Origin of the sequence: Synechococcus sp. MW101C3, from assembly GCF_002252635.1 — a bacterium.
In the GTDB taxonomy this organism is placed as follows: domain Bacteria; phylum Cyanobacteriota; class Cyanobacteriia; order PCC-6307; family Cyanobiaceae; genus MW101C3.
On record NZ_NQKX01000004.1, the window covers coordinates 227504 to 283394 of the forward strand.

53 protein-coding genes and 1 riboswitch (2 of these 54 cut by a window edge) are annotated in these 55891 nt (G+C 66.0%); of the genes, 28 read left to right on the forward strand and 25 right to left on the reverse strand.

All coding sequences use genetic code 11. The features are described from left to right. The 3 genes from CJZ80_RS06570 to CJZ80_RS06580 form a co-directional block, all read right to left on the reverse strand. Positions 1 to 758, reverse strand: the 5' portion of a protein-coding gene (locus CJZ80_RS06570) for a lytic transglycosylase domain-containing protein (protein ID WP_094511314.1). 253 nt of this gene lie to the left of the window's left edge; the window shows 758 of its 1011 coding nt (coding positions 1-758); the start codon lies at positions 756 to 758; its stop codon lies beyond the left edge, outside the window. 69 nt (positions 759 to 827) lie between these two features. Next, complete coding sequence (locus CJZ80_RS06575) at positions 828 to 2039, reverse strand: MFS transporter (protein ID WP_094511316.1); 1212 nt, start codon at positions 2037 to 2039, stop codon at positions 828 to 830. Continuing rightward, positions 2036 to 2800 carry a Coq4 family protein gene (locus CJZ80_RS06580; RefSeq protein ID WP_094511318.1) on the reverse strand — a complete coding sequence of 255 codons (765 nt, stop codon included), beginning with the start codon at positions 2798 to 2800 and terminating at the stop codon, positions 2036 to 2038. The genes CJZ80_RS06575 and CJZ80_RS06580 overlap by 4 nt, the downstream gene beginning before the upstream one ends. Before the next feature lie 231 nt (positions 2801 to 3031). Between CJZ80_RS06580 and CJZ80_RS06585 the strand changes: the two genes are divergently transcribed. After that, on the forward strand, positions 3032 to 3721 hold the full coding sequence (locus CJZ80_RS06585; RefSeq protein WP_094511320.1) for a TetR/AcrR family transcriptional regulator: 690 nt from the start codon (positions 3032 to 3034) through the stop codon (positions 3719 to 3721). Here the strand turns inward: CJZ80_RS06585 and CJZ80_RS06590 are convergent. Next, the gene (locus tag CJZ80_RS06590; RefSeq protein ID WP_094511322.1) at positions 3713 to 4156 is read right to left on the reverse strand and encodes a PPC domain-containing DNA-binding protein; all 444 of its coding nucleotides are present in this window, start codon (positions 4154 to 4156) and stop codon (positions 3713 to 3715) included. The genes CJZ80_RS06585 and CJZ80_RS06590 overlap by 9 nt on opposite strands. A 24-nt stretch (positions 4157 to 4180) precedes the next feature. Further along, positions 4181 to 4930 carry a GGDEF domain-containing protein gene (locus tag CJZ80_RS06595; RefSeq protein ID WP_158217442.1) on the reverse strand — a complete coding sequence of 250 codons (750 nt, stop codon included), beginning with the start codon at positions 4928 to 4930 and terminating at the stop codon, positions 4181 to 4183. 588 nt (positions 4931 to 5518) lie between these two features. On the opposite strand from CJZ80_RS06595, the gene CJZ80_RS06600 reads away from it, so the two are divergent. The 5 genes from CJZ80_RS06600 (at position 5519) to CJZ80_RS06620 (ending at position 8652) form a co-directional block, all read left to right on the forward strand. Then, the gene (locus CJZ80_RS06600) at positions 5519 to 5947 is read left to right on the forward strand and encodes a hypothetical protein (protein WP_094511326.1); all 429 of its coding nucleotides are present in this window, start codon (positions 5519 to 5521) and stop codon (positions 5945 to 5947) included. 54 nt (positions 5948 to 6001) lie between these two features. Continuing rightward, positions 6002 to 6511 (forward strand): DUF1993 family protein, encoded by a 510-nt coding sequence (locus CJZ80_RS06605; protein WP_094511328.1) that lies wholly within the window; start codon positions 6002 to 6004, stop codon positions 6509 to 6511. 30 nt (positions 6512 to 6541) lie between these two features. After that, complete coding sequence (locus tag CJZ80_RS06610) at positions 6542 to 7411, forward strand: SWIM zinc finger family protein (protein WP_094511330.1); 870 nt, start codon at positions 6542 to 6544, stop codon at positions 7409 to 7411. Beyond that, on the forward strand, positions 7389 to 7940 hold the full coding sequence (locus CJZ80_RS06615; protein WP_094511578.1) for an MEKHLA domain-containing protein: 552 nt from the start codon (positions 7389 to 7391) through the stop codon (positions 7938 to 7940). The genes CJZ80_RS06610 and CJZ80_RS06615 overlap by 23 nt, the downstream gene beginning before the upstream one ends. A 229-nt stretch (positions 7941 to 8169) precedes the next feature. Beyond that, positions 8170 to 8652 carry an Hsp20/alpha crystallin family protein gene (locus CJZ80_RS06620; protein WP_094511332.1) on the forward strand — a complete coding sequence of 161 codons (483 nt, stop codon included), beginning with the start codon at positions 8170 to 8172 and terminating at the stop codon, positions 8650 to 8652. A 95-nt stretch (positions 8653 to 8747) separates the two neighbouring features. Here the strand turns inward: CJZ80_RS06620 and CJZ80_RS06625 are convergent, their stop codons facing one another. The 4 genes from CJZ80_RS06625 to CJZ80_RS06640 form a co-directional block, all read right to left on the reverse strand. Next, the gene (locus tag CJZ80_RS06625; protein ID WP_094511336.1) at positions 8748 to 9587 is read right to left on the reverse strand and encodes a nitrate ABC transporter ATP-binding protein; all 840 of its coding nucleotides are present in this window, start codon (positions 9585 to 9587) and stop codon (positions 8748 to 8750) included. Positions 9588 to 9747: 160 nt separating this feature from the next. Continuing rightward, on the reverse strand, positions 9748 to 11775 hold the full coding sequence (locus CJZ80_RS06630; protein WP_094511340.1) for a nitrate ABC transporter ATP-binding protein: 2028 nt from the start codon (positions 11773 to 11775) through the stop codon (positions 9748 to 9750). Positions 11776 to 11842: 67 nt separating this feature from the next. Next, positions 11843 to 12676, reverse strand: coding sequence for a nitrate ABC transporter permease (gene ntrB, locus CJZ80_RS06635; RefSeq protein ID WP_094511342.1), 834 nt, complete (start codon positions 12674 to 12676; stop codon positions 11843 to 11845). Between the two features lie 175 nt (positions 12677 to 12851). Continuing rightward, a complete protein-coding gene (locus CJZ80_RS06640; RefSeq protein ID WP_094511344.1) occupies positions 12852 to 14183 on the reverse strand; it encodes a CmpA/NrtA family ABC transporter substrate-binding protein in 1332 nt (443 codons plus the stop codon). A gap of 1271 nt (positions 14184 to 15454) precedes the next feature. On the opposite strand from CJZ80_RS06640, the gene CJZ80_RS06645 reads away from it, so the two are divergent. The 3 genes from CJZ80_RS06645 to CJZ80_RS06655 all read left to right on the forward strand — a co-directional run bounded on the left by CJZ80_RS06645 (position 15455) and on the right by CJZ80_RS06655 (position 20082). Beyond that, positions 15455 to 16342, forward strand: coding sequence for a DUF6671 family protein (locus CJZ80_RS06645; RefSeq protein ID WP_233132876.1), 888 nt, complete (start codon positions 15455 to 15457; stop codon positions 16340 to 16342). A gap of 135 nt (positions 16343 to 16477) precedes the next feature. Then, positions 16478 to 18232, forward strand: a complete 1755-nt coding sequence (locus tag CJZ80_RS06650) for a diflavin flavoprotein (RefSeq protein WP_094511346.1) — start codon at positions 16478 to 16480, stop codon at positions 18230 to 18232. Then, complete coding sequence (locus tag CJZ80_RS06655; RefSeq protein ID WP_094511348.1) at positions 18232 to 20082, forward strand: diflavin flavoprotein; 1851 nt, start codon at positions 18232 to 18234, stop codon at positions 20080 to 20082. Before CJZ80_RS06650 ends, CJZ80_RS06655 begins: the two co-directional genes overlap by 1 nt. Here the strand turns inward: CJZ80_RS06655 and CJZ80_RS06660 are convergent. Further along, complete coding sequence (locus CJZ80_RS06660) at positions 20076 to 20753, reverse strand: histidine phosphatase family protein (protein WP_094511350.1); 678 nt, start codon at positions 20751 to 20753, stop codon at positions 20076 to 20078. The two genes, CJZ80_RS06655 and CJZ80_RS06660, sit on opposite strands and share 7 nt — an antisense overlap. Positions 20754 to 20969: 216 nt before the next feature. Between CJZ80_RS06660 and CJZ80_RS06665 the strand changes: the two genes are divergently transcribed. Next, the gene (locus tag CJZ80_RS06665) at positions 20970 to 21680 is read left to right on the forward strand and encodes a rubrerythrin family protein (protein ID WP_094511352.1); all 711 of its coding nucleotides are present in this window, start codon (positions 20970 to 20972) and stop codon (positions 21678 to 21680) included. Positions 21681 to 21715: 35 nt separating this feature from the next. Here CJZ80_RS06665 and CJZ80_RS06670 read toward each other — a convergent pair whose 3' ends face one another. Beyond that, positions 21716 to 22066: a helix-turn-helix domain-containing protein gene (locus CJZ80_RS06670; RefSeq protein WP_094511354.1), complete on the reverse strand. Its 351-nt coding sequence runs from the start codon at positions 22064 to 22066 to the stop codon at positions 21716 to 21718. 242 nt (positions 22067 to 22308) lie between these two features. Between CJZ80_RS06670 and CJZ80_RS06675 the strand changes: the two genes are divergently transcribed. The 3 genes from CJZ80_RS06675 to CJZ80_RS15015 all read left to right on the forward strand — a co-directional run bounded on the left by CJZ80_RS06675 (position 22309) and on the right by CJZ80_RS15015 (position 24686). Continuing rightward, positions 22309 to 23382, forward strand: coding sequence for an alkene reductase (locus CJZ80_RS06675; protein WP_094511356.1), 1074 nt, complete (start codon positions 22309 to 22311; stop codon positions 23380 to 23382). 115 nt (positions 23383 to 23497) lie between these two features. Continuing rightward, positions 23498 to 24295 carry a pirin-like bicupin family protein gene (locus CJZ80_RS06680; protein ID WP_094511358.1) on the forward strand — a complete coding sequence of 266 codons (798 nt, stop codon included), beginning with the start codon at positions 23498 to 23500 and terminating at the stop codon, positions 24293 to 24295. 121 nt (positions 24296 to 24416) lie between these two features. Then, a complete protein-coding gene (locus tag CJZ80_RS15015; RefSeq protein WP_144036955.1) occupies positions 24417 to 24686 on the forward strand; it encodes a hypothetical protein in 270 nt (89 codons plus the stop codon). 9 nt (positions 24687 to 24695) lie between these two features. Here the strand turns inward: CJZ80_RS15015 and CJZ80_RS06690 are convergent, their stop codons facing one another. From CJZ80_RS06690 to CJZ80_RS06705, 4 genes are all read right to left on the reverse strand, one after another. Further along, the gene (locus tag CJZ80_RS06690; protein ID WP_233132877.1) at positions 24696 to 24908 is read right to left on the reverse strand and encodes a hypothetical protein; all 213 of its coding nucleotides are present in this window, start codon (positions 24906 to 24908) and stop codon (positions 24696 to 24698) included. A gap of 379 nt (positions 24909 to 25287) precedes the next feature. Beyond that, positions 25288 to 28233, reverse strand: a complete 2946-nt coding sequence (gene gcvP, locus CJZ80_RS06695; protein WP_233132886.1) for an aminomethyl-transferring glycine dehydrogenase — start codon at positions 28231 to 28233, stop codon at positions 25288 to 25290. A 198-nt stretch (positions 28234 to 28431) separates the two neighbouring features. Continuing rightward, positions 28432 to 28821: a glycine cleavage system protein GcvH gene (gene gcvH, locus CJZ80_RS06700; protein ID WP_094511364.1), complete on the reverse strand. Its 390-nt coding sequence runs from the start codon at positions 28819 to 28821 to the stop codon at positions 28432 to 28434. Between the two features lie 52 nt (positions 28822 to 28873). Then, the gene (locus CJZ80_RS06705; protein WP_094511367.1) at positions 28874 to 30145 is read right to left on the reverse strand and encodes a methionine gamma-lyase family protein; all 1272 of its coding nucleotides are present in this window, start codon (positions 30143 to 30145) and stop codon (positions 28874 to 28876) included. 313 nt (positions 30146 to 30458) lie between these two features. Between CJZ80_RS06705 and CJZ80_RS06710 the strand changes: the two genes are divergently transcribed. Then, the gene (locus CJZ80_RS06710; protein WP_233132887.1) at positions 30459 to 31346 is read left to right on the forward strand and encodes a fatty acid desaturase; all 888 of its coding nucleotides are present in this window, start codon (positions 30459 to 30461) and stop codon (positions 31344 to 31346) included. Here CJZ80_RS06710 and CJZ80_RS06715 read toward each other — a convergent pair. Continuing rightward, positions 31328 to 32098 (reverse strand): hypothetical protein, encoded by a 771-nt coding sequence (locus CJZ80_RS06715; protein WP_094511371.1) that lies wholly within the window; start codon positions 32096 to 32098, stop codon positions 31328 to 31330. The two genes, CJZ80_RS06710 and CJZ80_RS06715, sit on opposite strands and share 19 nt — an antisense overlap. A 55-nt stretch (positions 32099 to 32153) precedes the next feature. Here CJZ80_RS06715 and CJZ80_RS06720 point away from each other — a divergent pair, with 55 nt between their 5' ends. From CJZ80_RS06720 to dnaB, 3 genes are all read left to right on the forward strand, one after another. After that, on the forward strand, positions 32154 to 33146 hold the full coding sequence (locus CJZ80_RS06720) for a fatty acid desaturase (protein WP_094511375.1): 993 nt from the start codon (positions 32154 to 32156) through the stop codon (positions 33144 to 33146). Positions 33147 to 33244: 98 nt separating this feature from the next. Beyond that, on the forward strand, positions 33245 to 33703 hold the full coding sequence (gene rplI, locus CJZ80_RS06725) for a 50S ribosomal protein L9 (RefSeq protein WP_094511377.1): 459 nt from the start codon (positions 33245 to 33247) through the stop codon (positions 33701 to 33703). A gap of 169 nt (positions 33704 to 33872) precedes the next feature. Beyond that, the gene (gene dnaB, locus CJZ80_RS06730; RefSeq protein WP_094511379.1) at positions 33873 to 35333 is read left to right on the forward strand and encodes a replicative DNA helicase; all 1461 of its coding nucleotides are present in this window, start codon (positions 33873 to 33875) and stop codon (positions 35331 to 35333) included. On the opposite strand, the gene CJZ80_RS06735 is transcribed toward dnaB, so the two are convergent. Further along, positions 35293 to 36675 (reverse strand): APC family permease, encoded by a 1383-nt coding sequence (locus tag CJZ80_RS06735; protein WP_094511382.1) that lies wholly within the window; start codon positions 36673 to 36675, stop codon positions 35293 to 35295. The two genes, dnaB and CJZ80_RS06735, sit on opposite strands and share 41 nt — an antisense overlap. Before the next feature lie 141 nt (positions 36676 to 36816). Beyond that, a riboswitch (guanidine-I (ykkC/yxkD leader) is annotated at positions 36817 to 36938 on the forward strand. A 26-nt stretch (positions 36939 to 36964) separates the two neighbouring features. On the opposite strand from CJZ80_RS06735, the gene speB reads away from it, so the two are divergent. The 7 genes from speB (at position 36965) to CJZ80_RS06770 (ending at position 43357) form a co-directional block, all read left to right on the forward strand. Beyond that, on the forward strand, positions 36965 to 38170 hold the full coding sequence (gene speB, locus CJZ80_RS06740; RefSeq protein ID WP_094511384.1) for an agmatinase: 1206 nt from the start codon (positions 36965 to 36967) through the stop codon (positions 38168 to 38170). A gap of 3 nt (positions 38171 to 38173) precedes the next feature. Continuing rightward, a complete protein-coding gene (locus tag CJZ80_RS06745; protein ID WP_094511388.1) occupies positions 38174 to 38566 on the forward strand; it encodes a hydrogenase maturation nickel metallochaperone HypA in 393 nt (130 codons plus the stop codon). 5 nt (positions 38567 to 38571) lie between these two features. Further along, the gene (gene hypB, locus CJZ80_RS06750) at positions 38572 to 39279 is read left to right on the forward strand and encodes a hydrogenase nickel incorporation protein HypB (RefSeq protein WP_094511390.1); all 708 of its coding nucleotides are present in this window, start codon (positions 38572 to 38574) and stop codon (positions 39277 to 39279) included. Beyond that, positions 39279 to 40685 carry a type III glutamate--ammonia ligase gene (gene glnT / locus CJZ80_RS06755; RefSeq protein WP_094511392.1) on the forward strand — a complete coding sequence of 469 codons (1407 nt, stop codon included), beginning with the start codon at positions 39279 to 39281 and terminating at the stop codon, positions 40683 to 40685. Before hypB ends, glnT begins: the two co-directional genes overlap by 1 nt. An 83-nt stretch (positions 40686 to 40768) precedes the next feature. Further along, positions 40769 to 41797, forward strand: coding sequence for an ABC transporter substrate-binding protein (locus CJZ80_RS06760; protein ID WP_094511394.1), 1029 nt, complete (start codon positions 40769 to 40771; stop codon positions 41795 to 41797). Between the two features lie 2 nt (positions 41798 to 41799). Further along, positions 41800 to 42570 carry an ABC transporter permease gene (locus CJZ80_RS06765; RefSeq protein WP_233132878.1) on the forward strand — a complete coding sequence of 257 codons (771 nt, stop codon included), beginning with the start codon at positions 41800 to 41802 and terminating at the stop codon, positions 42568 to 42570. Position 42571: 1 nt separating this feature from the next. Beyond that, entirely contained in the window at positions 42572 to 43357 is a 786-nt protein-coding gene (locus tag CJZ80_RS06770) for an ABC transporter ATP-binding protein (RefSeq protein ID WP_094511402.1), read from the forward strand. Here CJZ80_RS06770 and CJZ80_RS06775 read toward each other — a convergent pair. Both CJZ80_RS06775 and CJZ80_RS06780 read right to left on the reverse strand, forming a co-directional pair. Further along, complete coding sequence (locus CJZ80_RS06775) at positions 43324 to 43521, reverse strand: hypothetical protein (protein ID WP_094511406.1); 198 nt, start codon at positions 43519 to 43521, stop codon at positions 43324 to 43326. The two genes, CJZ80_RS06770 and CJZ80_RS06775, sit on opposite strands and share 34 nt — an antisense overlap. 82 nt (positions 43522 to 43603) lie before the next feature. Further along, positions 43604 to 45682: a class I SAM-dependent methyltransferase gene (locus CJZ80_RS06780; protein ID WP_158217443.1), complete on the reverse strand. Its 2079-nt coding sequence runs from the start codon at positions 45680 to 45682 to the stop codon at positions 43604 to 43606. A 91-nt stretch (positions 45683 to 45773) separates the two neighbouring features. On the opposite strand from CJZ80_RS06780, the gene CJZ80_RS06785 reads away from it, so the two are divergent. From CJZ80_RS06785 to CJZ80_RS06795, 3 genes are all read left to right on the forward strand, one after another. Then, positions 45774 to 46748, forward strand: a complete 975-nt coding sequence (locus tag CJZ80_RS06785; RefSeq protein ID WP_094511412.1) for an SDR family NAD(P)-dependent oxidoreductase — start codon at positions 45774 to 45776, stop codon at positions 46746 to 46748. 403 nt (positions 46749 to 47151) lie between these two features. Continuing rightward, positions 47152 to 47757, forward strand: a complete 606-nt coding sequence (locus tag CJZ80_RS06790; protein ID WP_094511416.1) for a hypothetical protein — start codon at positions 47152 to 47154, stop codon at positions 47755 to 47757. A gap of 21 nt (positions 47758 to 47778) precedes the next feature. Next, positions 47779 to 48819 carry a hypothetical protein gene (locus CJZ80_RS06795; RefSeq protein WP_094511420.1) on the forward strand — a complete coding sequence of 347 codons (1041 nt, stop codon included), beginning with the start codon at positions 47779 to 47781 and terminating at the stop codon, positions 48817 to 48819. Positions 48820 to 49002: 183 nt separating this feature from the next. Here the strand turns inward: CJZ80_RS06795 and CJZ80_RS06800 are convergent, their stop codons facing one another. The 5 genes from CJZ80_RS06800 to CJZ80_RS06815 form a co-directional block, all read right to left on the reverse strand. Next, entirely contained in the window at positions 49003 to 49461 is a 459-nt protein-coding gene (locus tag CJZ80_RS06800) for an RES family NAD+ phosphorylase (RefSeq protein WP_094511425.1), read from the reverse strand. After that, positions 49461 to 49913, reverse strand: coding sequence for an antitoxin Xre/MbcA/ParS toxin-binding domain-containing protein (locus CJZ80_RS06805; protein WP_094511428.1), 453 nt, complete (start codon positions 49911 to 49913; stop codon positions 49461 to 49463). The genes CJZ80_RS06800 and CJZ80_RS06805 overlap by 1 nt, the downstream gene beginning before the upstream one ends. 340 nt (positions 49914 to 50253) lie before the next feature. Continuing rightward, a complete protein-coding gene (locus CJZ80_RS15020; RefSeq protein WP_144036956.1) occupies positions 50254 to 50874 on the reverse strand; it encodes a hypothetical protein in 621 nt (206 codons plus the stop codon). A 420-nt stretch (positions 50875 to 51294) separates the two neighbouring features. After that, positions 51295 to 53643, reverse strand: a complete 2349-nt coding sequence (locus tag CJZ80_RS06810) for a S8 family peptidase (RefSeq protein WP_094511430.1) — start codon at positions 53641 to 53643, stop codon at positions 51295 to 51297. A 6-nt stretch (positions 53644 to 53649) separates the two neighbouring features. Then, positions 53650 to 54645: an AAA family ATPase gene (locus CJZ80_RS06815; protein WP_094511588.1), complete on the reverse strand. Its 996-nt coding sequence runs from the start codon at positions 54643 to 54645 to the stop codon at positions 53650 to 53652. A 337-nt stretch (positions 54646 to 54982) separates the two neighbouring features. On the opposite strand from CJZ80_RS06815, the gene CJZ80_RS15025 reads away from it, so the two are divergent. Then, a complete protein-coding gene (locus CJZ80_RS15025) occupies positions 54983 to 55441 on the forward strand; it encodes a hypothetical protein (protein WP_144036957.1) in 459 nt (152 codons plus the stop codon). A 437-nt stretch (positions 55442 to 55878) separates the two neighbouring features. Here the strand turns inward: CJZ80_RS15025 and CJZ80_RS06820 are convergent, their stop codons facing one another. Beyond that, positions 55879 to 55891: the 3' portion of a gamma-glutamylcyclotransferase gene (locus CJZ80_RS06820; RefSeq protein ID WP_094511433.1), read on the reverse strand. It continues 575 nt past the right edge of the window; the window shows 13 of its 588 coding nt (coding positions 576-588); the start codon falls outside the window, past its right edge; the stop codon is at positions 55879 to 55881.

Consider the following 55891-nt stretch of genomic DNA (forward strand, 5'->3'; position numbering starts at 1 on the left):
TTGAGGCCACCGCGCCTTACCAGGTAGCGGGCGGCGGCCTGGATGGCGTCGTGGGGATCGCGGATGTTGCCCTTGCCCACACCGGGCTGGGCCCAGGTGGTGGGCAGGAACTGCATCGGCCCCTGGGCGTTCGCCACCGACACCCCATCGATGCGCCCCATGCCGCTCTCCACCAGGTTCACGGCCGCCAGCACCTCCCAGTCGATGCCGGTGGCCTGCTCGGCCTGCTTGTAGGAGCGCACCAGCTGCTCCAGCGGCGGTGGCGGCAGGATGCGCCAGCTGGGCAGGCTGGTGGGCCGCCGGTCGCTGCGGTGCATGGCCAGGAAGGAGCGCCGCGCCAGCAGGTGCCGGTCGTAGACACTGAGCCAGCGGGGCGGCAGCGAACCGCGCACCTCGGCGGCGAGCGGTTGCCGGTGCGCCAGCACCCGGTAGATCACCTGCTGCTGATGGCCGAGGGCCGGCAGCGCCTCTGCGGGGGTGGCTTCGGCGCGCAGGGCCTCCTCCACCGCCGCCAGCAGCGCGGCCAGCTGCCGCGGATCCGCCGGCACCAATGGGTAGTGGCGCCCGTCGGCGTGGGTGGGCAGGGCCGGATCGGTGGGCAGCTGCGGCAGGCGCGGCCCCACCGCCAGGCTGTCTGCCGCTGCGGGGTCCGGCGGGGTGGCTGGCGTGCTGGCCGGTTCGGTGCCGGCGGCGCGCGAGGCCTCCAGGGCAGGGCGCAGCAGCAGGCCGCCGCCCAGCAGCGCCGCCGCGACGCCCATGCCAATCAGCAGCTGAGGGGGGGAAAGCCTGGGCACGGCGGGGCAGCGGCAGGGTTTTCGGCGCCAACGCTAGGGGTGAACGCCACCGGCTCGTACGGGGCGCAGCACCAGCAGGGCGGTGAGCAGCAGGGCGCCGCCGCCCGCGAGGAACACCGCCGTGAGCGACACATCCAGCAGCAGGCCCGCCAGGGCCTGGGAAAGCGGATCGAAGGCCACCCCCGCCACCATCGCCAGCGCCATCACGCGGCCCTGCAGCGCTGCCGGTGTTTCCCGCTGCAGCCACACCGTGGCCATCACCCCCACCAGGCCCCCGCCCACCCCCATCGCCGCCAGCACGGCAGCGGCCACCCAGGCTTCGCCGGCGGCGGCCAGCCCCAGCAGGCCCAGCCCCAGGGCGGCGGAGAGCCAGCCCAGCGCCGACGAGGGCTGATCCAGCCGGAAGCGGTCGAGCCGGCCGGCCAGCGCCACGCCCACCAGGGCACCCACGCCGTAGGCGGCCTGCAGCGCGCCGAAGGTGGCGGCTCCTCCCCCGTAACGCAGGCTCACCAGCTCCACCACGCCGATCACCACCGGGCCGAGCACGGCCAGGTTGATCATCGCGATCAGCCCCAGACCGGTGCGGATCGCCCCGTGGCGCCAGGCGAACACACAGCCTTCGCGCAGTCCCCGCAGCAGCCCGCCCGCGCCGTCCCGGTGCCAGAGGGCCGGCCGGGGTCGCAGCTGGACGAAGCAGCAGGCGGCCAGCAGCAGCACGCCGGCGTCGAGGGCGAGCGCGGCCGTGGCGCCGCCGATGGCCAGCGCCACCCCCGCCAGGGCCGGACCCACCACATTGCTGATCTGCTCGCTGCCCTGCAGCCAGGCGTGCGCCCGGTTCAGCAGCCGTGGCTGCACCAGCAGGGGCAGCAGGGCCATCGCGGCGGGGTAGACGCAGGCCTCGGCGGCGCCGAACAGGGCCGCCAGCATCATCACCGGCCCCAGTGCCAGTGCCCCGTGGGCGGCCAGCAGGGTGAGCACGCCGGTGCAGAGCGCCAGCACCGCGCTGGCCCGCACCGCCAGGGCACGGGGCGGATGGTGATCGCTGAGGGCACCCCCCACCAGCATCAGCAGCCCCCGCGGCAGCGCTGCCGCCATCAGCACCAGCGCCACGGCGCTGCCCGAGCCGGTGCGCTGCAGCATCAGCCAGGTGATGGCCACGAACCAGAACTGCACGCCGCAGAACAGCACCGTCTGGCCCAGCCAGAGCCAGCGGAAACGCTGATGCCGCAGCAGGAGGGAGGTCATGGCTGCCCGGCCCACTCCTGCACGGGCGTGAGGTTCAGCTCCTGGCGCCACTGCTGCAGGGGCTTCGCCCAGCCCTCCTCCCAACGCTGGGCGAACAGGGGCCGGGCCTGCTGGCCCATCTGCAGCCCGGTGTGGATGGCCAGCACCAGTGCCGGCAGCTGTTCGGGGTCGAACAGCGTGATCGACTGCAGCGCCTGGGCCGTGAGCATGGCGCCCAGGGGATAGGGGAACTGGCCGAGGTGAAAGGCCTGCAGGCCGATCTCGCCAAGCAGCGAGGTGTCGAAGCCGGTGAGCACATGCCAGAGGTCGTGGGTCTGGCTGAGCCGCACCTCCACGTAGGTCGCCTCGCTGCCGGCCTCCATGCCGGCGTGCAGGTCGGGGTCGTAGCCGAGCCGGGTGAGGCTGGCGGCATAGGCATGGCCGAGCGAGCCCACCGGCAGGGCCGCCAGCCGATCGAGGTCATGCGGACCCGGCACCCAGCGGGCGTCGATGAGGGCGGCGCAGCCGGGATCGTGGCGCAGGTGCTGCGCCGCCAGTGCGTAGGAGGGGGTGTCGAGCAGCCCGTCGGTGAGCACGCCCACCAGCTCCAGGCTGGTGTCACCGCCGCTCATCGCGAGCATGGTGCCGAGGATGCGGAAGAGGGGGTCGGGGGCGACCGGGGCCGGGACGGCGGGGCCGTCCGCGAGTGTTGCGGCGCTGGTGGCGCCCGTGTCCGGGGCAGCAGCGGCGTGAGCGGTGGACTGCCAGAGGGTGGTGGCCATGGAAGGGCGAGCGGAGGGTCAGTGCGGGCAGTGAGCTCTGAACATGAGGAGTGCTCACATCAGTGAAAATATGAGTGTCCCTCGCCTTTGTCAAGGAGAATGCGAGGATTGCTCGTCTTGCCTGCCTGCGCCTGTGCCCCAGCTCGCGCCTCTGCCTGAGCCCTCTTCTGCATCCCTGTCTGAGTTCCCGCTCGTGCCCCTCTTTGTGCCGGCCTGCTCCTGGCTGCGGCCATGACGCAGCGCTCCACCCCCGCGCAGGTCTCCACCACCGGCCTGCGCCGCCAGCCCCGCCAGGCCCGCAGCCAGGAGCGGGTGCGGCGGATCCTGGAGGCGGCCGAGGCCTTGTTCGTGGCCGAGGGCGTGGCCAGCACCACCACCAACGCGATCGCGGCGCATGCCGGCGTGCCGATCGGCTCCCTCTATCAGTTCTTCCCCGACAAGGCGGCGATCCTGCGCAGCCTGGCCCGCGGCTACGGCGAGCAGCTGCACAGGGAGCTGGCCGCCTTTGAGGAGAGCGAAGCCTCTGCGCTGCCGCTCGACGCCTACATCGAAGCGATGGTGTCGCTCACCGATCGCTTCTTCACAAGCCACCCCGGCTATCAGGCGATCTTCAATGAGGCGCAGAGCGCCACCGCCGATCTGCTGGCGATCGAGGAGGAGGCTGATGTGCGCCTGGTGGCGGATTGGTCGGCGGCCCTGATCGCCCGCGTGGGCGCTGAAGGCTGTGTGCTCAGCGAGGACGACGCACGCACGATGGCCTACGTGCTGGTGAAGACGGTGGGCAATCTGCTTTGGCTGTCACTGGCGAAGGCGCCGCCGTTCCGCGCGCAGTTGCTGCAGGAAACGGTGCAGTTGGCGGTGGCTTACCTGCGCCGCCGCATGACCACCGGCCGCGGCCCAGGTGAGGCGGCCTCAGGCTGAACCCGCAGCGGCGGGTTGCGCGCCGGTGGGCCCCATGTCGCCCGGCAGCGCCTGCACCTGGAGTTCCAGGTAGCCGGTGGCGGCATCGTGAAGGCGGCGCAGCTGCCAGCCTTCGGGGCGGACCGTCAGGATTTCGGCTGTGGTGCGCACGCGGCTGCCGTAGCAGAGGTGGCCGCCGATCACCTGCCCCTGGCCATCGGCCACGGCGATGTGCAGATGGGCGCCTTCTGCGGTGATCGACCCTGAGAGCGACAGGATTTCGAACGCCCCTTCGAGCTGGGTTTCCGCTTCAGCGGCGGCGAAGCGGAGCCTGGGATGCCAGAGGCTGCCGATGCCGGAAACAACGAATGAACCGCTGCCTGGTGCCGTGGCTGTGGCTTCCAGGGCATGGCGAAGATCCTCACCGGGAGGCAGCCGCAGCGGCAGGTAGGACACGGTTGATTGGGGGGTGGGTTGGATTCAGCCTGGTTTTCCATCGTTGTAGGAAACGGTGCAATCTCTGCCTTGCCGTTTGGCAAGGTAAAGAAGATCATCGGCTCGCTTGAGAATCTCCTCAAGGCTGATCTCGGCAGAGGGCACCATGGAAACCAGGCCGATGCTCGCTGAATAGCGAATGGAGGATTGTTCATAGGCCACCAGAGACTCCCGGATCGCCTGATGCAGCCGCTCTGAGAGTGCGAGCGCAGCCTCCTCTGAGGTATTGGGAAGAAAGATGATGAATTCTTCGCCGCCGATGCGGCCGAGATAGTCGCTCTTGCGCAGAACCGCTTTCACCGTGATCGCAAAGCTCTTGAGCACTTCATCGCCGCCAGCATGGCCGTGGGTGTCGTTGATGTCCTTGAAACGATCGAGATCCAACGCAAGCAAGGAAACATGGCGCTGCTCGCGCTCGGCCAGGTGCATCACTTGCTGGATCTGATCAAAGATGGCCTGCCGCGTCAGCAATCCCGTCAGCTGGTCGAAGGTGGCCATCGCGCGCATTTCCTTCTCGAGGCTATCGATCTGCATCACCAGGTCCACCAGCGGCCAGGTAGCCAGCGGCGCGACCATCGCAGGAATGGCGATGGCAGTGGCAACGGCGATTCGCGGGGCCTCACATTGCTCGAAGAAGCAGAGAGTTGAGGTGAGCGCTACGGAGCAAACAACCGAAAAGGTGGTGACGATCAGCACCGTGGGAAAGGTGCCGAGGCTCTGGATCAGCTGCCTCATGGACACCTTCATGCTGCAATGCCCGTGGCATGGGGCTCGGTCTGTTGCCGTGCGGGGCCATGACATTGCGTGCCCGGGAGGCCGCTCACGCAACGTGTGACTTGGAAAGGGCCAACGACGTTGGCGTGGACAGGCCCACTTGCGGGAAAATCAACGGCACGCATGGGTCTCTCCCTTTGCATCCGTTGAAAAACGATGGGGGAAACGCAAGAGTCAGTGCGCTGCATTTTGTATTGGCTGTCACTGTTTTCGCGCTCGGAGGGCGGTGGCTCCATTCGCCACCTCCAGCTAGCTCGCCGCCATCGTAAGACTCTGCTCTCCATCATCGAGTGGATGAACCTGAGGCCACAGCCATGACAAGTCCGTATGGAAAGCAATACCTTCATTTAAGGATAGCAATTGCGGGCGTCAATCAACGGGAGCGCGTTTACATCTGTACAAGACAGCACCACTGCTGTTCCCTCTGGTGCTCGGTGGCCACCCGCAGGCGCACCGCTGCTCCCGGCCCAGGCCTCCGGCACGGGTTGACGCGTTTCTTCCCTGTGGTCATGGTGAAGGCATCGCCCCTGTTGCCATGACACTGCTGCCATGACATTGCTCTCATTCACGGCCCGCCGGGTGAAAACGGCCCTGCTGGCACCCTTGGCCGTGTCTGCCCTGATCGCCGCCAGCTCCTCCGCCTCCCTGGCCCAGTGGCGCGTGCCGATCGAGGAGGTGCGGGCCATCAACTTCGCCCGCACCTATGCGGTGGCACTCAACGGCGGCCTGCAGGCCTACCGGCCGGCGCCGTGCATGTTCGTCACCGCCTCCACCGACAACCCCTGCCTGGTGAAGCGCAGCCCCGATGGCTTTCTGTTCCGCTTCCTCGGCGGCCCCCCCGCCTGGGTGGAACGCCAGCAGCCCGCCACCCTCGAAACCGAGGTGTTGATCTCGCCGGACGGCCGCAACCTGGTGAAGCTGATGTTTAATGGCGCGCCCCGCAAACCTGCGTCACAGGCGCCTGCTCCAGCCAGCTGAGGCGGCGCCTGCAGCCCATAGCCTTGGCGGGCAGCTGAGGCTTTCGGTGCATCCATGGACCTGACCCTTCACCAGGCGTCCGTGCCGCCGCTGCGGCGCGCCCTCACCAACCTGATCCACCTGCTGGAGAAGGCCCTCGCGCATGCCCGGGTGCAGGGGTTCGACTCCGCCGTGCTGCTCACCAGCCGTCTCTACCCCGACATGTTCCCCCTGGCGCGCCAGGTGCAGATCGCCAGCGACGTGGCCCGCCGCGGCGTGGCCCGGCTGGCCGGCCTGGAGGCGCCGCCGATGGCGGACAATGAGGAGAGCCTGGAGGCGCTGATCGAACGCCTGCGGGAATCGATCGCCTATCTCGACGGCTTCAGCGCCGAGCAGATCGATGGGGGCGAAGAGCGCCCGATCACCGTGCCGATCGGCAAGGGTGAAACGATCACGATGGCGGGCTGGCCGTTCCTTTCAGCCTTTGTTCTGCCCAACGTCTACTTCCACACCACCACCACGTACGCGATCCTGCGCCACAACGGCGTGGTGATCGGCAAGCGCGATTTCCTCGGGGCCCCCTGAGCGCCGGCCGCCCCCTCCCCTCCTGCCGCCATGACGAGCACCTCGCCCACCATCGTCAGCACCCACTTCGGCCAGCAGCCCTGGTGGGTGGAGCAGTGGATGGAACTGATCAACTCCTACCGCTACAAGAAACGGCTGGAGCGTGCCTGGGCCTACGCCCGCTCCGGCAACGTGCTGTCGATCCTGTTTGAAGGGAAGCGGGTGAAAGCCCTGGTGCAGGGCACCGAAGCCGAGCCGTACAAGGTGAAGCTCTGGCTCGACACCCTCTCCGATGAAGACTGGGGCTATGTGCTGGAGGCGCTCGGTCAGAAGGCGCGCTGGTCGGCGCAGCTGCTGGCTGGGGTGATGCCGCAGGACATCGAGCGGGCCTTCGCCGCCAGCGGCAAACGGCTGTTCCCCTTCAAGCTGCAGGAGGTGCGCTGCGATTGCAGCTGCCCCGACAAGGCTGCCCCCTGCAAACACGTCAGCGCTGTCTATTACCTGATGGGGGATCGCTTCAGCGAAGACCCCTTCGTGCTGTTCCAGATGCGCGGCCGCAGCCGCAGCCAGCTGCTTGCTGATCTGGCCACCCAACGCCGCCGGCAGCTGGCGGCGTCTGCCACTGAAGCGGCGCCTGCCGCCGCACCCCACCCGGTCCATCCGGCCGTGATCGATCCCACCCGCTGGTGGAGCTACACCGCCGCCCTCGACCCCGATCTGGTGGTGATCACCCCGGCGATGGAGGGGGACATGGGCCTCGATGAGGCTGGTGAACTGCCGCTGGCCGCCGAGCCCCGCTTCCCCGACTCCAACCGCCTGTTCACCGAGCGGCTGCGCAGCCAGGGCATCGCCATCGGCCAGCAGGCCATGGCCCGCGCCATGAGTGCCGGGGCCGGCGATGGCGCCAGCAACGGTGCCTGAGGCCGAACGGCCCGCAGAGGCCCCCTGGCTGACGCCGGCGTGCCAGGCCCGGGCCGCCCTGCTGCTCGCTTCCCATCAGCTGGCCTTCGGTCGTCCGCTGCTGGCGCTGGTGGCCGGCCCCACCCAGCTGGCGGCGGCCGGTGATGCACGCCATCAGGCGCAGGAGCTGTTCGCTGCCCCCCTGGTGGTGCTCGCCCACGACGATGGCCTGGCCGGTGGCACCACGGCGCCGGCCGATCCCCGCCTGATCTATGCCAATGCCGCCGCGTTGCGGCTGTGGCGCCGGCCCTGGGCGGCGATGGTGGGTCTGCCGTCGCGGCTCACTGCCGAACCCTCCGAGCGTGAGGGGCGGGAGCGGTTGCTGGCGCTGGCGCGGCACCGCCAGGCGATCAGCGGCTACCGCGGCGTGCGCATCGACAGCCGCGGCCGCCGCTTCGTGATCGATGGCGCCCGCCTCTGGACCCTGCGGGATGCCGATGGCCGCGACCACGGCCAGGCGGCGGCCTTCAGCCACTGGTGGTGGCTCTGAGCAGCCCTGTTGGTGCCTTGATCGGTTCTCACCACCGCGCGGTGGGGCCCACCGAATCAGGGGAGGAGCGCCGTACCAAAAGGGCCGGTTCTTTCGTCTCACCATTTCATTCGAGTTGGCGAAAGTAGCTGCACGGGCGAAGCGATTCCCCGTTCTTCACCATCACAGGTGCCTGCGAATCGCAGAACCTGAATGCCATCACCTCAGCCAACCTGTGGAGGACATTCCCATGCTGACCCTGCGCCAATCCCCCTTTGATCTGTTCGAGCGGCTGGAGCAGCAAGTGCTTCAGGCTGAGCGCGTGCCTGCCGCCGAAGTGCACGAGAACGATCAGGCTTACACCATCGTTCTTGAGCTGCCCGGTGTCGACAAAGGCTCGATCGATGTCAAAGCCACCGACCGCACCCTGCTGGTCAGCGCCGAACGCCGCAGCGATCGCCACCCCCCCGCACGGGCTCAGGCCGATGCCAACAGCCCTGCCTCGGACACGGCCGCCGCACCTGCAGCAGCCACGCCCCCAGCCGCCAAGGCGTCCGCCCGCCTGGCTCCGCTGCACAGCGAGTTCCGCTACGGCACCTGGAGCCGCAGCTTCACCTTCCCCGGCGGCCTGCAACGGGAAGGCCTCGAAGCCCACTACCGCGATGGTCTGCTCACGATCACCGCGCCGAAGGCCCAGACGGTCACCACGGTGAACGTCAAGGTGGAAGGCTGATCCCGCCCCTGCTGATGCCGCATTGTGTCCCTGCGCCCCGGCCTTGGCCGGGGCTTTTTCATGGCGGCGCCGCAACCAATCGGGCCCCGAGCTGTTCACTCCGTGTCGTCGTGGGCGAAGCGGCTGTAGAGGAAATCGAGCGCCTGATTGCGCAGGTCGTAATAGAGGGGATCCTCCATGATTTCCTCGCGGTTGCGGGGCCTTGGAAAGTTGATCTCCATGATTTCGCCAATCTTGGCGGCCGGGCCGTTGGTCATCATCACGAGGCGATCGGCGAGGAACAGCGCTTCGTCGATGTCGTGGGTGATCATCAGCACTGTGCACTTCTGGGTGTTCCAGATCGTGAGCAGCTCCTCCTGCAACTCCTCTTTGGTGATGGCATCGAGGGCGCCGAACGGTTCATCGAGAATCAGCACCTCCGGGCGGATCGACAGCGCCCTGGCGATCGCCACCCGCTGCTTCATGCCACCCGAGAGCTGGGTGATCTTCTTCTCGGCCGCCTCGCTGAGCCCCACCATGGCCAGGTGCTCGCGGGTGATCTCGCGCTTCTCGCGCTCCGAGAGTTCCGGCCTCACCGACTCCACCGCCAGGTACACATTGTCGTAGGCCGTCATCCAGGGCAGCAGGGCATAGCCCTGAAACACCACCATCCGATCCGGGCCGGGTCTGGTGATCGGGTTGCCATGCAGCACCACGCGGCCCTCCGTGGGAGTGGCGAAGCCCGACACCATGTTGAGCAGGGTGGATTTGCCGCAACCGGAGTGGCCGATCACGCACATGAACTCGCCCTGGTTGATGTTCAGGTCGACGCCATCGAGCACCGGATAGGGCCCCTTGGCGGTGGGGTAGACCTTGCTGACGTTCTCGAAGCGCAGGAAGGCTTCCGCCGGTGGGAGTGAAACCCCTGGTAGGGGCGGCTGGGTCAGGGTGGACATGAGGAATCTCGCGAAGGACGGTGAGACGAGTGATCAACGGGAGCCAAGGGGAACTGGCTTTGAATGAGAACCGGCAGTGAATGGGAACCGCAGCCAACGACCAGTGGCAGCCAATTGCACAGCTCTGGAAATGGCGCCACAACTGAGCTGGAGCCCGACCTCAGCTGCGCCGCGGTGGCGCCAGGGGGATTTCGGCGATGCTGAAATCGCGCTTGATCGTCTGGGCGTTGAGGTAGCCGATCGGGTCGTCGGCGTTGAAGGGCTGGCCGTCGAACAGCGCGATGTCATGCCGCTGGTAGCTGATCGCTTCGAGGCCCAGTTCGCGGGCGGCGGTGCTGTACACGCCCACCTGGCACACCCGCTCGAGGATCTCCACCCAGTTGCGCGGCAGCGGGATGTCCCCCCAACGGGCCATCTGGGTCATCATCCAGAGGTGTTCGGTGCGGCTCGGCCGGTTCACCCCTGCGCCGGAGAACAGGTGGTGGGGCGTGGCCTCCTGGCATTCGGGCCCTGAGCGATCGACGCCCTCGCTGGCTTCGCTGAAGCGGATCAGCTCCGGCTTGATGCCCAGGTAGCGGCGATCACTCAGCAGCTCGCTGAGCTCGCCCCAGTGGGCCGGATCGGCGCAGTACTGGCAGGCCTCCAGCAGCGCCTTGACGAGTGCGATGTGGGTGTTCGGATAGGCCGTGGCCCAGTCTTCGCGCACCCCCAGCACCTTGCCGGGATGGCCGGGCCAGATCGCCAGATCCCCTGCCACCTGGAAACCATGGCCGCCCTGGATCGCCCGGTCCAGCCAGGGAGCCCCCACGCAGTAGCCGTCGAGGCTGCCGTCCTTGAGGTCGGCCAGCATCTGGGCCGGCGGCAGGGCCTGCAGGTGCACGTCCTTGTCGGGGTCGATGCCGTTGGCCGCCAGCCAGTAACGCAGCAGCAGGTTGTGCATCGAGGCGGCATGCACGATCCCCAGGGTGTGGGGTTCGCGTTCGTGGCTCTTGAGATAGGCGTGGTAGTCCTCCACGGTCTGCACCCCCTGCTCAGCCAGGCGGCTGGCCAGGGTGATGCCGTTGCCGTTGCGGCTGAGCGTGAGGGCGGTCACGACCGGTAGGGGAGCACCGCCCTGGGCGCCGACATGACCGCCGGCTGTCATCCAGGTGGGCATGCCGGCAGGCATCAGTGAGGCATCGAGGGTGCCGTCCACCAGCCCATCGACGATGCCGCGCCAGCTGGTTTCGCGGATGAGGCTCACCTCGTCGAGGCCGTGCTTGGTGAACAGGCCATGGGCCTCGGCCACCGCCAGGGGTGCGCTGGCCGCCAGGGGCAGAAAGCCCAGATCCAGGTTCACCTTCTCGAGGCCATGACGGGCCACCACCTGGTGGGGGCGGGCCCGCCACTGCTTCACCCGCTTCTGACGATTGAGGAAGTAGATGATCTCGGAGCGCAGGCTGTAGTAGCTGGGGTGGTGCACCACTTCCAGCCGTGCCCGTGGTCGGGGGATGTCCACCTCGAGGATGCCGCCGATGTTCGAGCCAGGCCCGTTGGTGAGCATCACGATGCGGTCGGAGAGGAGCACCGCCTCGTCCACGTCGTGGGTGACCATCACCGCCGTGAGCTCGTGCTCGTTGCAGATCTGCATCAGCTTCTCCTGCAGATTGCCCCGGGTGAGCGCATCGAGGGCGCCGAAGGGTTCATCAAGCAGCAGCAGCTTGGGGCGGATCGCCAGGGCGCGGGCGATCGATACCCGCTGGCGCATGCCGCCGGAGAGTTGCTGGGGCAACTTGTCGACCGCAGGGCCCAGCCCCACCATCTCGATATGCTCCTGCACCACGGCGTCGCGTTCGGCCCTGGGCAGATCGCCCATCACCTCATCCACCGCCAGGGCGATGTTCTGGCGCACGGTGAGCCAGGGGAGCAGCGAATAGTTCTGGAACACCACCATCTTGTCGGGGCCGGGGCGCTTCACCGCCTCCCCCTCAAGCAGCACCACACCTTCGCTGGGAAGATCCAGGCCTGCGATCATGTTCAACAGGGTGGATTTGCCACAGCCGGAGTGGCCGATCAGCGAGATGAATTCACCCTTGCGGATCGCCAGGTCGATGCCCTGCAGGGCCAGGTAGGTGCCGCCGCCCTTGAGGGCGAAGCTCTTGTCGATGGTGCGCACATCCACCAGGGAGGGCGCCGCTTGGGTGGTCATGGTTGGGATCCGTTGTGTGAGGGGGCCTTTTGGAGAGCGAAGAAGCGGAATCGAGGTGTGACTCAGGTCACTGGCCGGCGGAGATGCGGGTCTGCAGCCAGGCCATCAGCCGATCCAGCACCAGGCCGATTGCACCGATCCAGATCACGCCGAGCACAATCTCGCCCACGTAGTTCTGCTGGTACGCATCCCAGATGAAGAAGCCGATGCCCACGGTGCCGGGCATCACGATCTCGGCGGCGATGATCGCCAGCCAGGCCAGGCCGATCGAGATGCGCAGGCCGGTGAAGATGTAGGGGAGAGCCGAAGGAATCAGCACCTTGGTGAAGAAGCGCCGGCTCGACATCTGCAGCACCAGGGCGACGTTGCGGTAGTCCTGCGGGATCTGACGCACCCCTTCCGCTGTGTTGATCAGGATCGGCCACACCGCGGTGATGAAGATCACGAAGATGGCGGCCGGTTGGTTCTTCTGAAACAGCACCAGGGCGATCGGCACCCAGGCCAGCGGCGCCACCATGCGCAGGAACTGGAACAGGGGATCGAAGGCGCGGTTGATGCCGGGCTTCAGGCCGATCGTGATGCCCACGCCGATGCCGACGATGGCCGCCAGGGTGTAACCCTGAGCCACGCGGCCCAGGCTGGCCATGGTCTGCCAGAACAGGCCTTTGTCGAGGCCGCCGCGGTCATAGAAGGGATAAAAGATCAGGTTGCGGGTGCGTTCCTCGGTGAACAGGCTGGTGGGGGCCGGTAAAGCGATCAGCCCGGTCATCGAGAGGATCTGCCACACCAGTAGAAAACTGCCGACGCCAAGAAAGGGGGGCAGCCAGTTGCCCGTGTTGCGTAGCAGCTTGCTGAAGGGGCTGGCGGTGGCTCCCTTGCGGCCAGTGTTGATCGAAACCATGGAGTGTTGTGGGGAAGGAGTCGGCGTGAGGGCGGGAAAACCTGAAGAGGAATTTGCCGGGGAATCCGACGGGCGTCGGCCGGCCCTAGGAAAAGGATCCTGCGATGAGGGGGGTGTCGGCCGAAAACGTAGCGTCTCCGACCTTTGCCCCGAATGAACAAGCAGGCGGTGATTCCTACTTCTTGATCTTCAGGCTGTCGAGATAGGCCTGAGGATTTTCCGGGTCGTAGGTGATCCCGTCGAAGAAGGTTTCCTTGCCACGGCTGGAGCCGGTGGGGATCTCGGCGGCGGGCAGTCCGAGCTCCGTGGCGGCTTGGCGCCACAGGTCTTCGCGTGTCACTTTGTCGTTGATGGCCTTAGCCTGCTCGATCGAATCCACCGCGCCGGGATAGAATTTCCAACGCAGTGATTCCAGCAGGAACCAGAGTGTCAGGCTCTTGTAGGGGTAGGAGATCACGCCCCGATCGCTGGCCCAGTAGAGCGGACCCATGGCGGGATCGTTCTGGGTTTTCATGTCGGCGCCGAGCTTGTACTGCCCCTTGAGTGCCGCCTCTAGGATCGGCACGGGGATGTTGTACCACTTGCGGGAGCTGAGGATCCTGGCCACCTCGCTGCGGTTCTCGGCCTTGTCCATCCACTGCTGGGCCTCAATCAGTCCCTTGAGCAGGGCAACGGTGGCCTTGGGATGCTTGTCCACCCAGTCGGCACGAACGGCAAGATATTCCTCCGGGTGCGCCTTCCAGATCTCTGCGGTGGTGGCGGCTAGATAGCCTTTGTTGTCTGCGACGATCCGTGAGGGCCAGGGATCACCGGTGGAGAAGGCCTCCATGCTGCCGTTGGTCATCCCCTGCAGGGTTTCGGTGGCCGGCACCGTCAGCAGCTCCACGTCGGTGTCGGGATTGATGCCGCCGGCAGCCAGCCAGTAGCGGATCCAGAGATCCTGGTTGGCCTTCGGAAAGGTGTAGGAAGCGCGGAACTTGCGGCCCTCCTTCTTGGCGAAATCCCGGAAGAATGTTCCTGCCGCCTTGACGTCGTAAGTGAGGTTGGCGTCCTTGACGCTGTTGGCTGCGGCGATGCCGTTCCCCTGGCTCATCAGCATCGCCAGGACATACATCGGCACCTTGCGGCCGTTGGTGAGAGCGCCCTCGCTGATCATCTGGGGCATGGGCATCTGCCACTGGCCGCCGTCGATGCCCCCGCCAGCTGAGCCGAGCACCACGTTGTCGCGGGCGGAGGGCCAGCTGGCCTGCTTGGTGAGCTTCACGTCCAGGCCATGCTTGGCGAAGAAGCCCTTCTCCACGGCCACCACCAGCGGCGCGGCTTCCAGGATCGGGATGAAGCCGAGGCTGATCGTGTTGGTCTCGAGGTTGGCGTCGGCGATGACGGCTGCGGGTTTACCAGCGGTGCCCCCACCGGGTTCGGGCGGGTTGCCCAGGCAGCCGGCGAGCAGGGAACTGCCCAGCACGGCACTGCCCATCAGGGCGAGAAAACGGCGTCGTCTCGTCATTGGGATTTGGGTAGGGAGAAGTTTGGCGACGACTGGATTTCAGGTCCAGGATTTCAAGGCTTGATCGGAGCCAAGATCACGAAGAATTACGGCCAGGCGGCAAAGGATGGATGGCCGAATGGGCGGCCCTAGGGATGGATCATGGGTCACCGTTGCGGCGGTCGAGAGAAGTTAATGGCTGGGAGAGGCGGTTGGGTATTTCGGTAACGCAGAAATGCGAATGGAACCGATCAGCCCAGCCTATGGATCCAAGTCCGCCCACCAGAACAGTGGGTGCTCCAGCAAGTCTGTCCAGGGGTGTTCACCGGGTTTGCGCCGTTCCCCTGGCGCCGCCGCCGTCAACGCAGTGCTTGATGGCGATGAGGCGGCAGCAGGTCAAGATCTGCCTTCCGCAGGATCGTCTCTGCCGTCTTTTGGTGGCTCAGTGCTTTGGTGATACACACGCGCGCCGATCTGGTGCGGCAGATGCTGAAGGCCGGTGTCGACGGGCCTCAACCGCCTGATCCCGAGCAGGCTGATGGTCTGGGCGGTCTGGCTGCGGAGTGAGTCAGCCACTTCCTCCTGCGAGGGTGTCACCTCCACCCTCAGGGTTCGTGTCAGACAAATCCTTACGGTGGGTTGCCACTCTGGGCTCAGTCAGGGGTGGCAAAAGGCCGCCAGGTTCAGTCAATCCGATTGTGCCGACACCTTCATCCTGCGCTCATGGGTAGGCATTGGCGTACCCATCATTCGCTCTCTGGCAGTGAATCGACGGCGTCATCCTTCAGCACTCCAGAGTGAGCTGAAGGGTCTGCATGGGTGGCTCGATCGCCCTGGAGTGCGGCAGCGAACGACATGGGGAAATTGAATCCATCGGTGCAAGATCGCCTCTCAATGGGCGCAAGTCCGCCCGGGTGATGGCTGTCTGCTTGCCGCCAGACGGTCTCCACCCTGTCCCCAACCGATGGGATCTGCCGTCTGCGTGGCGCAATGCCTGACTGCCAGAGAGGTTGCGAAGGCCGGGCTTGCTGGCGGTTTCGGGGTGATTGACTCAGAGCCTCAGTGAGCGTGATGAATGGTGAGGCGATCTGATTGAGATCGAGAACGACGAGGATTGTGCTCATTTTCGGGCAGCGGCGCACACACCACAGGGTTCAACATGCAGGCATTCAGCCCCGTTGATGCAAATCGCACCGACGGTGCCCACCTCGATCTGTTCACCTTCGTTTCTCGTGCCTCTGGCCGCGCTTGCGGCAGCGGCGTAGTTTGCCCGTGCTGTTGGTTGCAGGAGCGTGAGAGCGGTCACGGGCGCCACTTCAGCCATTGCCGCCTGGAGTGCGTGCGGGCGACGCGTCAGCCTGGCCACCTGCCATGGCAAGGAACGGGTGATCGCCCGGCCGCTGCGCCGGGCCCTCGGCGTGGAGCTGGTGCTCGCCGCGGGCTTTGACACCGACAGCCTCGGCACCTTCTGCGGCGAACGGCCCCGCCCGGCGGATGCCGCCACCACCTGTCGCCTCAAGGCGGAGGCGGGCATGGCGGCCACCGGCCTCGACCTCGGCCTGGCCAGCGAAGGCAGCTTCGGGCCCCATCCGGCGATGCCTTTTCTGCCCCTGGCCACCGAGTGGATGACCTGGGTGGACCGTCGCCACGATCTGGTGATCACCGAGCGGCTGAGCGGCTGCCGCACGAACTTCGACCATTGCACCGCGGCCCCTGGCACGCCGCTGGAGGCCTGGCTGACCCGCATCGGCTTCCCGCGCCATGCCGTGATCGTGCGTCCGCATCAGCCCAGCGCTGAGCCGTTCCTGCGCAAGGGGGTGTGCGGCGCCGCGGAGCTGACGCAGGCGATCGACAAGGCCAGCACCGCGTCCGCTGATGGCCTGGCGCTGGTGGAAACGGACATGCGGGCCCACTGCAACCCCACGCGCATGGCCTCGATCCGCGCCCTCACCTTCCGGCTGGCGCGGCGCATCGCCACCCCCTGCCCCGCCTGTGGGGCACCCGGCTGGGGGCCGGTGGAGTCCCTGCCGGGACTGCCCTGCGGCTGGTGCGGCAGTCCCACCTCGCTGCTGCGGGCGGAGCGTTTCGGCTGCGTTCGCTGCGGGGCCAGCGAGGAGCATCCGCGCAGGGATGGGCTGTTGCAGGCCGATCCGCAGCACTGCCCTTACTGCAACCCCTGAGGGCGGGGCCCGCCCGGCGTTGATCGTCCTGGCCTGTGGCGGGCATTAGGAGCTCCAATCGAACACACGACCTGCTTCCCCGCCGCTGTTCTTAGGTTGAGCGCCACCGACCCGTTCTCTCCCGAGGCACCAGGCATGACACCCGTCGCCACGGCCGCTGCGCCCCCCGCCCCGCCCCGCCTTTCGTTGCAGTGCGAGCCGATCGGGCCCGACACCACCACGCTCCGCTCGCTCGACTGGGACCGCAGCCGCTTCGACATCGAGTTCGGCCTTCGCAACGGCACCACCTACAACGCCTTTCTGGTGCGGGGGGAACGCACCGCCCTGATCGACACCAGCCACGCCAAGTTTGAGGACACCTGGCTGCCGCTGCTGGAGCAGCAGATCGATCCAGCCGCGATCGATTTCCTGATCGTGTCCCACACCGAACCCGACCACTCCGGCCTGATCGGCGCCCTGCTCGACCGCAACCCGGAGATCGAGATCGTGGCCTCCAAGGTGGCGATCGCCTACCTGGCCGACCAGGTGCACCGCCCCTTCCGCAGCCGCGCGGTGAAAAGCGGGGAGGAGCTCGATCTGGGCACGAACCCCGAGAGCGGTGTGGCGCACCGCTTCGAATTCCTCAGTGCCCCCAACCTGCACTGGCCCGACACGATCTTTTCGTTCGATCACGGCACCCGCATCCTCTACACCTGTGATGCCTTCGGCCTCCATTACTGCGGCAACGACGTCTTCGATAGCGATCCCGGCGCCATCGCTCCCGACTTCCGCTTCTATTACGACTGCCTGATGGGCCCCAACGCCCGCAGCGTGCTGCAGGCGCTCAAGCGCATGGACGCTCTGCCCGAGATCGCCATGATCGCCACCGGCCACGGGCCACTGCTGCGTGAGCACCTGCGCCTCTGGATCGGCGACTACCGCGACTGGAGCAGCCAGCGCAGCGCCGGCGAAACCTATGCGGCGGTCTGTTATGTGAGCCAGTACGGCTTCTGTGACCGGCTCAGCCAGGCGATCGCCCGCGGCATCGGCAAGGCGGAGGCCCAGGTGCAGCTGGTGGATCTGCGCGCCTCCGATCCTCAGGAATTGGCCGCCCTGGTGGGGGAGGCCAGTGCCGTGGTGGTGCCCACCTGGCCCGCCAACCCCGATGGGGACCTGCAGCAATCGATCGGCACGCTGCTGGCGGCGCTCAAGCCCAAGCAGTGGGTGGCCTGCTACGACGCCTTCGGCGGCAACGATCAACCGATCGACAGCGTGGCCAGCCAGCTGCGTGGCCTGGGCCAGAAGGAGGCCTTTGCGCCGCTGCGCATCCGCCAGGCCCCCGATGGCAACGATTACCAGCGGTGCGAAGAGGCCGGCACCGACCTGGGCCAGCTGCTCACCAAGGCGAAAACGATCGCTGCCATGAAGGCGATCGACGCCGATGTGGACAAGGCGCTGGGGCGGCTCAGCGGTGGGCTTTACATCGTGACCGCCCGCCAGGAGGAACGCAGCAGCGCCATGGTGGCCAGCTGGGTGAGCCAGGCCAGCTTCGATCCACCGGGCCTCTCGATCGCCGTGGCCAAAGATCGCGCCATCGAGGCGCTGATGCAGGTGGACGACCGCTTCGTGCTCAACATCCTGCGCGAAGACAACTACCAGTCCCTGCTGCGCCATTTCCTCAAGCGCTTCCCCCCCGGCGCCGACCGCTTCGCCGGGGTGCCCACCCTTGAGGGCGCTGCCGCCGGTGGTCCGGTGCTGAGCGATGCCCTCGCCTTCCTGGGCTGCCGGGTGGTGCAGCGCATGGAAACCCCCGACCACTGGATCATCTACGCCGCAGTGGAGGAGGGCACGGTGTCCGACACCGAAGCCGCCACGGCCGTGCATCACCGCAAGGTGGGGAACCATTACTGATGGCTGATCTCGTTCTTGATCCCACCATTCCGGCCGCGGAAGTGATCGACCGCAGCGTCATCGCCATTCCGCTGGAAGACGGCCTGACCTGCCTGCGCTGCCTCAGCCCCAAGCGGCTGCGTTTCGAGGTGGAGTACGGCCTAGAGCGCGGCACCAGCGCCAATGCCTTCCTGTTCGCCGGTGGTGTCAACAATGCCCAGCGGGAGATCCCGCCGGTGCTGGTGCATCCCCCGGGCGCTTCCTTCACGGCGCCGTTCCTGGCCCAGCTGGCCGCCATGGTGCCTGCGCAGGCGCCGCTCAAGGTGGTGGTCGGTCACGTCAACCCCAACCGGGTGGCGCTGCTGCGCGAGCTGGCGGCCGCCTGGCCCGCCCTGATGCTGGTGGCCTCCAACACGGGCGCCCGGCTGGTGGAGGAGCTGTGGCAGCAACGCCGGCCCCCGGCTCCGGGCAGCGAGGCGGAGGAGCCGCCGCTGCCTGCCCTGCCGCCGATCGATGTGGTGAAGCAGGAGGTCAGCCGCGAGCTGGCCAACAGCTTCCGCCTCACCCTGCTGCCCGCCCCCACGCCCCGCTGGCCCGGCGCCCTGATCGCCTTCGAGGAGCGCACCGGCCTGCTGATGAGCGGCAAGTTCTTCGCCGCCCACCTCTGCAGCGAGGCTTATGCCGAGGCCAACCGCGACAGCACCGAGGAAGACCGGCGTCACTTCTACGACTGCCTGATGGCGCCGATGGCCCGCCAGGTGGAAACGGTGGTCGACCGGCTCGATGAGCTGGAGATCCGCACGATCGCGCCCGGCCATGGCCCGGCGATCACCGAGAGCTGGCGCAGCCTGCTGGCCGATTACCGGCGCTGGGGCGAGAACCTCGAGAAAACCCGCCTGTCGGTGGCGCTGCTCTACGCCAGTGCCTACGGCAACACCGCCGCCCTCGCCGATGCCATCGCCCAGGGCGTGGCGCGCACGGGCGTGCGGGTGGAGAGCATCAACTGCGAGTTCGCTCCCCCCGACCAGTTGCTCGAAGCGATCCGCAGCTGCGATGCGGTGCTGATCGGCTCCCCCACCCTGGGCGGCCACGCCCCCACGCCGATCGTTTCGGCGCTCGGCACCCTGCTGGCCGAAGGCGACCGCGCCCGGCCTGTGGGGGTGTTCGGCAGCTTCGGCTGGAGCGGAGAAGCCATCGATCTTCTGGAAACCAAGCTGCGGGATGGCGGCTTCCGCTTCGCCTTCGAGCCGATCCGGGTGAAGTTCAGCCCCGATCCGCCCACGCTCAAGCGCATGGAGGAAACGGGCACGGCCCTGGGGCGGCAGCTGCTCAACCAGCAGAAGCGTCAACGCCGCGTGGTGGCCGGCGGCCTCAGCGAAAGCCGCAGCAACCCGGCGGTGCTGGCCCTCGGGCGCGTGGTGGGCTCGCTCTGTGTGCTCACCTGCGTGAAGGGAGAAGGGGCGGCCGCCCTGAGCGGCGGCATGGTGGCCAGCTGGGTGAGCCAGGCCAGCTTCACCCCGCCCGGCTTCACGGTGGCGGTGGCCCGGGATCGCGCCGTGGAGAGCCTGCTGCACGTGGGCGACCGCTTCGTGCTCAACGTGCTGGCCGAGGGACGCGAGAGCGGCCCGATGAAGCGCTTCCTGCAGCCCTACCCCCCCGGCGCCGACCGGCTGGCGGGTCTGGAGCTGGAGCAGAGCCCGGCGGGCCAGCCGGTGCTGCCCGAAGCACTGGCCTGGCTGGAGGCCAGCGTGAGCCAGCGGATGGAATGCGGCGACCACTGGCTGGTGTATGCCCAGGTGAGCCATGGCGGCCTGCTGGACGGCACCGGCGTCACCGCTGTTCACCAGCGCCGCAGCGGTGCCAGCTACTGAGCCACTGACTGAGGCAGCGGCACGTTCGGCAGGGGCGAACGTGCCTCGCGGAAACAGGGCGCCTCGAACAGCCGGCGCTGGCTCAGGCTTTGCACCCGAGGGGGAACGCCCGGCTTGGAGTAGCGCAGCACGAAGATCTGGTCGAACTCCATCGCACCGATGGCGGGCATCGTCGCCCAGCCCAGCCCCCGGGCCAGTTCCGGCATGTGGCGGTGCTCCCAGAACAGCACCACGTTGCCGCCCTTGTAGGCCGGCTGGCTGAGGATCTCCTGCCCATCCATGAAGGAATCCTCCAGTGACGACTGGGCAATCGAAATGTTGATTCCGGTGGCCACCCCCAGCGGCACGGCGCTCTGGTAGCTGCGGGCGTTCTTGCTGGATTCGGGGTTGAGGAAGAAGGTGCGGATGTGGGTCGGAGCCCCGAAGCAGGCGGGGAGGAGCCGGCCCAGGTTGATCGAGCGCAGGAAGCCGCGGGCCGAGAGGTTGTAGTTGCCATCGCCGGAGGCCACCTTGTCGCCGTGGCGCAGCAGGATCACCTGCCGGGGCAGCGCCCCCACAGGCGCGGCACCAAGGACGACGGCGGCCACAGCAACAGCGGCGGCCGCAGTGGCGCGGAGCCGCGGTCCGATGGTGGCCGCGGCACGGCGGCGGTGTGAACCCGGGAAGGCCATGGGCGGTGGGCTGTGAGCTGTGGGTCCGGCCGGAACAGACGCCTGCGGGCGCAGGGTCCCATGGTGGCAGTGCAGCAGGCTCGACCCGCGAGGGTGGCCGTTCCACCACAGCCTCCGAAGCGGCCTCATCCCAGCCTCCCCACAGGCCCGGGGCACCGCGCTGCGCCACCGTCGCCTTGCAACGGCCCACCTCCCATCCCACTGCACGCCGTCTCCATGGACATCGCCAAACCCGGCACCCTCGCCAACCTCGAAGCGGCCTTCGGCGGCGAGAGCATGGCCAACCGCAAGTACCTTTTCTTCGCTGATGTGGCCAAGCAGCTCGGCAACAGCGAGCTGGCCCGCCTCTTCCGCGACACCGCCGCCCAGGAAACCGAGCACGCCTTCGCGCACTTCCGCCTGCTCCACCCCGAGCTGGTGGTGGCCGATCCCGCCGCGCTCTCAGAAGAAGCCAGACAACAGGTGCTGAGCCGCTGCCTGGAGCTGGCGATCGAGGGTGAAACCTACGAGTACACCACCATGTATCCGGAGTTCGCCGCCCAGGCCCGCGCCGATCGCGATGACGGTGCCGTGGCCGAATTCACCGAGCAGATCGCCGAATCCGAGCAGCATGCCGGCCTCTTCCGTCAGGCGGCCAGCAACTTCGGCCGGCTCACCCCGATCGAGCACCACCACGCCGACCGTTACAGCGTGGCCCTCGAAGCCCTTCAGGGCCAGGGCGCGGCCGGAGAAAGCGAGCCCGTGGCCGGCCTGTGGATCTGCAAGGTGTGTTCGGTGATCTACGACCCGGCCCTGGGCGATCCGGACTCAGGCATCGTCGCCGGCACGCCGTTCGAGGCCATCCCCGACAGCTGGGTCTGCCCGCTCTGCGGCACCCGCAAGGCCAATTTCATCCCCTACCGGGAGCCGGTGCTGCTGCCGGCCTGAGCCGCCGAAACCGCTGGAGCGCGCTGCCGCGGCCATCACGACTCCGGTGGCGCCGCCCCCCAGGCGTGCAGGCTCTCCAGCACGGGAATCAGCGACCGGCCGCGCGGGGTGAGGCGGTATTCCACCCGCGGCGGCACCTCGGCAAACACCTCGCGCTCCACCACCCCTGCGGCCTCCAGCTCCCGCAGCTGGCTGGTGAGCACCTTGTGGCTCACGCCCACCAGGGCCCGCTGCAAGCCGGAAAACCGCTGCGTGCCCTCCGCCAGCTCCCGCAGCACGTGCACCTTCCAGCGCCCCCGCATGACGCTCAGCGCCAGCTCGGCAGGGCATTGGGTGTGGTCGTGGGCGTCCAGGAATCCATCCGCGAATCCATCCGCTTGCTCCATGCGCTTGCACCATCCACTGGCACCAGGGTTACTGACAGGTGAGTGACGCACATGGCGGTGCGTTCTTGTCAGGCAGGCCCCAAGCGATCCACTCTGATCCAAGGGGGAGAGCTGCCGCCCGCTTGATGGGCTGATCCCCATCGCTTCCGCCTGGCCGACCGGTGACCTTGCACACCTGCCAAGCCAGTGGAGCGGGGCCATCCTGTGGCGGCAGCCCGTCCCGGTCATCCGTCGTTTCCGCCATGACCATCGACCTGTTCACGCCCCTGGCCGTAGGGCCCCTGGAGCTGCCCAACCGGGTGCTGATGGCCCCGCTCACCCGATCCCGCGCCGAAGCGGGCCATATCGCCGGCCCGCTGATGGCGGAGTACTACGGCCAGCGGGCCTCCGCCGGGTTGATCATTGCCGAGGCCACCATGGCGATGGAGGGCCACTCCGCCTTCATCCGCGAACCCGGCATCCATTCGGCGGCCCAGGTGGAGGGCTGGACATGCACCACCGAGGCGGTGCACGCCCGCGGCGGCCGGATCGTGCTGCAGATCTGGCACGGCGGCCGGGCCTGCCATCCCCTGCTCAACAACGGCCTTCAGCCGGTGGCCCCCAGCGCCATCGCCATCAGCGGCGACCAGATCCACACCCCCCAGGGCAAGGTGGATTACGTGGTGCCGCGCGCCCTGGCCGACGACGAGCTGCCGGCGATCGTGGCGGGCTTCCGGTTGGCGGCCCGCCACGCCATCGCTGCCGGTTTCGACGGCGTGGAGGTGCACGGCGCCAATGGCTATCTCCTCGATGAATTCCTGCGCGATGGCAGCAACCAGCGCAGCGGCCCCTATGGCGGCCCGATCGAGAACCGGGCGCGGCTGCTGCTGGAGGTGATCGAGGCGGTACGCGCCGAAACGGAGCTGTTGGGGCTGCGCCTCTCGCCGCTCAACAGCTACAACGCCATGCGCGACAGCGATCCCGTGGCGCTCGCCAGCTGGCTGGCCGATCACCTCAACGGCACCGGCCTCGCTTACCTGCACCTGATGCGCGGCGACTTCCTCCAGCAGCAGCTGGGCGATGTGCTCACGCCGGTGCGCGAGCGCTTCCAGGGGGTGCTGATCGCCAACATGGGCTACACCGCCGCCGAAGCCAACGCCGCCATCGCCGCCGGCGCCATCGATGCGGTGGCCTTCGGCACGGCCTTCCTGGCCAACCCGGATCTGCCGGAGCGGCTGCGCAGCGGCGCACCGCTCAACACGCCGGACCCTGCCACCTTCTACAGCCCCGGCCCCGCCGGCTACACCGACTACCCCTTCCTGAGCGCCGCTGCCTGATCAACGCTGGCGCAGGCCCCCAGCCTGTGCTGCTCGAGACCCAGTGCCACCCGTTGCCTGCGCCAGGCCCGACCCATCCCCTCCTCACCCACCATCCACTCCCGGGAGCCTCGCCATGACCACCACCAACGCCCAGCGTTCTGCCGCTACCCCGGTGTTCCGCCCCGGCACGGAGCGCTTCCACAGCCAGCTCGACTGGCTGGACAGCTGGCACAGCTTTTCCTTCTCCAGCCACTTCGATCCGGCCTGGATGGGATTCGGTCCGCTGCGGGTGATCAACGACGACACGATCGCCGCCGGCCGCGGCTTCGGCATGCATCCCCACAACGACATGGAGATCGTCACGGTGATGGTGGAAGGGGAACTCACCCACCGCGATTCGATGGGCAACGGTGAGGTGTTGCGCGCTGGTGAAGTGCAGCGCATGAGCGCCGGCACCGGTGTGGTGCACAGCGAAATCAACAAAGGGGCGACCCCCTGCCGGTTGCTGCAGATCTGGATCGAACCTTCCAGCACCGGCATCCCGCCCGCCTATGAGCAGAAGCCCTTCGCCGTCGGGGAGGGCTGGACCCTGCTGCTGGACCCCGAGCGGCGGGACGGCGCCATGGCGGTGCACCGACCGGTGCGGCTCTGGCGCGCCCGGCCGGCGGCCGGCACCCGCCTGGAGCTGCCAGCGGCGGCCGGCCACCGGCTCTGGATGCAGCTGATCGACGGCAGCCTCACGCTGGAAGGCGGCCGCCGGCTGGAGCGCGGCGATGGCCTGGGCTTCGAGGTCCCAGGCTCAGCCAGTGGCACTGGCACTCCTCCGGCCAGCACCCCCACCAGCGCCCTCCCCGCCGCCGCCCATGCGGTGCCGCGAGAGCTGGTGACCGGTGAAGCCGGCGCCGACCTGCTGCTGTTTGAGTTGGCCTGAATTGGGGCGGGTTGGTTCTGGCTGGCCTGGATCCAGGTCGACCTGGGTGTGTCCTAGGCGTCGTTAATTCCTTGCCGAAAGGAAGCGAAAGATGCTGCCGAATGCGAATGAGTTCGCTCAAATGGGGGTGTTCCCGTTACCGCGTTCGGTGATGGCCACAGCCCGCTCTCGCTCTGACGCCAGCCTGCCCACCATTCTTCCGTCTGCCGATGGCAACGGCCGGAGTTGGGTGGTGCGCTACCGCGGTTTCGTGCTCATGCCTCAGCCTGATCTCACCTGGCTGGTCCGCCCGGAGCGCAGCCCCATGGACGTGCTGCCCTTCCGGGCTCCCGCCAGTTCACTGGCGGATGTGAAGGCCTTGGTGGATTGGCGGCTCGGCAAGGCCGCCTGAGACCTTGGCTCAGGCCGCCTGCGGCGGTGTGGGCCCCCCGGCCTGGAAGGGAAGCACCAGGGTGACCCAGGTGTCCGGACGTGCCGGACGGTGCCGGCGGGGTTGACGCACGCCGAAGGGAACACGCACCACGTTGGTGCCCTCCACACGGATTGTTTCGCCGCGGGCGGAGGAATGGGCCAGGGATCCGGGAATCGGCGGCAGTTCGGGGGCGCGCGTCAACGGAGCGGGTTTGTCAGCACGGATCGACAGCTCAGAGAGCGTCGGAGGATTGAAGGGAGGGCCGTCGTTGCCGTTCATTGGGTGGGTCGAGACGTTTGCCGTGGCCTTGGGGGCTGCTGATCCTGTGACTTGTCGCCCGAGCTTGCCTCGTGGGGTGGGATCCAGCAACCGGGAATTCTTTAAACAATCAGTTGATTGTAGCAGTGGCACACATGCCCGTCTGAAACTCCAGTCACTGCCTAATCAGCTCCCTATCGTGATGGTGTTGATCGTGGGCGGCGTCTGAACGGCTAGGCGTGCCGGCTCAGCGCCGATAGAGAGGCGAGGCCCCAGGCCTGCTCGGAGCCGCCCGGCCTGATCGGCACGGCATGGCGGGCGCTCAGATCGCCAGCGCCACCCGCTGCGGCGTGACGGCCACGCTGCTGCTGGCCAGCTCCTCCACCGAGGGGCAGGTGCACACCAGGTTGCGATCGCCATAGGCGTTGTCGATGCGGGCCACCGCCGGCCAGAACTTGTTCTGCCGCTGGCTGTCGCCAGCCGGGAAGGCCGCCTCGCTGCGGCTGTAAGGGCGATCCCAGAGGTCGGCGGTGACGGCCGCCACGGTGTGCGGCGCCCGCTTCAAGGGGTTGTTCTGCGCATCGGCCTGCCCCGCCTCGATCGCAGCCGCCTCGGCGCGGATTGCCACCATGGCGTCGCAGAAGCGGTCGATCTCCGCCAGGGATTCGCTTTCGGTGGGCTCCACCATCACCGTGCCCGCTACCGGCCAGCTCACCGTGGGGGCATGGAAGCCGTAATCCATCAGCCGCTTGGCCAGGTCGTCGACCTCGAGGCCGGCGCTGCGTTTCAGCGGCCGCAGATCCAGGATGCATTCGTGGGCCACACGGCCGCCGCTGCCGCGGAACAGCACCGGGTAGTGGGGCTGGAGCCGCTCGGCGATCACGTTGGCGGAGAGCAGCGCCACCGCGCTGGCCTGCCTCAGGCCGGCGCCACCCATCATGCGGATGTACATCCAGCTGATCGGCAGGATGCCGGCGCTGCCCCAGGGGGCGGCTGACACTGGCCCGATCGCCGCCTGGCCGCCCACGGCCCCCAGCGGGTGGCCCGGCAGGAACGGCACCAGATGGCTGGCGACGGCAATCGGCCCGACCCCCGGCCCGCCACCGCCGTGGGGGATGCAGAAGGTTTTGTGCAGGTTCAGGTGGCACACGTCGGCGCCGTAGTGGCCGGGTTTGGCCAGGCCCACCTGGGCGTTGAGGTTGGCGCCATCGAGGTACACCTGGCCGCCGTGGCGGTGGACCACCTCGCAGAGCCGGCGGATGCCGGTTTCGAACACGCCGTGGGTGGAGGGATAGGTGACCATCACGGCCGCGAGAGCATCGGCGTGCTGGGCGGCTTTTGCCTCCAGGTCATCGAGATCGATGTTGCCGTTGGCATCGCAGGCCACCGGCACAACCTGCAACCCGGCCATCACGGCGCTGGCCGGGTTGGTGCCGTGGGCACTGGTGGGAATCAGACAGACGTTGCGATGGGCCTCGCCGCGGCTGTGGTGCCAGGCCCGGATCACCAGCAGCCCCGCATATTCCCCCTGGGAGCCGGCGTTGGGTTGCAGCGACACCCCGGCAAAGCCGGTGATCACCGCCAGCCAGGCCTCCAGATCGGCCACCAGCCGCTGGTAGCCGGCCTGCTGGGCGGCGGGGGCGAAGGGATGCAGTTCGGCGAAGGCGGGCCAGCTCACCGGCGCCAGTTCGGCGGCGGCATTGAGCTTCATCGTGCAGCTGCCGAGCGGGATCATGCCGTGCACCAGCGAGAGATCCTTCGCCACCAGGTGCTGGATGTAGCGCAGCAGTTCCGACTCGCTGTGGTGCCGCTGGAACACCTCCTGCTGCAGCCAGGGCTCATGGCGCAGGGGCACCCCCGCCAGCAGGGTGGCGTCGTCGGGCAGGGCGGCGAGCAGGGCGGCGGCGGTGGGCAGGGGGCCAGCGTTGTGCTCTGCCCTGTCAGGGCCTTCTAGGCGGCCTGTGCCATCCGGGCCGACAGCGGCGGCGAAGAGGGCGAGCAAGCGGTCGAGCTCGACGCTGTCGGTGCGCTCATCCAGGCTGATCGCCACACCGGTGAGCGCCCCGCCCGGTGCGGTGAGCGGCCGCAGATTGAAGCCGGCGGCATCCGCCCGCTCCAGCAGCTCGCCGGCCCCGGGCAGGGTGAGGCTGAGCGTGTCGAAGGCGGCGCCGGGCTGCACCGCCAGCCCGAGGCCAGCGAGGCCCGCAGCCAGGGCGGCCCGCTGACGCAGCACCCGCCGGGCCATCGCCGTGAGCCCGCCGGGGCCGTGATGCACCGCATAGAAGCTGGCCATCACCGCCAGCAACACCTGGGCGGTGCAGATGTTGCTGGTGGCCTTGTCGCGGCGGATGTGCTGCTCGCGGGTCTGCAGGGCCAGGCGCAGGGCTGGGCGGCCTTCCGCATCCAGCGAGCGACCCACCAGCCGGCCGGGAATCTGGCGCTTGTGCGCGTCGGTGGTGGCGAAGAAGGCGGCATGGGGCCCGCCGCCGCCGAGCGGCACGCCGAAGCGCTGGGTGCTGCCCACGGCAATGTCGACGCCGAGGGCACCCACCGGCTCCAGCAGCACCTGGGCCAGCGGATCCACCGCCGCCGTCACCATCGCCCCGACCGCATGGGCGGCGGCGATCGCCGCGCGCGGATCCCAGAGGCGGCCGCTGGCGCCGGGCAGTTGCAGCAGCAGCCCGAACGCCGTGGGGTCGAGGGGAGAGGCCGCATTGCCAGCGGCGAGCGTGGCGGGATCCACCAGCTCCACCACGAGGCCGAGCGGTTCGGCCCGGGTCTGCAGCACGGCCAGGGTCTGGGGGAACACGTCCTGATCCACCAGGAAGCGGCGGGCTTCAGGCCGCCGACAGGCGCCGAAGCTGAGCGCCATCGCTTCGGCCGCGGCGGTGCCTTCATCCAGCAGCGAGGCGTTGGCGATCGGCAGGCCGGTGAGTTCGCTGATCAGGGTCTGGAAGTTGAGCAGCGCCTCCAGGCGGCCCTGGGCGATCTCAGCCTGGTAAGGGGTGTAGGCCGTGTACCAGCAGGGGTTTTCCAGCACCTGGCGCTGGATCAGTGCCGGCGTCACGGTGCCGTAGTAGCCGAGGCCGATCAGGCTGCGGCGGACCTGGTTGGTGGCAGCGATGGCGCGCAGCTCGCCCAGCGCCTGGGCTTCGTCCACCCCCAGCGGCAGGTCGGCCGCCGCGGCGCTCGCGTCGATCAGGATGTCGGCCGGCACCACCTCGGCCACGAACGTCTCCAGATCACTGGCGCCCAGCCGTTCGAGCATCGCCTGCAGCTCCTGGGGCGATGGCCCGAGATGCCGCTCCAGGAAAGGAGAGGAGCCGTCGGGGTCAGCGAAGGGTGCGGTCACGGCGCGACGCCCGGCAATAGGGGCGGATCTTAGGGAAATCTGTCGAGACGCCGCTCCAACACGGCGCCCAGCCCTTTCGCGAGGCCCGCCTTGCAAAGCCCGCCCCTTTGTCGCTCAGCTGCCTTCCACCTTCAGGCGGTAAGTGGCGGCATCCATGAGATCAGCGAATTCGGCGGCGTCGCTGGGGCGCACCAGCAGCAGCCAGCCTTCGCCGTGGGGATCGTTCTGCAGTTCCTCCGGGCTGGTCAGCACCGCTTCGTTGCGCAGCTCCACCGTGCCGCTGATCGGCGCGTACATCTCCTCCACCGCCTTCACCGATTCCACCGAGCCGAAACTGGAGCCTCGCTCCAGCTGGCTGCCCACCTCCGGCAGCTCTACGAACACGATGTCGCCCAGCTGATCGACGGCGAAGGCGCTCACGCCGATGCGCATCAGCTCCCCATCCGGCCGGGCGTATTCATGGCTGTCCGCATAGCGGCAGTCGTCGGGGAACTGGAGCGCCATCGAAGGCGGAAGCAAAGACGAGGCCAGTCTGACCGGCCTTGGCGCTGCGGGCTCAGCTCAGCCGCTGCGGATTCAGGGCCGTGAGCGCCCGCTCCAGGGCCAGCTCCACGTGGGCGCGGTGGGTGCCTCCCTGGGCGAACAGCACGTAGGGCTCGCGCAGGGGGGCGTCGGCGGAGAACTCACTGGTGCTGCCGTCGATGAAGCTGCCGCCGGCCATCACCAGCTCACTGGCGTATCCCGGCATGGGCGCCGGCACCGGGTCGAGGTAAGCGCCCACCGGCGAACAGGCCTGAAAGGCGCGGCACACCTGGATCAACGGCTCCGGCGCCCCGAAGCGCACTGCCTGGATCACGTCACTGCGGGGGGCCCCCACCAGCGGCTGCACGGCATAGCCGAGTGCGCTGAACACGGAGGCCACCAGCTCGGCGCCGATCAGGGCCTCTGCCACCATCTGAGGCGCCAGGAACAACCCCTGGAACAGCAGCCGATAGAGATCGAAGCCGGTGCCCCCCTCGCTGCCGATGCCCGGCGCCGTCAGCCGGCAGCAGGCCCGCTCCACCCATTCGGCGCCGCCGGCCACGTAGCCGCCGGTGGGGGCAATCGTGCCGCCGGCGTTCTTGATCAGCGAGCCGGCGATCAGGTCGGCGCCCACGGCCGGGGGCTCCAGCCCCTCCACGAATTCGCCATAGCAGTTGTCGACGAAGCAGAGGCAACCGGGCTGCAGCTGCTTCACGCGCTCCACCAGGCGGCCGATCGTGGCCACCTGCAGCGAGGGCCGCCAGCTGTAGCCGCAACTGCGCTGGATCAGCACCAGCCGGGTGGGGGGTGTGAGGGCGGCGGCGAGGCCGTCCTCCTCCACCGTGCCGTCGGCCCGCAGGGCGAGCTCGTCGTAGTGGATGCCGAACTCGGCCAGCGACCCCTGGCCGCTGCCGCGCAGGCCGATCACCTCTTCCAATGTGTCGTAAGGACGGCCGGTGATCGAGAGCAGGCGGTCGCCCGGCCGCAGCACGCCGAACAGGGCTGCGGCGATGGCGTGGGTGCCGCTGACGAACTGCAGCCGCACCGCCGCCGCCTCCGCCCCCAGCACCCGGGCGAACACCCGGTCCAGCACCTCCCGGCCCAGGTCGCCATGGCCGTAGCCGCTCACCGAGGCGAAGTGATGGGGGCCGAGACGTTCGGCGGCGAAGGCGGCCAGCACCCTCTCCAGTCCGGGCTTCACCGCGGCGGTGTGCCGGGCCGCCAGCGGCGCGATCCGCGCAGCGGCGGCTGCCACCTGCTCGCAGGCCCAGGCCGAGGCGGTTCCTTTCTCGTCCTGCCCGTCCATCCCCGCCACCCAAGCCGGTGGCCATGCTGCCTGCCGGCCTCACCCTCGCCGCTAGATTTCCTGCTGATGTGTTGGCTACAAACGGCCTTCATCACCAGGTTCTGGTGAGCCACTCTCTCCTTCGGGAGCTTCCAGCAGCGGGTTCTGCCCGCTGAGGGCGAACGGGTGAACTCCAGCCTGCGTCACTTTCGCGAGAGTTCATTTGGTCGCCGCTTCAGATGCCCCTTCGACCGCTACCCCGGCGGATCCGCGGGCCCCGTTCAAGCCCCTGCGCAGCCATGGGGGCCACGCTTCCGATCGCCAGGAAGCCCTCATCCGCGCCGGTGTGACGGCCCGACGCCCGCCTCTGCCAAAGGGCCAGCGGACGTACAAGTTCGGCACCACGGCGTTCATGCTCGCCATCCACGTCGGGGCGGTGTTCGCCCTGCTGCCCCGCTTCTGGAGCTGGCAGAGCGTGGTGGCGCTGGCGGTTCTCTACTGGGTCACGGTGCTGGGGGTCACGCTCGGCCTGCACCGCCTGCTGGCCCACCGCAGCTTCGTCGCCCCCCGCTGGGTGGAGCGCACCCTGGTGCTGATGGGCACTCTGGCCTGCCAGAGCGGCCCGATCGAATGGGTGGGGCTGCACCGCCACCACCACAAGTTCTCTGACCAGGCCAACGACCACCACGACGCCGGCCGCGGCCTCTGGTGGAGTCACAGCGACTGGATGCTGCATGAGATCCCTGCCGTGCAGCACGTGGAGAGGTTCACGGGCGACCTGCAGCGCGACCCCTTCTACCGCTGGCTGGATCGCTGGTTCCTGCTGCTGCAGATCCCCCTGGGCGCGGCCCTGTGGTGGTACGGCGAGCGGGCCAATGTGCACGGCGGCGGCCTGGGCATGGTGCTCTGGGCCATCCCCCTGCGGCTGGTGATCGTTTATCACGTCACCTGGCTGGTGAACAGCGCCACCCACGCCTTCGGCTACCGCAACTTCGACAGCCCTGATCTGTCGCGCAACTGCTGGTGGGTGGCGATCCTCTCCTTCGGCGAGGGCTGGCACAACAACCACCATGCCCACCCGGCCAGCGCCCGCCACGGCCTGCGCTGGTTCGAGTTCGACATCACCTGGCAGCACATCAAGCTGCTGCGTTCCCTGGGCCTGGCCAAGCGAATCCGTGAGGCCCGCTACGTGCCCGGTGCGGCCTACGCCCCCAACTCCTGACGGATGGCGGCCCCCAGTTCGCTGCTGGTCGCACCGGCCACCGTGCTGTCAGCCAGCTGAGCAGCCTTGCGTCGCAGCACGGTCAGGAACTGAGCCGTGCTCAGTTCCTGGTCGCCGGCAGCACCCAGGCCCGCCAGGGTGCTTTTCAGGTCCAGCAGCTCGCTTTCCAGCTCTGCGGCTTCAAAATCCCGCTGACCGGCCATCACCGCCGCGAAGCGCTCGCGCCGCTGCGCCTTCTCCGGCGGGTACGCCCCCAGGACGGCCTCGCGGCACAGGCGCCAGGGCCTGCCGGCGGTGAGCAGCTCCGCCAAGGCGAAGCTGAGGGCCGGGGCCTCGGCCGAGGCGATGCGCAGGTCGAAAGCGGCCGGCGGTTGACGCTGGCCCACGAAAATCTCCAGAAATCCCCCGGGCCCGAGGGGCCGTCCGTCGTCGTCGTTGAGCAGCGGCACACTGCCGGTCCCCAGCGCTTCGAGCAGTTCCGGGTGGCCGGTCAGGGCGCTGCGGCTGTCGGCGCTGCCGGACGCGGCGATCCATTGGTTGATGCGCCCCAAGGCGAGAAACACCTCCGGTCCCGGGGAGGCCAGCTTGCGGTTGCGCAGCATCGACACCTGGGAACTGTGGAGGCGGCCGAGATCAAGCACCTCGGCTAAACCGGGAAGGACGCGGTGGGACCAGCCGTTGCGCTCATGCCAGGCCCTGATCAGATGCGCAAAGGCTTCACGGCCTGATCCGATTTCTTCCTGATATCCCACTCAATCCGAATCCGAACTGCTACTATTCTAAAAGACCGATCAGGAACCAGCCCCTATGACCGTCACGCCCCAGCGCCGTGCCCCATGGGCGGCCGTCTCAGAAAGGAGGGCCAAGGCCGTAGCCGCCAAGCCTGCCGGCGTTGCCAGCCTTGTGCCGGCAGCCCTCTCCCTGCCCCGGGCTCAGGCGCTGCATCGCCCCCGCCGCGGTGAACCCATCCCCTCCTCGCCACCGGGTCGCCGCTGGGGCACGATCGGCTTCATGATCGTGATCCACCTGCTGGCCGTGCTGGCCCTGCTGCCCCAGTTCTGGAGCGTGCCGGCCGTCACCTCCATGCTGGTGCTCTATTGGGTCACCGGCTGCCTGGGCGTCACGCTCGGCTACCACCGCCTGCTGGCCCACCGGGCCCTGCGGGTGCCCCAGTGGCTGGAGCGCTTCTTCGCCACCTGCGGCGCGCTCAGCTGCCAGCACGGTCCGATCGACTGGGCCGGCCTGCACCGCCACCACCACAAGTTCTCGGACACCGACGCCGACCACCACAACAGCCACAAGGGCTTCTGGTGGAGCCACATGGGCTGGATGATGGAAGAGATCCCGGCGATGGCCGCCGTGCCCCGGCTCACCGGTGATCTGGCCCGCGACCCCTACTACCGCTGGCTGAACACCAACTTCCTGCTGCTGCAGGTGCCCCTGGGCCTGCTGCTGTTCTGGATCGGCACGGTCACCGGTGCCGGCGGCTGGGCCCTGGTTCTGTGGGGCATCCCGCTGCGCCTGGTGGTGCTCTACCACTGCACCTGGCTGGTGAACAGCGCCACCCACTGCTGGGGCAGCATCGCCCACGTCAGCGGCGACAAGTCACGCAACAACCCCTGGGTGGCGGCGCTCACCTTCGGTGAGGGCTGGCACAACAACCACCACGCCTTCCCCCACTCGGCCCGCCACGGTTTCGGTCCCCGTCAGTTCGACCTCACCTGGCAGCACATCCGGCTGCTGAAGGCCCTGGGCCTGGCCACCCAGGTGCGCCTGCCGAAGGCCACGGCAGCCCTCTGACTTAAGGTGTCGGATTGCCTGAGCGGCACGCCACCCCGGCGGTGGCCCCCGCTCATCGATCCGCCCAGCGGCACTCCCTGTTTCCCTAACCCGATCCCATGGCCAAGCGTGTATCCGTTGTCCTCAGCGAGGACATTCTCAGCCTCGGCAAGGACGGTGAGCTGGTGGAAGTGGCGCCCGGCTACGCCCGCAACTTCCTGCTCCCCCAAGGCAAAGCCGTGCCCGTCACCCCGGCGGTGCTGCGTCAGGTGGAGCACCGCCGCGCCAAGGAGGCCGAGCGCCAGGCCGTGCTGCTGCAGGAGGCGGAAGCCTTCCGCACGGCCTTGAACACCATCGGCCGCTTCACGGTCAAGAAGCAGACCGGCGGTGACGACGTCCTCTTCGGCACCGTCACCAACGGCGATGTGGCCGAGGCCATCGAAGCGGCCACCAAGAAAGAGGTCGACCGCCGCCATATCGAGGTGCCCGAGATCCACCGCACCGGCTCCTACAAGGTGCAGATCAAGCTCCACCACGACGTGGTGGCCGAGATCAACCTGGAAGTGGTCAGCCACTGAGCGCCAGGCGGCCTCGCCGCCCGCTCCTTTCCCTGCCCAGCCGCCAGGCCCCTGAGGGTTCTGGCGGTTTTTTTGTGGGCTCGCGCGGCTGCTGCATCGGCCCCGCCGCCGCCCGCACGGGGCACCAACGCACACCGGAGCGTCGGCCGGGAACCCTTAGCCTGCCGCCATGGTGAGCGTCCCTTTTCCAGCTGCGGACGGCCCCGGTGCCGTGCCCACGACCGCGCCAGGCGGGGCGGCGGGCGGTGCCGGGCCGTTCCGGCGGCGCGGGCGCGAGCAGGACGAAGCCCGCTTCGAGGCCCTGCCCGACCAGCTGCCTCCCCAGAACCTGGAGGCGGAGGAGGCGGTGTTGGGCGGCATCCTGCTCGACCCCGACGCCATGGGCCGCATCGCCGACGTGCTGCGTCCGGAGGCCTTCTATCTCACAGCCCACCGGGAGGTGTACCGCACCGCCCTGATGCTGCACAGCCAGGGCAAGCCCACCGACCTCACCGCCATGGCCGCCTGGTTGGCCGATACGGGCCAGCTGGAGAAGGTGGGCGGCACCAACCGGCTGGTGGAGCTGGTGGAGCGCACGCTCAGCACCGCCTCGATCGACCAGGTCGCCCGCCTGGTGATGGACAAATACCTGCGCCGTCAGTTGATCCGCTCCGGCAACGAGGTGATCCGGCTGGGTTTCGACCAGTCGAAGCCGATGGAGCAGGTGCTCGATGAGGCGGAGCAGCAGATCTTCGCGATCAGCCAGGAGAAACCGTCGGTGGGGCTCACCCCCACCGCCGAAATCCTCACCAGCACCTTCAACGAGATCGAAAGCCGCTCCGTCGGCACGTCGATGGCTGGCATCGCGGTCAACTTCTACGACCTCGACGCCATCACCCAGGGCCTGCAGCGCAGCGATCTGATCATCGTGGCGGGTCGGCCGGCGATGGGCAAAACCTCGATCGTGCTCAACATCGCCAAGAACGTGGCCCAGCTCCACCAGCTGCCGGTGTGCGTGTTTTCGCTGGAGATGAGCAAGGAGCAGCTCACCTACCGGCTGCTTTCGATGGAGGTGGGGATCGAGAGCGGCCGGCTGCGCACCGGGCGCCTGCAGCAGGAGGAATGGCCGCTGCTGGGCCAGGGCATCAACACCCTGGGCCAGCTGCCCCTGTTCATCGACGACAAGCCGAATGCGGGCGTGCTGGAGATGCGCTCGCTCTGCCGGCGGCTGATGGCCGAGCAGGGCAAGGAGCTGGGCCTGATCGTGATCGATTATCTGCAGCTGATGGAGGGCTCCACCCCCGACAACCGCGTGCAGGAGCTGTCGCGCATCACCCGGGGCCTCAAGGGCATGGCCCGCGAGCTGAACGTGCCGGTGATCGCCCTTTCCCAGCTCAGCCGCGGCGTGGAGAGCCGTACCAACAAGCGGCCGATGCTGAGCGATCTGCGTGAATCGGGCTCCATCGAGCAGGACGCCGACCTGGTGCTGATGATCTACCGCGACGAGTACTACAACCCGGACACGGCCGATCGCGGCATCACCGAAGTGATCGTCACCAAGCACCGCAACGGCCCGGTGGGCACGGTGAAGCTGCTGTTCGAGCCGCAGTTCACCCGCTTCCGCAATCTGGCGAGCCCATCCGGCGGCTGAGCAGCTGCGCCGGCAGGCTGAGGGCGATCAACCCGGCGGCGATCAGGCTGTTGGTGCTGTCGCCGATGGCGGCGCTGATCAGAAAGGCGAGCGAGCCCAGCCACACCACCGCCGCGCTGAGCGGGTAGCCCCAGGCCCGCACCGGGCGCTCCAGCTCCGGTTCCCGCCAGCGCAGCAGAAACAGCGACGTGATGCCGGTGAAATAGAGCAGCACATAGAAAAAGACGGACACACCCAGCAGCAGCTGGAAATCGCCGCAGAGGATCAGGGTCGCCGTCACGGCGGTGGTGAGCAGCAGGGCCGCATCGGGGGTGCCGCCCGCATTCACCCGCGCGAAGACGGGCAGGAACAGGCCATCGCGGCTGAGGCCGAACAGGATGCGCGGCGCACACATGATCACCGTGTTGACCAGCCCGATTGAGGACAGCAGCGCCAGGGCGGTGATCAGCTGGGCGCTGAACGGCCCGAACAGGCGGGCGGCAGCGTCGGCCAGCGGCAGGGTGGAGGCGGCCATCGCCTCCAGCGGCAGCACCTTGAGCAGGGCCACGTTCACCAGCAGGTAGACCCCCGTGACGGCGACCACGCCGCCGATCAGGGAGCGGGGCAGGTCGGTGGCCGGCGCGGTGAACTCCTCAGCGAAGTAGATCGGGCTCTGCCAGCCGTCGTAGGTGGTGATCACGGCCTGAAGCGCGAACACCCCGGCGGCGGCCAGGGCCAGCGGGGTGTCGCTCGGGGCCAGCAGCGGCGCGCTCGTGCTGGCGGCGGGCGGGGCCACCAGCAGGCAGGCGCCGATCAAGGCCAGAAAAGCGACGGCCTTGAGCAGGCTGAGGATCTGCTGGCTGAGGCTGCCCGCCCGCAGGCCCAGCCGTTGCAGCAGGGCGAAGCCCACCAGGGTGAACAGGGCCACCGCCTTGCCGCCGGGGGGCAGCGCCGGCACCAGGCCGCGGGCGAACTCCCCGATCGTGATCGCCACCCAGGCCAGGCCGGCGCAATGGCCGAGCCAGTCGATCCAGCCCACGGCAAAGCCGGCGCGATCGCCGAGGGCGCGGCGGGCGTAGATCGTCCAGCCACCGGCACGGGGCAGGGCCGCTCCCAGTTCCGCCACGGCGAAGGCACCGCAGAGGGCATAGAGCCCACCCACCAGCCAGGCCAGCAGGATCAGCGGAGCGCTGCCCAGCTGGGCCGCCACCAGCCCCGGGGTGCGCAGGATGCCGGCACCCATCGAGCCGCCCACCGCCCCAGCCAGCCCGAAGCCCAGCCCGAGGATGTGCAGCAAGCCGCCGGCGGCGGCGGGCGCTGGTGGTTCCGGTTCCGGCGTTCTGGCCGTTGGGTTGGGTTCCATCGCAGGCCCCACGGCGGCTCCGAAGCGTAAGGCTGGTGCAGCGGCGCGCGGTTGCAAGCACCCCGGCGCGGCCGGCCAGCCGACCATTCCGTAGTTGTGGCCACAGTCTTTCCTGGGGCTTCGGTGGACTCTGGGCGCAGCGGAAGAAGCTTCTAGGGTTCCGGTCTGCGTCTGTTCGCATCAGCGAGCAGGCATGGGCGTCTGGTCCGAGAGAGGCTCACCGGGGTCACCCGGTTGCACGGAGGGATAAAAGCCCGGGAGACCGCACCCCCCACCTCCGTGTTCCGCCATGACAGCAACCCCAGGGCCTGAAGAGGCCTTTGACCGCCGCAGTTCCAGTACAGGCGCCGGCCAGCAGGGCGCCGAGGCGCTCGAGAAGGAAGCCCGTCTGCCGCTCACCGGTTGGCAGCAGGAGGTGGACCAGGGGCTGCGCTATGGCCTCGAAGCGGCCGAGAGCATCGTTGACCGGCGCATCTCCACCTTCTCGCGCGGTGAGCTGCCCCACTACGCGGGCATCAACACCTTCATGAAGGCGCCCTACATCGAAGACGTGAACCGCGTCGGTGACTTCGATGTGGCGATCGTGGGCATCCCGCACGATTGCGGCACCACCTACCGCCCCGGCACCCGCTTCGGCCCCCAGGGCATCCGCCGCATCTCAGCGCTTTACACCCCCTACAACTACGAAATGGGGGTGGATCTGCGCGAATCGATCAGCCTCTGCGATGTGGGCGACATCTTCACGATTCCCGCCAACAACGAGAAGAGCTTCGACCAGATCTCCAAGGGGGTGGCGCATGTGTTCGCCAGCGGCGCCTTCCCGATTCTGCTCGGCGGTGATCACTCGATCGGCTTCCCCACGGTGCGGGGCGTCTGCCGCCACCTCGGCGACAAGAAGGTGGGCATCATCCACTTCGACCGCCATGTGGACACCCAGGAGATCGACCTGGATGAACGCATGCACACCTGCCCCTGGTTCCATGCCACCAACATGGCCAACGCGCCGGCCGAGAACCTGGTGCAGCTCGGCATCGGCGGCTGGCAGGTGCCGCGCGAAGGGGTGAAGGTGTGCCGCGAGCGGGGCACCAACGTGCTCACCGTCACGGACATCTGCGACATGGGCCTGGAGGCCGCCGCGAAGTATGCGATCGAGCGCGCCACCGATGGCACCGACTGCGTCTACATCTCCTTCGACATCGACTGCATCGACGCCGGCTTCGTGCCCGGCACCGGCTGGCCGGAACCGGGCGGCCTGCTGCCACGGGAAGCCCTCAAGCTGCTGGAGCTGATCGTGCGCAACGTGCCGGTGTGTGGCCTTGAGGTGGTGGAAGTTTCCCCCCCCTACGACATCAGCGACATGACGTCCCTGATGGCCACGCGCGTGATCTGCGATGTGATGGCCCACCTGGTGGTGAGCGGTCAGCTGCCCCGCAAGCAGAAACCAGCCTGGCTGCATGAGGCCTGCAACATGAACGTCGACCAGAAATGGAGGTGAGCCATGCATGAAGTGGACATGACCCGCTGCCTGCTGCTTTCGCTCGAAGAGTGGAAGCAGGAGCACCATCCCCACGTTCCCTGCGTGCAGGTCGTGCATCTGCAGGTGGGCACCTTCACCTGCGTGGAACCCGCCGCGCTGGTGTTCACCTACGGGGCCGCGGTGCAGGGCAGTTGGCTGGATGGTTCGGAGCTGCGCATCGAATCGGTGCCGCTGCGGGCGCGCTGTGTGGCCTGCGGCAGCGACTACAGCCCCGACCCTGCCCAGGCCTATCAATCTCCCTGCTGCCACCACCCGATGGAGGAGATCCTCTCGGGCCGTGAGCTGAGGATTCGCAGCATCGATTACACCTCCCCCGCTGTACCCGCAGACCGGGCTTCCATCCTTTCCGCCTGAACGCCATGCACATGCCCCTGGAAGACACACTCGGACGCAACCTGTTGGCGGCCAATCAACACCGTGCCGACCACAACCGCGAGCATTTCGATGCCTGGAAGCTGCTCTGCCTGAATGTGATGAGCAGTCCCGGCGCCGGCAAGACCTCCCTACTGGAGCGCACGATCACGGCCCTTTCGCCCGAGCTGGCGATGGCGGTGCTGGAGGGCGACATGACCACCCAGCTGGATGCCGACCGGCTGGCAGCGGTGGGGGTGCCGGTGGTGCCGATCACCACCGGCCGGGCCTGCCATCTCGATGCGGCGATGGTGAGCGGCGGCCTCACCCTGCTGCAGCAGCGGCTCGATCCTGCGGCGCTGGATCTGCTGTGGGTGGAGAACGTGGGCAATCTGGTGTGCCCGGCGGAATTCGAGGTGGGTGAACACCTCAAGGTGGCGCTGCTGAGTGTCACCGAAGGCGATGACAAGCCGCTCAAGTATCCGGTGATGTTCCGCGAGGCCGATTGTGTGTTGATCACCAAGATCGATCTGCTGCCGTATGTGCCGGCGGATGTGAGCCGCATCGAGGAGCATGTGCGGGCGGTGAATCCCCGCGCCCAGGTGTTCCGCGTGTCGGCCGGCACGGGCCAGGGCATGGGCGAGTGGCACCGCTGGCTGCTGGCCACGGTGCGTGAGCACGCCGCCAGCCAGCCGCCGGCCCTGGTGAACGCCTGATGGAGCTGGCCAGCCCATCGGCACCGCTGCCAGCGACGCCATCGGCGCCTCAGCCGACGACCGCAGGCGTGGGGGAAGACGTGCAGGTGGATCTGCTCAGCCGCGGCGTGAAGTATGCGCTGGCCAGCTTCGTGGACATCCACGGCAACGGCAAGGCGAAGGCGGTGCCGCTCGATCACTTCGCCTCGATGCTGTCGGGTTCGGAGCTGTTCACTGGGGCGGCGCTTGATGGCGTGCCGCAGGATGTCAGCGACGACGAAGTGGCGGCCATCCCCGATCTGGCCAGCGCCACAGTGTTGCCCTGGCGCCGTGATGTGGTGTGGCTGGCCAGCAGCCTGCAGCTCAACGGCGCCCCGTTCGAGGCCTGCAGCCGCCAGATCCTGACGCGGGTGCGGCAGCAGGCGGCGGCGCTGGGCTACCGCTTCAACCTCGGCATCGAAACCGAATTCTTCGTGCTGCGCCGCCAGGACGATGGAACCCTGGTGCCGGCCAGCGGCCGCGACACGCTCGATAAACCCTGCTACGACCTGGGCGGCCTGCTGGACAACCTCGACTGGCTCGATGAGCTGGTGCAGAGCATGAATGGCCTGGGCTGGGGCGTGTATTCCTTCGATCACGAAGACGGCAACGGCCAGTTCGAGATCGATTTCGCCTATGCCGAGGCGCTCACCATGGCCGACCGGCTCACCTTCTTCAAGCTGATGGCGAAGGAGATCTGCCGCCGCCATGGGCTGATCGCCAGCTTCATGCCCAAGCCGTTCGCGCACCGCACCGGCAGCGGCGCCCACTTCAACATGTCGCTGGCGGATGTGCAGAGCGGCGCCAATCTGTTCGATCCCGGCAGTGGCGAACCGGGTGCGATCACCCCGCTGGCGGAGCAGTTCATCGCCGGGGTGCTGCGCCATGCCGCTGCGATCTGCGCCGTGATCGCCCCCACGGTGAACAGCTACAAGCGGCTGGTGGCACAGGGGAGCATGAGCGGCTTCACCTGGGCACCGGTGTTCATCTGCCACGGCAACAACAACCGCACCAACATGCTGCGCATTCCTTCCGCTGGCGGGCGGGTGGAGTGCCGCGCCGCCGACAGCTCCTGCAACCCCTACCTGGGGGCGGCGCTGATCCTGGCGGCAGGCCTGGAAGGCATCCGCGAGCAGCTGGTGCCGCCCCCCGCCAACCGGGTGAATGCCTACCGGCTGAGCGCGGCGGAGCGGGCCGAGCGCGGGCTGCACACGCTGCCGCGCCACCTGGGCGAAGCGGTCGAGGCGTTTGCCGCCGATCCGCTCTGCCGTGAGGTGTTCGGGCCCGCGATGTTCGACGCCTTCGTGTCACTGAAGCGGGCGGAATGGGAGGCCTATCACGGCGCGATTTCGGCCTGGGAGCTGGAGCACTACCTGGAGTTCTTCTGACATGCCCGCCCGCGCCAGCCCCAGCACCTGCCGCCTCCTCTAGCCCCCCCGGCTCTGCTCCATTCCCCCACACCCGTTTCTTCATGACCGCACCCTCCCGCTTCCGCTTCCCGCGCCTCAGGCTGCGGCGCACCACCAGCCTGCTGCTCACGGCCCTGCTGGGCGGTGGCCTGCTGGTGGGCTGCCAGCAGCCGCCGGCGGAAACCTCGGCATCGCCGGTGCGCATCGGTTACAGCGCCTGGCCGGGCTGGATCCCCTGGAAGGTGACCGAAGAAAAGGGCTTGTTTGAAGCGGCGGGCGTGCCGGTGACCCTGCAGTGGTTCGACGGCTACCTCGATTCGATCAACGCCCTCAATGCCGGCCAGCTGGATTGCAACAGCCAGACCTTGGGTGACACGATCAGCTCGATCGCCGGTGGCGCCGCCCTCACGGTGGTGCTCACCAACGACAACTCCACCGGCAACGACCAGATCATCGCCGCCGAAGGCATCAAGAGCGTGGCCGATCTGAAAGGCAAGAAGGTGGCGGCGGAAGAAGGCACCGTCGATCACTACCTGTTGCTGCTGGGCCTGAAGAAGGCGGGCCTGAGTGCCTCCGACATCACCTTCGTGCCGCTGGAAACCGGCGCCGCCGCCGCTGCGTTCGTGGCCGGCCAGGTGGATGCAGTGGGTGTGTTCGCGCCCTTCACCACCCAGGCGCTGAAGCGTCCGGGCAGCACCACCTTGTTCTCGTCGAAGGATTTCCCCGGCTCGATCAGCGACCACCTGGTGTGCCGCACCGAATTCGTGGAGAAGAATCCTGAGCAGCTGCAGAAGGTGGTGAACGCCTGGTTCGCCACCCTGGCGGAGATCAAGGCCAACCCGGCCCCGAGCCTGGCGATCCTGGCCGCCCGTGCTGGCGTGAGCGAGGCGGAGTACACCGAGTACGACGCCGGCACCACGATCTTCACGCTGGAGCAGAACCGCCAGGCGATGAAGCCGGGCGAGACGATGGATTCGCTGCCGTTCGCCGCCGCCCAGATCAGCACCTTCCTGCAGGAGGTGGGTCTGGCCAAGACTCCGCCGGATCTCAGCAAGCTGTTTGATCCGCGCTTCGTGGACGCGGCGCAGTGAAGTTGAGCGCGGGCCTGCGGCGACGCCTCGACCATCCGTGGGTGCTGGGTGTGCTCGGCATTCTCACGGTGCTGGTGGTGTGGCAGCTGATTGCGGCGAGTGGCAGCGTCGACAAGCTGTTTCTGCCCAGCCCGGCGGCGGTGCTGGCGGCGGGCTCCGCCCAGGCGGAGGCGGGCATCCTGCTGGCCGATGCGATCGCCAGCATCGGCCGGGTGCTGGGCGGCTATGCGCTCTCGATGCTGGTGTCGTTGCCGCTGGGGATCGCGATGGGCAGCAACCGGATCATCTGCCGGCTGCTGGAGCCGTTGATCGGCCTGATCCGCTACATGCCCGCGCCGGCCTTCATCCCGCTGCTGATCATCTATTTCGGCCTGGGGGAGCTGCCCAAGGTGCTGCTGATCTTCATCGGCACCTTGTTCTTCAACACCTTGATGATCATGGATGCGGTGAAGTTCGTGCCGGCCGAACTGCTGGAATCGGCCCTCACCATGGGTGGGCGCCGCTTCCAGATCCTCACCCGCGTGGTGACCCCCTTCATCGCGCCCCAGGTGCTGGATGCGTACCGCATCAACATGGCCGCCGCCTGGAACCTGGTGATCGTGGCGGAGCTGGTGGCCGCCAACGAGGGGCTGGGCAAGCGCATCAGCCTGGCCCAGCGCTTCCTGCGCACCGATGAGATCTTCGCGTACCTGATCGTGATCGGGTTGATCGGTCTGGTGATCGACCTGCTGTTCCGACTCGTGTTGCGCCGCACCTGCCGCTGGGCCATCTGAGATGCATCTTTCGCTCACATCGGTGTGCAAATCCTTCGGGCAGGGCCGTGCTGCCAAGCAGGTGCTCGACACGATCAGCTTCGACATCAAGTCGGGGGAATTCGTGGCGCTGGTGGGCAGCTCCGGATCGGGCAAGAGCACGGTGATGCGCCTGATCGCCGGGCTCGATCGGCCCACCAGCGGCACGATCCTGATGGACGGCCGTCCGATCACCGGCCCCGGCCACGACCGCGGCATGGTGTTCCAGAAATACAGCCTCTATCCGTGGATGACGGCGGCCGACAACGTGGCCTTCGGCATGAAGCTGCAGGGGCGGCCGGCGCGGGAGGTGCGTGAGCGCACCGGCTATTTCCTGGAAGTGGTGGGCTTGCAGGATGCGGCAGGGCGTCTGCCACGGGAGCTGTCCGGCGGGATGCAGCAACGGGTGGCGATCGCCCGCGCCCTGGCGGCCGATCCGAAGGTGATGCTCCTGGATGAACCGTTCGGCGCCCTCGACCTGCAGATCCGCGAATCGATGCAGGAGTTTCTCTATCAGCTGTGGAACCGCACCGGGCTCACCGCCCTGCTGATCACCCACGACCTGGAGGAGGCGCTGCTGATGGCCCAGCGGGTGCACATCATGGCGCCGCATCCGGGCCGGATCGTGCGCACGGTGGAAGCCGAGCTCGACCGCAGCGATCTGGGCGCGTTGCGGGTGGACCGCCGTTTTCTGGAGGTGCGCGAAGACCTGGCCCGCTGCCTGCGGGGGTTGAGTCAGGAGGCGGTGACGCCGCTGCCGCCGGTGTGATCGCTGCCGCCATGCAGCAGGGCGGGCTGGATGCCGAGATACACGGCCTCGCGGTAGAGCGCCTGCTTGGCGCTCACGTTGCCGGTGTGCATGGCGGCCCGGTAGCGGCGCTGCAGCGACACGAGCATGGCGTGGTGGTGAGGATCGCGAAGGGTGCGGGGCATGGCCTCTGCTGAGCGGATTCGACGCTCAATGTCTGTTCATTGTGAACAGATTCTATGGCTGTGACGGGCGTTCTGGTGGGGGTCAGCCGCGTTTGCGGGCCACGTGAAAGGCGGAGTGGCCGGTGAGCTCCACGCTGCCGCCGGCCTCGGTGTCGATGAGGCGGCGCAGCTCGGCGAAGAGGGCCTCACGGGGGCCGGGCTCCAGGCGCAGGTAGGGGGAGTAGGTGCTGAGCAGGGCCAGATAGTGCTCCGCCGTGTAGCGCAGCTGCACTTGCACGCGCCCGCCCTGCGGGGTGGTGAACAGGGCGGGATCCACCAGCTGCCGCACCAGAGCCTCCAGGACCGCCTGCTGCTCGGCGTCGCTCTCGCGGCGGTGCAGGTGGGGGGCGAAGCGGGCGTAGCTGGCGGCGAAGCGTTCGTGCAGGGCGAGCGAGGGTTGCAGCTCCTTGTTCCAGAGCAGGATCAGGGCGCCTGCGGGCTTGAGCGCCCGGGCGGCGGTGCGCGAGCCGAGGCCGGCGGGGATCCAGTGAAAGGAGCTGGCGGCGAGCACGGCGTCGAAGGCCTGCTCCTGCACCGGCCACTGCTCGCAGGCCAGCGGCTCGATGCGCACGCGCCCGAAGCCGGCGCAACGCTCGCGCGCCAGCGCCACGAAGGCGGGGTTGGGCTCCAGAGCGGTGATGGCGCAGCCGCGCCGCGCGAACGCCACGGTGGCGGTGCCCGGCCCGCAGCCCAGCTCCAGCAGCGCTGAACCCTCGCCCACCCCGGCCAGTGCCGCCACCTGCTCGATCACCGCCGGCGGGTAGCCGGGACGCACGGCGTCGTAGGCGGCAGCGGCCGGCACATACCAGTCGGCCCGCTGCTGCAGCGGCAGGGCAGCGGCACTGCTCACGATCCGCTGCTGCTCGTTGCCGTCGGGAGCTTCAGGCTCTGCAGCCGGAATGGCCTCCGCCACCGGCTTCCAGCGCTCCAGCGCCGCCTGCAGCGCGCCGGCCAGGGCGGCGGCTTCGCGGGCACCGGCGAGGCCCTGCAGTTGGACGGGTGGACGGCGCTCGCTCCAGAGCAGCACCTGGGGCTCGGGCTGGTGCAGCGGCAAAGCGGCCACCACCACGCGGGTGGGCAGGTGAACGGCGGCATGGCCGGTGCGCCACACGCCCACGTGTTCGGCATCGATGCGCAGCTCCTGCCGGCTCCAGTGGCGGTAGCTGCCGAAGCCGGCGGCACCGAGCGCCGCCACCACCAGCAGCGCCTGGATCACGCTCCCGTCGGGCAGGGCGAGCGAGAGCAGGCCGGGCAGGGAGAGATCGAGCAAGAGCGTGGTGGGGGCGGTGAGGCCCAGCCGCGGACCCAGCATCCACACCAGAAAGCCGCCGTACTTCACCATCACGGTGTTGAGCACGGCGAGAAACAGCAGGTAGCCGCCCTGGTGCACAAACGCCCTCCACCACTGCGAGGCGCTCACGGTGCTGCGGTCGCGGAAGATCCGGGTGGCGCCTTGTTCCTCCACCACCGCCCACACGCTCGCCGGCGGCCCCGCTTCCTCCAGGCCGGCCGCCCCGCCGGTGTCCGCCAACCGCAACGGCAACGCCAGCTTGCGGGCGAGGGCAAAGGCGCGCTGCCAGGCGATCGCGAGCGTGGGCTGACGGTCGAGCAGCAGCTCGCGGGCAGGATCCTGCACCGCCAGCAGCACATCCCAGCCCTGCGGACGCGCTTCGCCGAGCGGCAGGGCGAGCGGGGCGGCGCGGATCAGCACGGCGGACAGGGCGTGGTGCTGCAGCTCCAGCTGCTCGTGGCTGCCGGCGGAATCACACCGCCAGGACAGCCGATCCCCCCAGCGCTCCAGCAGGATCCGGCACTCCGGCCGCCAGGAATGGCCGAGCTGGTTGGCGAGCAGCTCCAGGGGCAGCAGGAACAGCAGCAGGCCGATCACATACGGAACGACCCCTTCCAAGGTGGCCCAGAGGCAGAAGGCGGAGAAGAGCAGAAAGGCGAGCAGGTTGCCGAGCTGGCTGTCGAGCGGCTGGTTGGCGATCAGCTCCTGCCACAGCAGCCCTTCAAGCGTGCGGCCGAGCAGGTGCACGGTGCGGCGCAGCACCAGCAGGGGAAACAGCAGCAGGCCGAGGCCATTGCGTTCAAGGCGGCGAATCGTGGCGCGCCACTGCATGAGCGAACCGGCCGGCGGAAGGGCTGCGCGCTCCATTGTGAAGCCGGCGGTTTCTAGGGTTGGCGCCCTTTGCACCTGGTGGGGTCTGCCCATGGCTGCCACGCGCCGCCTGCTGCTCACCGGCGGCAACTCCGGCATCGGCTTCGAGGCGGCGGTGCGGCTGTGCCAGGCCGGCCACGCGCTCACGCTGCTGTGCCGCGATGCGGCAACGGCCGAGACGGCCCAGCGGCAGCTGGCTGAACGCGCCGGGGGAGGCACGGCGCCGGCGGTGGCCGTGTGCGACCTGGGCGATCTGGAGAGCGTGCGCGCCTGCGGGCAGGCGCTGCTGGCGCAGGGGCAGCCGATCGACACGTTGGTGCTGAATGCGGGCCTGCAATACGCCGGCGCCAAGACACCACGGCTGACGCCCCAGGGCCATGAACTCACCGTTGCGGTGAACCACCTGGGCCATTTCCTGCTGGCTCAGCAGCTCACGCCGTTGCTGCTGGCCGGGCAGGCGCCGCGGCTGGTGGTCACGGCGTCGGAAGTGCACGACCCGCTCACCGCCGGCGGCAAGGTGGGCTCACCGGCGGGGCTGGGCGATCTGGCCGGCCTGCAGGCGGGGCAGCCGGTGCTGATGGTGGATGGCAGCAGCTTCGATGCCGACAAGGCCTACAAGGACAGCAAGCTCTGCAATGTGCTGTTCGCCCGTGAGTTCGCGCGCCGCATGGAGGAGGCCGGCACGCCGCTGCCGGTGCTCAGCTGGAGCCCGGGCCTGGTGATCCCGCCCACCAGCGAGGGCGGCTTCTGGCGCTACAGCCGCCAGAGCAACGAACTGGGCCAACGCCTGTTCGCCTTCGCGGCCCGCTCCGTGCTGCGCCTCACCGAAAGCGTGGAAACCGCCGGGGCCCTGCTGGCCGCCCTCTGCTGCGACCCCACCTACGCCGCCAACGGCTTCAGCTTCCACCGCAACCGCGTGGTTGGCCCAGGCCGGCGAGTGTTCGAGGCGAGTGCCACCAGTGTTGAAGGGCAGGACACGGAGCTGGCGCGACGGTTATGGGTGGCGAGTGAGGGGGTGGTGGGGTGAAGGCGCCGGTGGGTTGGGGAACAGGCGTGACGAAAGGCTCAGCTGCTGCATAGCCCGTTGCTTGGTGTGCCTTGTCTCGAGCACCCACACCAGCTGTCCATCGGCCCTCTGACTGACCTGCGACGTACACGCTCCAGAAGCATCTCGGGAAGCCAGCCCGAATCTCATGCAGTCGATGACTGACTTGCCAGAAGGGCGGCGCCTTGTTTATTCAAAAGATGATGCACTCCGGCTCGCTCACCTGGATCTGTCGCTGAGCGAGATCGGTTCACACCAGCATGCATCTCGCCTTGGCGGTGCTTGTACGGCAAATTGACGGCCGCATTGCAAAGAATGTCATCAATGAGATGTAAAAACTTTCGTTCCCCTATTCTATGCAAACCCTTTCTCCTGTATCTGTTCCATGGCTTCAGCCAAGGGATCAGCGGAAGAGCCCGCCTTGTCGCTCAACTCATACATCCAAGCAGAGATTACGCGGTTAGCGGCCAGTGAGAATATCGACAAGTCCCTGCTGGAGGGCTTTGCTCGGTTTGTTGTGGCCAACCACAAGAAGAAGGAGCCCAAGCCACCGAAACCACCGAAGACAGCAAAGCCAGCCAAGCCGAAGCCTCTGACGCTGACCCAGCTCAAGAGTGCGGTCTTCAAGCATTTTGGCTGTGCTGATGTAAAGACGCTGAGGGCCAACAAGGATTTCCAGATGGCTATGGCAGGAGAAGATCTGGTGTTGAAAAGCCGCGCCGATTGGTTGAAGCTCTACCGGCAATGGATCGGCGTTCCGGAAGACGAACGCTCGCTCACTGGCCCTACAACGATCAATGGAATCGATGTGCTCGAGAATTTCAGGCCGTGGATTGCCTTTGGCCTTGATTCACAAACGGCCTCTGTCGACGACGTGAACGAGGTGTTCAGATCGCTCGCCAAGATTCATCACCCTGATCACGGTGGAGATCCCCGCGTGTTTCAGCAACTCCAGGTGATGAGAGACACCCTGCTGGCCTACTTCAAATAAGTGACGACCATTTCAACCGCCATGCGAGAACTTCTCACGGATACGGAAACGGCAGAGCTGCTGGGCATCAGCATGAAAAAGCTCTATGCGGTCGTCGCGTTTTTTGATCGGCACGGGAATGATGAGTGGGACTTGGCAGAAGGCGAGCATTTTGAATATGCATCGGGCAGTAACCGCGCCACCAGCAGCCGCTTGTTCTACGAAGAGGGGGTCACGGCGATTGCTGCCTATCTGAAGGAGAAATCTGGTAGCAACATCTTCAGCTTCGTAAAGGAGTTGTTTGTGGAGGCGATCACCAAGCGCAAGGCCAAGATGCGGCAGCTGCTGGTGGAGCGCCGAATCATCCAGGAAACCTTGAACGACAACAGTGTGCTGATCGCCAATGATCTGATCTATCTGCACCGCAACAAGGTGATCAATGTGCTCAAAACCAATGGCAAAGGGCTGAACAACTCACGCAAGCGGCAACTGGGATCCGATTCCTACACCGGCACGGAGCCATTGAAGAAGGGAACCCATTTCGATGAGTTTGACGGTGTGGAGCACTGGAGCCAGAAGGGAATCGGCCGCCTGGCCATCGATATGGCTGAGAACAGCAGCGTTTCCAAAAGCCGCAAGGCCTGGCTGAGTGCCGTGTCTGAAGTGGTGGAACCCTGCCTGGAGCACCGCAGGAAGTTCCTGGAATCCTTCGATGCCCATGTGAGCAAGGCGCAGGAGGCCGCCAAGAAGCTGGCCAACGGCCGCTGCGCGATCACCAATCGCGTCCAGAAGCCCACCACGGATTTCCAGCTCGATGGCCATCACTTGTTTGACCTCAACACCCGCAAAGATCTGGCCACCCGGCTGGAGAACATTCTGGTGATCGAGAGAAAGATTCACCTGGAGTTCCACAGCTGGCACGGCAAGGAGTCGTGCAACCCCCAAGACTTCCTCTCATTCCTCACCGAACGACAAAGCCACCATTTCGCCGGCCCTTATGGAACAGAGCGTCTACGCAAGCTGATGACGAGACTGGAGGGGCTTTATGTTCAGTACAAGGATCATATGAATTATAACTTGTGAGATATCTGGGTTTGAGCATTGCCAGTGCTTGGCCAGCAGGGAGTGTATGGATGTGTATGTCATGAGCTTGTGGTGGCCTCTCCGCGAGAAGTGCTTGTTCGGCCTCCCTCACGTCGCCACCGAGTTGAGTGCACGCCCAGTCCTGTAAACAGCATCCACACGAGCTTGCTGACTGGCTCCCGTTCACAAGAGCCTCGTATCGAACGTGAACGGTTCATCGCAGCTGACGCGTAGTCGCTGCGCTTCCGGATGCCGAGGATTGAGCAAGATGTTGCGTTCGACCGTGATGACGGCGGACGGCACGTTCAATGCTGCAGTGCGCCCGCTCGTGAGCCACGACGACCCGAGTGTTTGCAGTGATGCTGGAGCTGGCACCGAATGCCAGCCCTCCGGCAGCGAGCCCGTTTCGAGGACTTCTGTGGACAGGTCATCAGGGAGTTCGATCGCGAGCAGTCTTAAATCGGCCGGAGCCGTGAGTGGATCGACATGCACGAGCAGCTCAAGTGCCGCCAGCGCCGCAGAGGTGGCGGTGTAGACGATGGGATGTCCTTTGGTGTGCCAGCGTCCGGAGGTGTGCATTCCGCCGATGCCATCAAGCGCTGTATCCACGTAGGGCTTGCGGCAGATCCGCCAGACGCGCATCAGCTAAAGATCCCGTAGTTGAGGCGCAGCAACACGTCTTCCACCTGTCGCGCGCCGATCTCCGTGTCCAGAAGATCGAGAGGCCTCTCGTAGCCCAGTGCACGGTTGGGAGTCTTCAGCCACACGCGGGCCTTGTCGATGGAGCCAAGCACCTCGACGGCCTGCGAGGCCGCCCTTGCCACCCGATAAAGCCGATCAGATTCCTGGGGGTTGAGCTGTCGCGCCTCCTTCCTGCGGGCGACGGTTCGAGGGGGGATCCCGAAAACTGCTGTGAAGTGCTGCGGGGAAATGTCGAGTTCCTTTGTGAGCGCTACAAACGCGGAGAACGGCAGACCACTGCGGACAGCATCGCGAAGCTCAACCAAACTGGCTGCTGGCAGGCGCAAGATTGAGGCCGGTCCTCCCTGGTCAGGGCTGGAGGAGAAAGGTGCCAGCGATGTCTTGCTTGCCATATGGCAATGTTAGCGGCGCCATCTGGCGTTGCGGTTGTTGCGGCTTGTTGGGCGATCAGCATTTCTGAGGCCCATGGCCATCGCAAGCTGCACCCTGAACCTCTTGTCAATAGGAGCAAAGCAAGATGCAAGAGCAGGCCAGCGTTTAGGCCTTCGGATAGTTCAACGACTGCGGAGCTACTTTTCCTGCTGGCGATTGTTGCCGAGTGCTCCGCATGTGATATCGATTCCCTCAGAGGCCCAGCGTTCAAGATCAGCGGTGGTTACTTGTTCCATGCATTCAACTGTAACCTTATGCCCTGCCCGCTGTATCTTGACGTTAGCCGTCTCACTGGCGCTTTCAGTGACCAAGAACCTTAGCAAGAATAAAGACTCCATTCTTTGGGAAGCCCACGCCATGTTTCTCTTCATCGGCCAAAAACACAAGTGCATGCTCAGGTTGGTCAGATATCCAGGCCTCGTACTTGGCAACCCAGAGAACTAGGTGAGCCTCAAGTTGAGCAAGGAACACTGCAAGCTTTCCTAAATGGCGGTGAGAAGGCGGAGCCGCCCGAAAAAAGCGGTCTGTACGCAGCCACTCAAGGAGAGATTGGTTGAGAGGGCGGAACGTGTGAACGGTAATCGCTCTTATCAACGCATGAAGCTGCCTCTCCTCCTCGTTCATTTCTGCATAGATCGCGACAAACAGCCGATCAACTCCTGGGGGTAGAGAAGATGTTTCTGGTAGTCGTCTCCTTAGCTGAGCAGCAAGGCGTTTGACAAGTTCCCGTTGAGCCGAATACGCCGCGTCTCCAGCTCGCAACAATGCGTAGAGCTCCGTCAGCCGACTCCTGCGATCTCTGGCTGTCTCACGCACCTGGAGAATCAACTCGGCTGTCGTTTTGCCTACGAAGCCCAGAGCAGCGATGAATGCCGCAAGGAGCGCTGGAGCAGCCCAAAAAGGTTCAGTAGGAGTTGCCACGTCCGTAGACCCACGCGTATGGTGTAAGGCTAACGCTGCCCCTGAGTGGCAGGCATGGAGCGGGTGGTGGCATAGCTGAGATACTGAGGTGGCCTGTCCACTCGAGGGGCTTGTTCGAAGCGTCTTCGCATACAGACAAGATACGAGAGTTGAATTCCAAAACGATTCATTTGGTAGGACTCAGCGCAAGACGAAGTCTGATCGTGAGCGGGGATAAGTTGGAACTGTCCGGCTGTCGGACCTCGTCTGGTCGGTATCCATACGCTTCGTGAGCAGCTGCTTTGACAATCACAAGAATCGTGTGGGTCCTGCAAATCTCGTTAATGGGAGGGCGCGACACACCTGAAAACACAGATGGAGTAGCTGAAGGCTTGTCGGCAGTTTCGGATTTGAGATGTTGGCACAGGATCAGGATCAAGATCAGGCTCTGACCCTAAGCCGAAGCTTGGCTTCGAGTTGGGCCTTGATTTGGGTGTAAAGCCGGGCGTTTTCATTCTCCCAGTCGCGCATGCTCACCAGCAAAGAGTAGTTTTCCTCATAATTGCAGAGGCTTTCGCCCCAAGGATGATCATTGCGGGTGACGACAACGAATAGCTTTTGCTTGCGGAGCTTGGAGTTTGCATTGAATTGGAGAAATTGCCAGAAATCAGCTTGGTTCGTCCCCTTGCTGCGCGCTTGTTGGCCGATCAGGCCGGCTTTGAATTCTGGAATTCGTTCATAGTCGTCCTGTTGAGTTGCCTTATTAAACATTGTCGTGACATAATCAAGATCTGGACCGGTGACTAGGCGAAAATCAATTCGGGTCGCCCTGTACTTCGTCCGAGTCGAACGAACAGGTGGCGTGTACGCGAGAGCGGCGGCAATTTCTCTTAATCGACGTTTGCCGCCGTTGGCAAACTCAGGCGGAAGTGGAATTTCATAGAAGTGATGCTTCTTATTCTCGATTGCCCCTTCTGCTTTCAGGGTGACCGCAAATTCTAGTGAACGGAACAGAGCTCGCTCATCGACCTTCCCATAACCACACACCCTGCGAAACTCCTTGTTTTGATCAATCAGATCCTGACAGCGAGAAGGCATCACAGCATTGAGGCACAGCAAGGCCCGAATGAAGTTGCTATTCGCCTCAGGCTGCTCCAGCAGAACAGAAGCCGCAAGATTCGCAACCTGAGGAGCGGCCATGCTGGTTCCGTTCTTAATGGCGATCTTGGAGCCTTCCGGATTCTGCTGAGTTGAAACAACACCCAGCCCCCCTGATTGCTCTAGAAGTGAGTAACCAGCTCTTGTGTTGATAGCCCAGTTTCCTCCATAGTTAAGAAGTTCGGGCTTGATGGCTCCATCTACTGAAGGGCCGGCGCGTGTGAAGGGGGAGGGCTGGTTAGGCTGGGCTATAGGCAACTCAGATGGATCATGTGAATAACGCTGGCTGTTGAAGGTTTGATTATGTCTGGCTAGGCTCCCTACGGACAGAGCATTCAAAGCCGTGGCTGGCTCGATGATGCGCCATGAATCCCTCAATAAATAGTGGGGGTAGCTTTCTCTCCAACCCAAACCCTCTGGTGAATCCTCTCCGATGCAATGATTACCGGCAGAGACTATGAAAAGAATATCCAGCTCTCTTGAAAGTGTATCCAGAACCACGGAGAGCCCCTTAATGTGGCCACCCGTGTAGGGTTTACTGCTGTCGCCAAATGAAAGATTGAAAACCTTGCAAGCATGGGTCGAATTGAAATAGCGCACGGCCTGTTCAATATGGTTTTCGATGAAGCTTGTATTGTTGCTATTGTCTTTGTCTAGGATTCGGCCGCTGAATAGGCGCAGCCTTGGAACAAAACTTCGGATGCTTAAACAGTTCTCGAAATCCCCATACAAAGCAAGACCTCCCACGTGAGTGCCATGGCCATTCTCATCATTCGCACCTTCTCCAGGGAGAAAGCTTTTTGCTTCTCCCACAGCGGCCTTCAACAAAACATGACCAGTGGCAAGCCCACTATCGAGAACCACAACTCCTGGAGCGTGGTCGCTTGGCCCCTGAATTTCCGGGAGAGCTCCCAGATCCTGAAATATAGCAGCCCGCTCAAGACGGAAGTTTGGCGGTAAATCGACACAACGCACATCTCGATTTCGAAGCAGTAACTCCGCCTGATTCGCAGTGCAAAGCACTCGGAAAAGACTCAAAGCGGGCTGAACGACTTTGTCCTTCTTCAAGATGGCATTATTTCTCAACCAAGTTTCGAATGCAATATCCTCCAGCGTACGCCTGTTTGGGTGATCCTCCAGGGGCCAAAGTTCAACATCCAGCAAGAATTCATCAGTCGCTGGAAGTCCCAAGGTCTTCAGAGCCCACCCTTTACGATCCTCCGGGCTCCAACCATCAAGACCTCTCAAGGCGTAAAAAACCTGCTTATACGTCACCGATTCACCCTTTGCCATGGTGGTGAGTCGCTGTTCAAAATCAGCAAGTGCCGCATCGCTGGCAAAGCCAATGACTACGGTATCCTGCTCTTGACTAACGAATTCAATTGATGACGAAATCTTCTTGATATCATCAGGATTGAATGTCTTGTCAACAGAAAACTTGATCAGCTTGCGGTCATCAAACCCTCCCTCATCACTTGCACATTGCTCTCTGGCGCTCGTTAGGTGATCTAGCAAGCGAAGGCTGTGTGCACGAACATCGTCCGGTGCATTGATGCGAGGAGGTGATCCAGCGCGCTTGTTAGTGACTGGAGTTTCCCGCTGCAGCGCTAGATGGGGAAAATCTTCTGCCATTGCCCCTCAGCTTCTGTTGCAGCGGACAGTGCGAGCATCTTCCCGTTTGATCGCCACCTGAAGATGGCGCTCACTGAGAAATTCCTTGCCGCTTAGCACCATGTCTTTCGCGGCACGGCGCACTACTCTCTCCACATCTGCGTGGCTCATGCCCTTGAACATACTCGCGATACGGGGATCGTCCACTTCAAACTCACGACGGAAACCCCGCAGCTTCACACTCAGAAGGCGCCGCAATTGCTCTAGATTGGGGGACTCAAACACCAGCACTTCATCAAACCGCCGCCAAACTGCGGCGTCGAGACTACGTTCATGGTTAGTTGCCGCCACCAGCAAGCTCTTTCCCTCATAGCCGTCGAGCATTTGTAGAAAAGCATTCACCACCCGTTTCAATTCCCCATGGTCTCCCTCGTCAGCTCTTTCCTTGGCCATGGTGTCCACCTCGTCGAACAACACCACCATCGGCACAGCGGAAACAAAGTCAAAGACCTGACGGAGATTCGATGCCGTCTCTCCGAGCAGGGATGACATCACGCTGTCAATTCGCACAATGGCGAGGGTCAACCCCAACTCGCTTGCCAACACCTCGGCGGTCAGGGTCTTTCCGCAGCCAGGAGGACCGCAAAAAAGAAGTTTATCGGCCGGATGCAAGCCATAACACTCGAGCGCATCTTTGCGATGATGCTCCTGCAAGACCTCGTCCACAAGCGATGAATTCGCGTCGGAAAGAACAACATCTTCTAGTCGCCTCACCGGCTCCTTTAGTTGCAATAATGGCAGGCCACGCTCTTTTTCCTTGGGTAATCGGTTGGCCAAGAGTGAGTGCACATTGCTTGACGAGCTCCGACGGCCGTAAAGAATTTTCTCAAGATCATTTGCCAGCAAATGATGATTCTTCTCGCGCTCTTCCTGGATAAGCTGCTCAGATACTCGATGGAAGGCATCATGATTGCCTTCTGTTCCCGTTTTAATCAGTTGCCTAAGTAGCTTCGCGGAGGCCATGATTACTATTTCTCTCCCCAATGGGGCCATGTGCAAAAGAGACGGCCACGCCACACCGTTGTTATGATGGTAGCCGATGTAATTGGTACTAACTGGAAGGGTGTCATGCTTGGGGCCATGACATTGTGAGGTTGTATACTGGGATTACAATAGCTCCTGATGGGCCGATTGCCAGATCTTGACAAGCCAACCATTTTAAAGGGTGTGATCTTTTCAGGATACTAGCTCTGGCATGAGACCCCTCGCCGAGGGATGCTCCTTGCGTTCTGACCAACCTTAGTGCCCGTCGCCGGCGCCGAAATAGGTTCCCCGGAGCAATTGTGTGAGATGGGGGTGGGTGGCGCAGATCCAGCCTGGCCAAGAAAGTCTAGGCAAGCTGGATTTGATCCTGCGAACGCTCAAGATCAGTGGCGAGCAGGGTGAATGGAACTTGCAGGGAACTGTTGTACCTCGTCCGCTGAATCTTGATGTTAGATGGCGCTCAAAGACCGTGAAGGCATCCAACAGTCAGCATGCTGGATCTTGCTCTTGCATTGTTTTGGGCAAACGCATGCTAAAGTTGGATTGGCCTGTTGGCCAAAGACTTGGTGCAAAAGCTGCGCCGAGTCTCAAGTTCACCCTACTTGAGTGCAATCCCTCCGTATCTGTTTCCATCTTTGGAGGCCTACATATGGTGTGTGCTCAAGCCAAGCTCGATGTCATCATTCTATTTGTATTGATGATTATTGTCTGCCAGTGGGGGAATCTTACGCATGGAGGGAAAGCCCAGAAGGGCGTTCTCGCACTAGGTAGGTGACTTGAGATGTTGAGGCAATGCTTCCAAGACGCGTAAGTTGGTGGGGGTCGCACCCCCACCCCTCCACCCATCTAGCACTTTTCATCACTTAGCAATAGAGTGCCTAATCCATATAACAGTAATTGGGCGGTTCCTGTAATCGCCCTGATGGAAGCAGGCTTGACCGTATAACCACCCCGACCATCTGCGCCTGTAACGCCAAAAACCCTGTCACAGCAAGAGGCTTGTGAAATCCCAGTCGAGCGCGTTCCACCTTATGCGGATCCGCTAACCAAGTGTTCGGTCCGCTACTGAATGGCCATCACCCAATCCTTTTCCGCGCCTTGAACGCAACGGCGATAGGCGCATTCAGATTCACTTCCTGCCCCCACACAGGCCACCGTGTGAATCGCAACTCCGCCCCCGCTTGCACACAACTGCCAAGCGCAACGTTTAACTTACATCCCCCAA

Coding starts and splice junctions, on each gene's coding strand:
- CJZ80_RS06660 (WP_094511350.1), bottom strand. CDS start 20,753: ATGGCCTTCCCGGGTTCACACCGCCGCCGTGCCGCGGCCACCATCGGA.
- CJZ80_RS06575 (WP_094511316.1), bottom strand. CDS start 2,039: ATGACCTCCCTCCTGCTGCGGCATCAGCGTTTCCGCTGGCTCTGGCTG.
- dnaB (WP_094511379.1), top strand. CDS start 33,873: ATGGTGAGCGTCCCTTTTCCAGCTGCGGACGGCCCCGGTGCCGTGCCC.
- CJZ80_RS06665 (WP_094511352.1), top strand. CDS start 20,970: ATGGACATCGCCAAACCCGGCACCCTCGCCAACCTCGAAGCGGCCTTC.
- glnT (WP_094511392.1), top strand. CDS start 39,279: ATGGAGCTGGCCAGCCCATCGGCACCGCTGCCAGCGACGCCATCGGCG.
- CJZ80_RS06655 (WP_094511348.1), top strand. CDS start 18,232: ATGGCTGATCTCGTTCTTGATCCCACCATTCCGGCCGCGGAAGTGATC.
- CJZ80_RS06760 (WP_094511394.1), top strand. CDS start 40,769: ATGACCGCACCCTCCCGCTTCCGCTTCCCGCGCCTCAGGCTGCGGCGC.
- CJZ80_RS06620 (WP_094511332.1), top strand. CDS start 8,170: ATGCTGACCCTGCGCCAATCCCCCTTTGATCTGTTCGAGCGGCTGGAG.
- CJZ80_RS06625 (WP_094511336.1), bottom strand. CDS start 9,587: ATGTCCACCCTGACCCAGCCGCCCCTACCAGGGGTTTCACTCCCACCG.
- CJZ80_RS15015 (WP_144036955.1), top strand. CDS start 24,417: ATGGGGGTGTTCCCGTTACCGCGTTCGGTGATGGCCACAGCCCGCTCT.
- CJZ80_RS06650 (WP_094511346.1), top strand. CDS start 16,478: ATGACACCCGTCGCCACGGCCGCTGCGCCCCCCGCCCCGCCCCGCCTT.
- CJZ80_RS06745 (WP_094511388.1), top strand. CDS start 38,174: ATGCATGAAGTGGACATGACCCGCTGCCTGCTGCTTTCGCTCGAAGAG.
- CJZ80_RS06720 (WP_094511375.1), top strand. CDS start 32,154: ATGACCGTCACGCCCCAGCGCCGTGCCCCATGGGCGGCCGTCTCAGAA.
- CJZ80_RS06605 (WP_094511328.1), top strand. CDS start 6,002: ATGGACCTGACCCTTCACCAGGCGTCCGTGCCGCCGCTGCGGCGCGCC.
- CJZ80_RS06790 (WP_094511416.1), top strand. CDS start 47,152: ATGGCTTCAGCCAAGGGATCAGCGGAAGAGCCCGCCTTGTCGCTCAAC.
- CJZ80_RS06775 (WP_094511406.1), bottom strand. CDS start 43,521: ATGCCCCGCACCCTTCGCGATCCTCACCACCACGCCATGCTCGTGTCG.
- hypB (WP_094511390.1), top strand. CDS start 38,572: ATGCACATGCCCCTGGAAGACACACTCGGACGCAACCTGTTGGCGGCC.
- CJZ80_RS06815 (WP_094511588.1), bottom strand. CDS start 54,645: ATGGCCTCCGCGAAGCTACTTAGGCAACTGATTAAAACGGGAACAGAA.
- CJZ80_RS06600 (WP_094511326.1), top strand. CDS start 5,519: ATGACATTGCTCTCATTCACGGCCCGCCGGGTGAAAACGGCCCTGCTG.
- CJZ80_RS06735 (WP_094511382.1), bottom strand. CDS start 36,675: ATGGAACCCAACCCAACGGCCAGAACGCCGGAACCGGAACCACCAGCG.
- gcvP (WP_233132886.1), bottom strand. CDS start 28,233: ATGCTCGAACGGCTGGGCGCCAGTGATCTGGAGACGTTCGTGGCCGAG.
- CJZ80_RS06780 (WP_158217443.1), bottom strand. CDS start 45,682: ATGCAGTGGCGCGCCACGATTCGCCGCCTTGAACGCAATGGCCTCGGC.
- CJZ80_RS06670 (WP_094511354.1), bottom strand. CDS start 22,066: ATGGAGCAAGCGGATGGATTCGCGGATGGATTCCTGGACGCCCACGAC.
- CJZ80_RS06705 (WP_094511367.1), bottom strand. CDS start 30,145: ATGGACGGGCAGGACGAGAAAGGAACCGCCTCGGCCTGGGCCTGCGAG.
- CJZ80_RS06585 (WP_094511320.1), top strand. CDS start 3,032: ATGACGCAGCGCTCCACCCCCGCGCAGGTCTCCACCACCGGCCTGCGC.
- CJZ80_RS06805 (WP_094511428.1), bottom strand. CDS start 49,913: ATGGCAAGCAAGACATCGCTGGCACCTTTCTCCTCCAGCCCTGACCAG.
- CJZ80_RS06770 (WP_094511402.1), top strand. CDS start 42,572: ATGCATCTTTCGCTCACATCGGTGTGCAAATCCTTCGGGCAGGGCCGT.
- CJZ80_RS06630 (WP_094511340.1), bottom strand. CDS start 11,775: ATGACCACCCAAGCGGCGCCCTCCCTGGTGGATGTGCGCACCATCGAC.
- CJZ80_RS06810 (WP_094511430.1), bottom strand. CDS start 53,643: ATGGCAGAAGATTTTCCCCATCTAGCGCTGCAGCGGGAAACTCCAGTC.
- CJZ80_RS06610 (WP_094511330.1), top strand. CDS start 6,542: ATGACGAGCACCTCGCCCACCATCGTCAGCACCCACTTCGGCCAGCAG.
- CJZ80_RS06795 (WP_094511420.1), top strand. CDS start 47,779: ATGCGAGAACTTCTCACGGATACGGAAACGGCAGAGCTGCTGGGCATC.
- CJZ80_RS06680 (WP_094511358.1), top strand. CDS start 23,498: ATGACCACCACCAACGCCCAGCGTTCTGCCGCTACCCCGGTGTTCCGC.
- CJZ80_RS06580 (WP_094511318.1), bottom strand. CDS start 2,800: ATGGCCACCACCCTCTGGCAGTCCACCGCTCACGCCGCTGCTGCCCCG.
- rplI (WP_094511377.1), top strand. CDS start 33,245: ATGGCCAAGCGTGTATCCGTTGTCCTCAGCGAGGACATTCTCAGCCTC.
- CJZ80_RS06675 (WP_094511356.1), top strand. CDS start 22,309: ATGACCATCGACCTGTTCACGCCCCTGGCCGTAGGGCCCCTGGAGCTG.
- CJZ80_RS06615 (WP_094511578.1), top strand. CDS start 7,389: ATGGCGCCAGCAACGGTGCCTGAGGCCGAACGGCCCGCAGAGGCCCCC.
- speB (WP_094511384.1), top strand. CDS start 36,965: ATGACAGCAACCCCAGGGCCTGAAGAGGCCTTTGACCGCCGCAGTTCC.
- ntrB (WP_094511342.1), bottom strand. CDS start 12,676: ATGGTTTCGATCAACACTGGCCGCAAGGGAGCCACCGCCAGCCCCTTC.
- gcvH (WP_094511364.1), bottom strand. CDS start 28,821: ATGGCGCTCCAGTTCCCCGACGACTGCCGCTATGCGGACAGCCATGAA.
- CJZ80_RS06785 (WP_094511412.1), top strand. CDS start 45,774: ATGGCTGCCACGCGCCGCCTGCTGCTCACCGGCGGCAACTCCGGCATC.
- CJZ80_RS06595 (WP_158217442.1), bottom strand. CDS start 4,930: ATGAGGCAGCTGATCCAGAGCCTCGGCACCTTTCCCACGGTGCTGATC.
- CJZ80_RS06640 (WP_094511344.1), bottom strand. CDS start 14,183: ATGACGAGACGACGCCGTTTTCTCGCCCTGATGGGCAGTGCCGTGCTG.
- CJZ80_RS06800 (WP_094511425.1), bottom strand. CDS start 49,461: ATGCGCGTCTGGCGGATCTGCCGCAAGCCCTACGTGGATACAGCGCTT.